This is a genomic window from Bilifractor sp. LCP21S3_F8, from assembly GCF_052117805.1.
GTDB lineage: Bacteria > Bacillota > Clostridia > Lachnospirales > Lachnospiraceae > Bilifractor.
In genome coordinates, this window is sequence record NZ_JBQKIK010000028.1 from 1 (window position 1) to 45862 (window position 45862).

Annotated in this window: 41 protein-coding genes and 1 other annotated feature; of the genes, 37 read left to right on the forward strand and 4 right to left on the reverse strand. The window is 50.5% G+C overall.

Annotated features, from left to right (window positions below; all coding sequences use genetic code 11):
* Nucleotides 1-151 precede the first annotated feature (151 nt).
* A complete protein-coding gene (locus ACTQ3A_RS11470; RefSeq protein WP_441101242.1) occupies nt 152-1450 on the forward strand; it encodes a tetratricopeptide repeat protein in 1299 nt (432 codons plus the stop codon).
* Between the two features lie 229 nt (nt 1451-1679).
* On the opposite strand, the gene ACTQ3A_RS11475 is transcribed toward ACTQ3A_RS11470, so the two are convergent.
* A complete protein-coding gene (locus ACTQ3A_RS11475; protein WP_441101241.1) occupies nt 1680-2150 on the reverse strand; it encodes an RbsD/FucU family protein in 471 nt (156 codons plus the stop codon).
* Nucleotides 2151-2399: 249 nt separating this feature from the next.
* Here ACTQ3A_RS11475 and fba point away from each other — a divergent pair, with 249 nt between their 5' ends.
* From fba to ACTQ3A_RS11505, 6 genes are all read left to right on the forward strand, one after another.
* A complete protein-coding gene (gene fba, locus ACTQ3A_RS11480; protein ID WP_441101240.1) occupies nt 2400-3257 on the forward strand; it encodes a class II fructose-1,6-bisphosphate aldolase in 858 nt (285 codons plus the stop codon).
* A 155-nt stretch (nt 3258-3412) separates the two neighbouring features.
* Nucleotides 3413-4450, forward strand: coding sequence for a LacI family DNA-binding transcriptional regulator (locus ACTQ3A_RS11485; RefSeq protein WP_441101239.1), 1038 nt, complete (start codon nt 3413-3415; stop codon nt 4448-4450).
* Between the two features lie 110 nt (nt 4451-4560).
* Nucleotides 4561-6084: a xylulokinase gene (gene xylB, locus ACTQ3A_RS11490; protein ID WP_441101238.1), complete on the forward strand. Its 1524-nt coding sequence runs from the start codon at nt 4561-4563 to the stop codon at nt 6082-6084.
* 121 nt (nt 6085-6205) lie between these two features.
* Nucleotides 6206-7255, forward strand: coding sequence for a galactitol-1-phosphate 5-dehydrogenase (locus tag ACTQ3A_RS11495; protein ID WP_441494934.1), 1050 nt, complete (start codon nt 6206-6208; stop codon nt 7253-7255).
* 139 nt (nt 7256-7394) lie between these two features.
* A complete protein-coding gene (gene pfkB, locus ACTQ3A_RS11500) occupies nt 7395-8333 on the forward strand; it encodes a 1-phosphofructokinase (RefSeq protein ID WP_441101237.1) in 939 nt (312 codons plus the stop codon).
* 59 nt (nt 8334-8392) lie between these two features.
* Nucleotides 8393-9415: an aldo/keto reductase gene (locus ACTQ3A_RS11505; RefSeq protein ID WP_441101236.1), complete on the forward strand. Its 1023-nt coding sequence runs from the start codon at nt 8393-8395 to the stop codon at nt 9413-9415.
* Nucleotides 9416-9590: 175 nt separating this feature from the next.
* Here ACTQ3A_RS11505 and ACTQ3A_RS11510 read toward each other — a convergent pair whose 3' ends face one another.
* Nucleotides 9591-10067 carry a hypothetical protein gene (locus ACTQ3A_RS11510; protein ID WP_441494917.1) on the reverse strand — a complete coding sequence of 159 codons (477 nt, stop codon included), beginning with the start codon at nt 10065-10067 and terminating at the stop codon, nt 9591-9593.
* A 504-nt stretch (nt 10068-10571) separates the two neighbouring features.
* On the opposite strand from ACTQ3A_RS11510, the gene ACTQ3A_RS11515 reads away from it, so the two are divergent.
* The 7 genes from ACTQ3A_RS11515 (at nt 10572) to hprK (ending at nt 18677) form a co-directional block, all read left to right on the forward strand.
* Nucleotides 10572-10973 (forward strand): hypothetical protein, encoded by a 402-nt coding sequence (locus ACTQ3A_RS11515; RefSeq protein WP_441487070.1) that lies wholly within the window; start codon nt 10572-10574, stop codon nt 10971-10973.
* 30 nt (nt 10974-11003) lie between these two features.
* Nucleotides 11004-11864, forward strand: coding sequence for a DUF5685 family protein (locus ACTQ3A_RS11520; protein ID WP_441494918.1), 861 nt, complete (start codon nt 11004-11006; stop codon nt 11862-11864).
* Nucleotides 11865-11914: 50 nt separating this feature from the next.
* Nucleotides 11915-12592 (forward strand): J domain-containing protein, encoded by a 678-nt coding sequence (locus ACTQ3A_RS11525; RefSeq protein WP_441101232.1) that lies wholly within the window; start codon nt 11915-11917, stop codon nt 12590-12592.
* Between the two features lie 212 nt (nt 12593-12804).
* A complete protein-coding gene (locus tag ACTQ3A_RS11530) occupies nt 12805-13404 on the forward strand; it encodes a DUF6553 family protein (RefSeq protein WP_441494919.1) in 600 nt (199 codons plus the stop codon).
* Between the two features lie 73 nt (nt 13405-13477).
* Complete coding sequence (gene ftsH, locus ACTQ3A_RS11535; RefSeq protein WP_441101230.1) at nt 13478-15367, forward strand: ATP-dependent zinc metalloprotease FtsH; 1890 nt, start codon at nt 13478-13480, stop codon at nt 15365-15367.
* Nucleotides 15368-15539: 172 nt separating this feature from the next.
* Nucleotides 15540-17393, forward strand: coding sequence for an excinuclease ABC subunit UvrC (gene uvrC, locus ACTQ3A_RS11540; RefSeq protein ID WP_441101229.1), 1854 nt, complete (start codon nt 15540-15542; stop codon nt 17391-17393).
* Between the two features lie 342 nt (nt 17394-17735).
* Entirely contained in the window at nt 17736-18677 is a 942-nt protein-coding gene (hprK, locus tag ACTQ3A_RS11545) for an HPr(Ser) kinase/phosphatase (protein ID WP_441101228.1), read from the forward strand.
* A gap of 585 nt (nt 18678-19262) precedes the next feature.
* Here the strand turns inward: hprK and ACTQ3A_RS11550 are convergent.
* The gene (locus tag ACTQ3A_RS11550; protein WP_441101227.1) at nt 19263-21821 is read right to left on the reverse strand and encodes a transglycosylase domain-containing protein; all 2559 of its coding nucleotides are present in this window, start codon (nt 21819-21821) and stop codon (nt 19263-19265) included.
* Between the two features lie 580 nt (nt 21822-22401).
* Here ACTQ3A_RS11550 and ACTQ3A_RS11555 point away from each other — a divergent pair.
* Nucleotides 22402-23274: a YigZ family protein gene (locus ACTQ3A_RS11555; protein WP_441495328.1), complete on the forward strand. Its 873-nt coding sequence runs from the start codon at nt 22402-22404 to the stop codon at nt 23272-23274.
* A 21-nt stretch (nt 23275-23295) separates the two neighbouring features.
* Here the strand turns inward: ACTQ3A_RS11555 and ACTQ3A_RS11560 are convergent, their stop codons facing one another.
* On the reverse strand, nt 23296-23814 hold the full coding sequence (locus ACTQ3A_RS11560) for a peptidylprolyl isomerase (protein ID WP_441101225.1): 519 nt from the start codon (nt 23812-23814) through the stop codon (nt 23296-23298).
* 275 nt (nt 23815-24089) lie between these two features.
* Between ACTQ3A_RS11560 and tsaE the strand changes: the two genes are divergently transcribed.
* From tsaE to ACTQ3A_RS11670, 22 genes are all read left to right on the forward strand, one after another.
* A complete protein-coding gene (gene tsaE, locus ACTQ3A_RS11565) occupies nt 24090-24521 on the forward strand; it encodes a tRNA (adenosine(37)-N6)-threonylcarbamoyltransferase complex ATPase subunit type 1 TsaE (protein ID WP_441101224.1) in 432 nt (143 codons plus the stop codon).
* Entirely contained in the window at nt 24502-25257 is a 756-nt protein-coding gene (tsaB, locus tag ACTQ3A_RS11570; protein WP_441494920.1) for a tRNA (adenosine(37)-N6)-threonylcarbamoyltransferase complex dimerization subunit type 1 TsaB, read from the forward strand. Before tsaE ends, tsaB begins: the two co-directional genes overlap by 20 nt.
* On the forward strand, nt 25257-25772 hold the full coding sequence (gene rimI, locus ACTQ3A_RS11575; RefSeq protein ID WP_441494921.1) for a ribosomal protein S18-alanine N-acetyltransferase: 516 nt from the start codon (nt 25257-25259) through the stop codon (nt 25770-25772). The genes tsaB and rimI overlap by 1 nt, the downstream gene beginning before the upstream one ends.
* 160 nt (nt 25773-25932) lie before the next feature.
* Nucleotides 25933-26238: a DUF3784 domain-containing protein gene (locus ACTQ3A_RS11580; RefSeq protein ID WP_441494922.1), complete on the forward strand. Its 306-nt coding sequence runs from the start codon at nt 25933-25935 to the stop codon at nt 26236-26238.
* A 425-nt stretch (nt 26239-26663) separates the two neighbouring features.
* Nucleotides 26664-26975: an ArsR/SmtB family transcription factor gene (locus ACTQ3A_RS11585; RefSeq protein ID WP_441494923.1), complete on the forward strand. Its 312-nt coding sequence runs from the start codon at nt 26664-26666 to the stop codon at nt 26973-26975.
* Nucleotides 26972-27973, forward strand: coding sequence for a permease (locus ACTQ3A_RS11590; protein WP_441494924.1), 1002 nt, complete (start codon nt 26972-26974; stop codon nt 27971-27973). The genes ACTQ3A_RS11585 and ACTQ3A_RS11590 overlap by 4 nt, the downstream gene beginning before the upstream one ends.
* A 22-nt stretch (nt 27974-27995) precedes the next feature.
* Nucleotides 27996-28316, forward strand: coding sequence for a 4Fe-4S dicluster domain-containing protein (locus ACTQ3A_RS11595; protein ID WP_441101218.1), 321 nt, complete (start codon nt 27996-27998; stop codon nt 28314-28316).
* A gap of 20 nt (nt 28317-28336) precedes the next feature.
* On the forward strand, nt 28337-28723 hold the full coding sequence (locus ACTQ3A_RS11600; RefSeq protein WP_441494925.1) for a thioredoxin family protein: 387 nt from the start codon (nt 28337-28339) through the stop codon (nt 28721-28723).
* Nucleotides 28724-28830: 107 nt separating this feature from the next.
* Nucleotides 28831-29883 (forward strand): ACR3 family arsenite efflux transporter, encoded by a 1053-nt coding sequence (arsB, locus tag ACTQ3A_RS11605; protein ID WP_441494926.1) that lies wholly within the window; start codon nt 28831-28833, stop codon nt 29881-29883.
* Nucleotides 29873-30283, forward strand: coding sequence for an arsenate reductase/protein-tyrosine-phosphatase family protein (locus tag ACTQ3A_RS11610; RefSeq protein WP_441494927.1), 411 nt, complete (start codon nt 29873-29875; stop codon nt 30281-30283). Before arsB ends, ACTQ3A_RS11610 begins: the two co-directional genes overlap by 11 nt.
* Nucleotides 30284-30524: 241 nt before the next feature.
* Nucleotides 30525-31370 (forward strand): hypothetical protein, encoded by an 846-nt coding sequence (locus tag ACTQ3A_RS11615; protein WP_441494928.1) that lies wholly within the window; start codon nt 30525-30527, stop codon nt 31368-31370.
* Between the two features lie 43 nt (nt 31371-31413).
* Nucleotides 31414-32274 carry a hypothetical protein gene (locus tag ACTQ3A_RS11620; protein WP_441494929.1) on the forward strand — a complete coding sequence of 287 codons (861 nt, stop codon included), beginning with the start codon at nt 31414-31416 and terminating at the stop codon, nt 32272-32274.
* A gap of 162 nt (nt 32275-32436) precedes the next feature.
* Nucleotides 32437-32732, forward strand: a binding site (T-box leader).
* 256 nt (nt 32733-32988) lie between these two features.
* Nucleotides 32989-34155: an ABC transporter substrate-binding protein gene (locus tag ACTQ3A_RS11625; protein ID WP_441494930.1), complete on the forward strand. Its 1167-nt coding sequence runs from the start codon at nt 32989-32991 to the stop codon at nt 34153-34155.
* 138 nt (nt 34156-34293) lie between these two features.
* On the forward strand, nt 34294-35259 hold the full coding sequence (locus ACTQ3A_RS11630; protein WP_441494931.1) for an ABC transporter permease: 966 nt from the start codon (nt 34294-34296) through the stop codon (nt 35257-35259).
* The gene (locus ACTQ3A_RS11635; RefSeq protein ID WP_441100829.1) at nt 35253-36068 is read left to right on the forward strand and encodes an ABC transporter ATP-binding protein; all 816 of its coding nucleotides are present in this window, start codon (nt 35253-35255) and stop codon (nt 36066-36068) included. The genes ACTQ3A_RS11630 and ACTQ3A_RS11635 overlap by 7 nt, the downstream gene beginning before the upstream one ends.
* Nucleotides 36069-36409: 341 nt before the next feature.
* Nucleotides 36410-38317 carry a Na/Pi cotransporter family protein gene (locus tag ACTQ3A_RS11640; RefSeq protein ID WP_441494932.1) on the forward strand — a complete coding sequence of 636 codons (1908 nt, stop codon included), beginning with the start codon at nt 36410-36412 and terminating at the stop codon, nt 38315-38317.
* A 124-nt stretch (nt 38318-38441) separates the two neighbouring features.
* On the forward strand, nt 38442-38729 hold the full coding sequence (locus tag ACTQ3A_RS11645) for an acylphosphatase (RefSeq protein WP_441100834.1): 288 nt from the start codon (nt 38442-38444) through the stop codon (nt 38727-38729).
* Nucleotides 38730-39354: 625 nt separating this feature from the next.
* Nucleotides 39355-40368, forward strand: coding sequence for a LacI family DNA-binding transcriptional regulator (locus tag ACTQ3A_RS11650; protein WP_441494933.1), 1014 nt, complete (start codon nt 39355-39357; stop codon nt 40366-40368).
* A gap of 241 nt (nt 40369-40609) precedes the next feature.
* On the forward strand, nt 40610-41590 hold the full coding sequence (locus ACTQ3A_RS11655; RefSeq protein ID WP_441100823.1) for an ABC transporter permease: 981 nt from the start codon (nt 40610-40612) through the stop codon (nt 41588-41590).
* A gap of 15 nt (nt 41591-41605) precedes the next feature.
* Nucleotides 41606-43117 carry a sugar ABC transporter ATP-binding protein gene (locus ACTQ3A_RS11660; RefSeq protein WP_441100822.1) on the forward strand — a complete coding sequence of 504 codons (1512 nt, stop codon included), beginning with the start codon at nt 41606-41608 and terminating at the stop codon, nt 43115-43117.
* Between the two features lie 13 nt (nt 43118-43130).
* Nucleotides 43131-44108 (forward strand): ABC transporter permease, encoded by a 978-nt coding sequence (locus ACTQ3A_RS11665; RefSeq protein ID WP_441100821.1) that lies wholly within the window; start codon nt 43131-43133, stop codon nt 44106-44108.
* A gap of 302 nt (nt 44109-44410) precedes the next feature.
* The gene (locus tag ACTQ3A_RS11670; protein ID WP_441100820.1) at nt 44411-45679 is read left to right on the forward strand and encodes a substrate-binding domain-containing protein; all 1269 of its coding nucleotides are present in this window, start codon (nt 44411-44413) and stop codon (nt 45677-45679) included.
* Nucleotides 45680-45862: the final 183 nt, after the last annotated feature.

The following is a 45862-nucleotide window of genomic DNA, read 5'->3' on the forward strand; positions in this document are numbered from 1 at the left end:
TCGCATAGCATTTGATATTTTACCCCATAAAAGCACGTTTAGATTGGATAGGGGTTTTTTGCGCTTTTTTAATGGGGCTTGGCCCCACAACTTATTAGGCTATACAGTAAATGTATGATATCGAAAATATGATCAGAATGAGGATGGTTCAATGGCAGAGATTGTAAAAGCTGTGAAAAATGAAAATGTGGCGGAAACACTTGAGCAGTACGTGAGAGAGGCGCCGGAGGATATGCGGCCACAGGTCCGTGCGATGCTGGATGTTTTCGGAGGCGGCGATTCCGAAAGGGCAGAGGAGATGTGCCGGGAAATTCTGCAGAAGAAGCCGGATTATCCGTATGTGCAGACGGTTTATGGAGTGTGCCTTTTTGAAAAAAGCAGATTTGAGGATGCGGAGCGGATCTTCCGGGAGGTGATCGAGGCACATCCGGATTTTGAGAAGGCGGCCGTCCAGCTGGCAAAATCATACCATGCGCAGAAGAAATACCGGGAGGCTGCTGCCGAGTTCGGTAAAATTCTTCCGTTAAAAGAGTACGAACCGATGGTTTATTCCGCGTATGGGGACTGCCTGGAAAATCTGGGGCTGAAGAAAAAAGCACTGGAGGCGTTCCGGGAGGACATTATCCAGTACGATAAGGAGAAATTCGTGCCCAACGAGAGATGGATGGACGGTGTGTTCCAGAGAGCACTGGAACTCGAAGTGTCCATGAATCAGGATCTGTTCCTGAAGGACCTCGAGGATTACAAGGATTTTCTGAGACATGCGGAGCATGTGGCGGATTATCAGCAATATCTCGCGGATCTGATCGTGGTCATGAGTATGGAGCTGGAGAAAAAATGGCTCCGGAATCCGTTTGTGGAATTTGTCACTTTCGTATCCAGGCTCGGGGTGATGCAGGGGAAATACCAGGAAACCATCACGAGCGCCTATTTAGCCGCAGAGTCCTATAGCCTGCGTGACGACAGGGAGATTTCCCCTCTGCTGGAAGATTTTGTGAACAATATTTATTCGGAGCAGCACATCGGTGAGATGGAGAATTCCTCGGACGAATATGTGGCGAACGGCATCCGGATTAACGCGAGGATTGCCTGCTGGCAGATGATTCAGTATCTGCCGCAGCACGAGAATGAGATTTCCTATTTCCAGACACATTATCCGCAGAGCTATCTGATCGTGGCGGAGCTGATCGGCCGTGCCCGTAATGATGCGGCCGCCTTTGAGAAGGAACTCCTTCAGGATATACAGAAATACGCGGACATGGATGATATTGGGCTGGATGACCTGCGCGGACGGCTTGCGGATTCCTACCATGAAATGATGAAAAAGCAGTCGCCGGAGGCTGGGAACGGAGGAACCTATCGGCGCACCTCCAGAAAGATCGGAAGAAATGAGCCCTGCCCCTGCGGTTCCGGAAAGAAGTATAAGGACTGCTGCGGGAAGGGGAAGTGACAACGGAAACGCAGTCTATGCTTGTTTCGTTCGAAAAATCAGGCAGTAGAAAGGCATCCGACATCAGAGAAAAAGGAGACCGCCGCACAGAGATTTGAATCTGTGCGGCGGTCTCCTTTCTAATGACTGACATGCAGTCGGTTATGTTTGTTCTACTGACATGCAGTCTGTTCCGAAGAGGTTCTGCATGACTGCCCGATATCGTCTGTCGCGTATAGCCGGCAGGATTTTACTTCTGATAAGGTGCCGGCTGCATATCCGGTGTCACAACGCCCTTCTGAAGCATGATGTTTGCATAGAGAGCGGTTTCGCCTGTGGAGATGACACAGTAAGCGGTCTTCTCGGTCTCCTCATAGAACTTGAATCTCTCGATTGTGCCGATGGCGTCGGCTCCGCGCTTGTCATACTTCGCAACGATTTCCTTGTAGGTATCCCAGATCGGTGTCTCGACGTTGTCGCCGGGCATAACTTCCATCAGATTTACCGGATGCTCAACATAGGGATCCAGCGGGAAGAGCTGCAGAATCGCGTCAAGAATTTCAGGTACGCCGTGACCGTCCATGCGGACGATGACCGCGTTCTTTCCCTTGGTCGGAACCGGGAAGTTTCCGTCACTGATTACCAGACGGTCAGAATGGCCCATCTCACAAATAACCTTCAGAAGCTCGGGCGGCAGGATTGCCGGTACATTTTTTAACATGATAAAAACTCCTTTCTCCGTGGTGTCTTACACCACACATATATAGTCTGCTGACACTTATTTTATCTTTTTTTCTGTCACAATTCAATAGAAAAATGAAACGTTTCGCTTAAAACCGAATCGATTCGGAAAAAGTGATTGACAGAGGTGTGGGGACATCCTATAATGAAACCAAAACCGAAACGATTCGGTCTGCCGGAGCATATCTCACGGCCTCCGAATGGGCATGATTACAAGGAGGGAACTTACATGTCACTCGTTACTTCAAAACAGATGCTTCTGGATGCACAGAAGGGACATTACGCAGTCGGCGCATTTAATGCTGAGAATATGGAGATGGTACAGGCAATCGTTCAGGCAGCCGAGGAACTGAAGGCACCGGTTATGATCCAGACCACCGGCGGCACGCTGAAATACGCCACCCCGAAGATGTTCGCGAATATGGTGAAGGCGGTCGCAGAGACAGCCAGTGTGCCGGTATGCATTCATCTGGATCATGGCCCGAGCTTTGATATGGCCGTGAAGTGCATTGTCGCGGGGTACACCTCTGTCATGATCGACGGATCAAAGCTTCCTTTCGAGGAGAACATCGCGATCAGCAAGAAGGTAGCAGATATGGCGGCAGCGGTCGGTATCCCGACAGAGGCCGAGCTTGGAAAGGTCGGCGGCAAGGAGGACGACACGGTATCTTCCGGTGACGATATCTACACGGATCCGCAGGAGGCGAAGGAATTCGCGGAGCGCACGGGCATTTCCTCACTGGCGGTCGGCATCGGCACTGCTCACGGCTTCTACAAGGGGACACCGGTTCTGGATGTGAACCGGCTTGCAGAGATCCGTGAGGTGGTTGACGTTCCGCTTGTGCTGCACGGAGCATCCGGACTTACGGATGAACAGGTGAGAAGCTGCGTGGAGAGAGGTATCTGCAAGGTGAACTTCGCGACCGAGCTGCGCAAGGCATATACAGACGCTGTCAAGAAATACATCGCTGAGGATCCGGACGTATTCGATCCGAAGAAGTATCAGGCAGCAGGAAGAGCGGCGGTTGTTGAGCAGGTGAAGTACCGCATGACGGTCTGCGGCTGCGACGGCAAAGCAGAGAACTGAGAAGGCAAGGCAGAGAGCTGAGGCCGGACGGATCCGAAATGAGACAGGAGCGCTGAAAACGCAGAGAAATTGATCCGGACGAGTGATCGTCAGGCAGCTGCAGGAAGGCTTTGAAAGAGTGACTGAACGACGCCTGAAGACGGGAGGGAGGAAGTATGGCGGCTACGGTAAAGGACATTGCGACGAGAGCAGGGTGCGGCGTAGCGACGGTTTCCTCCTATCTGAATGGAGGAAATGTACGGCCGAAGAACCGGGCGAAGATCGAGGCGGCGATCGGGGAGCTTCACTATGAAGTAAACGAGACGGCGCGGCAGCTGAAGACGAATCGGACGAAGATGATCGGCGCGGTAATTCCCGAGCTGAACAGCACGTTCTGCGCGAGAGTGTTAAGCGAAATCGAGGATATTCTCCGTCAGCACGGTTATGCCATGCTGGTCTGCGACTGCCGGACAGACAGCGCCAGGGAGAGAGAGGCTGTCGATTTTCTTCTGAAACGCAGGGTAGACGGACTCGTGGTGCTTCCGGTTGACGCTACCGGGAATAATCTCCGGAAGTTTATCCGGACGGAAAAGCCCGTGGTTTTAATTGACCGGCAGATTGAGGGACTGGATGTGGATTCGGTCTGTGTAGACAACCGTGCGGCGATTCGCTCGGCGGTGGATCTTCTGGTGAAGAAGGGGCACACGCATATCGGGATGATTGCCGGACCGGAGGAGATCAACGCTGCCAGGCAGAGAATGCGGGGCTACCGTGAGGCGTGTGAGAAAAACAGAATTGTCTGCGCCGAGGACTATATCTTTCACGGAGATGATTCGATCGAAAGCGGCACCTGTGGAATTGAGACGTTACGGCAGATGCATCCGGAGATGACGGCGGTTGTGATTTCGAATTATCGGATGACGATAGGTGCCATGATTGGCGCCAACGAGTCCGGAATCGAGATCCCAGGGGAGCTCTCCGTCGTGGGATTCGATAACCCCCAGTTCGCGAGGGCGGTGCACCCGAAACTTACGATCATCAATCAGCCGGTCGATGAAATCGGCGAGAAGGCGGCGGAGATTATGCTGCAGCGGCTCGGTGAGATCGGAGATGCGGAAAATGGAGAGTCTGATGCATCAGCGCGCAGGCATATCTGGCTCGGCACAACGATACTGGAGGGCAGGTCGGTGCTTGACCGGAATAACGCGAAATGATGCCGTAGGCAGGCAGGCGCCTGGCCGGAATAACGCAGAATGAACAGGTTCCCTGCTTTATCTAACGCAGCGTTGGAGCATTGGGATGCCGGAGAGGAAGTTAGGAAACTATGGGAGAGTTTTTACTGGGAATAGATATCGGAACGAGCGCCTGCAAGGTGGCGGCCTTTGACCGGTACGGCAGGGTGGAGACATCTGCGACGGGTGATTATCCGGTTTATTATCCTCACCCGGGCTGGGCGGAGCAGAATGCGGAGGACTGGTACCGGGGCGTCTGTGAGGCATTGGCAAAGATCTGGGCTGAGGGGAAGGTGAAGCCTGCAGATATCTGTGGAATCGGAATCGACGGGCAGGGCTGGTCCGCCATCGCTCTGGATAAGGACGGGAAGAATCTGACGAATACGCCGATCTGGATGGATACCCGCGCGCAGTCTGTGTGTGACCGGATCAATGAACGGATCGGACAGGACAAGATTTTTGATCTTGCAGGAAACGCGCTGCAGCCTTCCTACACCACGCCGAAGGTTCTCTGGTACAGAGAAAACCTTCCGGAGGTCTATGCGCACACGGACAAGATTCTGCACGCGAACGGATACATCGGATATCGTCTGACCGGAAAGATGACGGAAGATATCTGTGACGCGTACGGCTGGCATTGCTTTGATATGAGAAGGGGTGTCTGGGATTATGATATGGCATCCGAGATCGGAATCCCGAAGGAGTTCCTACCGGAGATCGTGAACTGTGATCAGGTGATCGGTAAGGTGACAGAGGCAGCGGCGAAGGAAACGGGACTTCTGGAGGGAACGCCGGTAGTTGCGGGAGGTCTTGATGCCGCGTGCGGAACGCTTGGCGCCGGCGTGATTCACGACGGGGATACACAGGAGCAGGGAGGACAGGCCGGCGGCATGAGCGTTTGTCTGGATGAATATAAGGCGGATCCCAGGCTGATTCTGTCGTTTCATGTCATTCCGGGCAAATGGCTGCTGCAGGGCGGTACGACCGGAGGCGGCGGAGTGATGCGGTGGTTTGAGCGGGAGTTCGCCGGAGAGGAGCGTCTCCTGGCGGAGAAGACCGGAGAGTCGTCTCTCGTGCAGCTGAATCATGAGGCGGAAAAGGTTGCGGCCGGATCGGACGGACTTGTTTTTCTCCCGTATATGAGCGGAGAACGCTCGCCGATCTGGAATCCGGACGCGAAGGGTGTGTTCTACGGGCTTGATTTCTCGAAAACGAAGGGGCACATGGTGCGTGCCTGCATGGAGGGTGTTGCCTACGCCCTGAAGCATAATCTGGATGTGGCTGAGAAAGCGGGGGCGCATGTCGAGCTGCTCCGCGCGATGGGCGGCTCGGCGAATTCGCTGCTGTGGACGCAGATCAAGTCGGATATCACGGGAAAGCCGATTGTCGTTCCGTCCTCTGACACGGCAACGACGCTCGGCGCGGTTATGCTCGCCGGAGTCGGCTGCGGATTCTACCATGATTATGAAGAAGCGGTTTCGCTCACGGTTCATGACACGAGACGACATGAGCCGGATCCCGGAAACGCGGCTGTTTATCAGAAAAATTATGAGACATATCTGGAACTGTACCGGGATCTCGAGGGACTTATGAGACGAAACGGTGGCAGTTTTTGAGACAACAGACTGTCGGTGACAGAGTGTCGCTGTCAATTTGAATAAATATCTTTGTTAAATGTTGTGCAATAAGCGGTATTCGTAAGAAATTCTTCAGGAGGAAGAAAAGATGGCAATCATGATGAAAGCAGGCGTGGTACATGCGAGAGATGATCTTCGTTACGAGGATATTGAAAAGCCGCAGCCGAAGGCGGGAGAGGTGCTGATCAAGGTCAAATATACCGGAATCTGCGGCTCTGATGTGCCGAGGGTTAACGGTGACGCGTGTCACTTTTTCCCGAATGTTCTGGGACATGAATTTTCAGGAATCGTGGAAGAGGTCGGTGAAGGCGTGACAAGGGTGGCGCCGGGAGACTATGTGGCAGGCGTTCCGCTGGTTCCCTGCATGAAGTGCCCGGACTGCGCGAGAGGCGACTATTCTCTGTGCAAGCATTACAGCTTTATCGGTTCCCGTCAGTTCGGATCCTTCGCTGAGTATGTCTGTGTCCCGGAAATCAATGCGGTAAAATTTGATAAATCCATCTCCTTTGAGCAGGCGGCGCTTTTTGAGCCGGCAACGATCGCTCTTCACGGACTGGAAAGAACGGGATACAAGGGCGGCCACACCGTCGCGATTCTCGGTACCGGCCCGATCGGTATGCTGACGGCGCAGTGGGCGAAGATCTTCGGCTCGAAGAAGGTTGTGGTTTTTGATATCGTTCCGGAAAAACTGGCTCTTGCCGAAGAGCTTGGCGCGGACGCCGGGATCAATACCCTGGACGATGACTTTATGGATCAGGCGATGGCTCAGACCGATGGCGTCGGCTATGACTATGTCTATGAGACGGCGGGCAACACCATTACGATGAAGATGGCATTCCAGCTTGCGGCGAATAAGGCCGGCGTCTGCTTCATCGGAACACCGAAGAAGGAACTGACATTTACGGTGAGCGAGTGGGAGAATCTGAACCGGAAGGAGTTTACGCTTACCGGATCCTGGATGTCCTATTCGGCTCCGTTCCCGGGTCATGAGTGGACCGATGTGGCGCATTATTTTGCCACAGGCCAGCTGAAATATGATCCGAGAATGATCTGGAAGATTGTACCGCTTTCTCAGATCGCGGATGCGTTCCAGTGGTATAAAGAACGCGGCAAGGTAAAGGGAAAGATTCTGATCGACTCCGAGAAGTAAAAAGGATGAGTTCTGACAGATATGTTCTGAAGATAAGTTCTGGAAGACAGGATCTGACGGGCAGGTTGTTAGGGATGAGTTCTGGCTGAGAACAGAATGGAGAGCAATTGAATCAGGAAAAAGACAGAGAGGATACCGTATGATACTGACAGTAACCGCAAATGCGGCGGTGGACACCCGATACGTCGTGGACGGCTTCGGGGTAAACGAGGTGAACCGTGTAAAAATCTGCGAGCGCTCGGCTGGTGGAAAAGGGCTGAACGTCTCCAGAGCTGCGCATATCGCCGGGGAGGAAATCCTGGCGACCGGGTTCCTCGGAGGTCATTCCGGTGAGTTTGTACAGGAACATCTGCACCGGGAGGGAATCCGCGAGGATTTTGTGTGGTGCAGCGGAGAGACGCGTTCCTGCATCAATATCTGGGACGAGGTGAATAAAACGCAGACGGAATTTCTGGAGCCGGGATTTGAGGCAACGGAAACAAATCAGGACGCACTGGTTCGGACATTCAGAGAGCATATCTCGGATGCTGCGGTGGCGACGATCTCGGGGTCAATGCCTTCCGGCTGCGACAGCAGTCTGTACAAGAGGCTGATCGACGCAGGGCGTGCGGCAGGAAAAAAAGTGATTCTGGATACGAGCGGCAGCACGCTGAAGGAGTGCGTCGCTTACAGGCCGTTCATGATCAAGCCGAACATCGATGAGATTCAGATGCTGGTTGGAAGAACGCTGACGGAGGGAAACCGGGACGAGCTTCTGGAGGCGGCAGGTGAGCTTCACGCAAAGGGAATTCCGACTGTTGTGATTTCTTTGGGAAGTGCAGGGTCGCTTATGTCCTGTGAAGAAGGGGTATACGAGGCTCACGTCCCGAAAATCAATGCGGTCAATACAGTCGGCTGCGGAGATTCCATGATCGGAGGCTTTGCCGCCGGGATCGCGCGGGGACTGGACATGAAGGATTGCCTGAGACTTGCCAGCGCAATATCGGCAGCGAGCGCGATGACCGACAGAACCGGATTTTTCCGGATGGAGGACATGACTGCTATCCGGGATCGCGTGGAGATCATCAGAGTACGATAAAGAAGGATAAACCTGATCAAAGATGTATGGATATTTTTTTAGAAGAGGAGGAATGAGAAATGGAATTTATTGATCCTGCGAAAATCCCTCAGAGAACGCTCTACACAGGAGCAAAAATGCCGGCGGTCGGAATGGGAACCTTCGGGTCCGATCATGCGACACCGGAGCAGGTGCGTGACGCGGTTCGCGGCGCTATCCGGGTAGGATACCGTCATTTTGACTGCGCGGCGTGCTACGGAAACGAGGACCAGATCGGAGAGGTCTTTGCGGAGGCGTTCCAGAGCGGAGAGGTAAAGAGGGAGGACATGTTCATCGTCTCCAAGGTATGGAATGACATGCATGGCAAGGGAGATGTTCTTCTGGCCTGTGCACGCACACTGCGTGATCTCCAGCTTGACTATCTGGATATGTACTATGTTCACTGGCCATTCCCGAATTATCATCCGCCGAAATGCGATGTGACGGAGCGGAATCCAAATTCCAAACCTTTTTCGGTCAAGAGGTTCATGGCGACCTGGAGACAGATGGAACGCCTGGTGGATATGGGTCTTACAAAGCACATCGGTATGTCAAATATGACGTTGCCGAAGCTGAAGGCAGTCCTTCCGCTGTGCCGGATCAAACCGGCCTGCATCGAGATGGAGCTTCATCCGTGTTTCCAGCAGCAGGAGCTGTATGATTATATTCGTTCCCAGGGAATTGAAATCGTGGGATTCTGTCCGCTCGGTTCGCCTGACCGTCCGGAGAGAGACCGCACACCGGAAGATGTGGCGGATCTTCAGCAGCCTGTAATCCGCAAGATTGCGGAGGCTCACGGCGTGCATCCGGTTCTGATCGCGATCAAATGGGCGGTTCAGAAGGGGCACACCCCGATCCCATTCTCGATCAAGGAGAAAAATTATACGGCGAATCTGAAATGTGTGACGGAGGATCCGCTGACCGATGAGGAAATGGAAGAGATCCGGGGCATGGAATGCGGGAACCGGCTGGTAAAGGGACAGGTATTCCTTTGGCCGGGCGCAACCGACTGGCGCGACCTCTGGGACGAGGACGGAACAGACGCGCTTTGGGATAAGGATTGACAGTGATGCCGGAAGTCATGCGATCTGTGCAAGCGCATGATTGGACGCATGATTATTTAAAGATGCAGAGACCCGCAGGTGATGGAGTTCACCTGCGGGTCTCTCTGTGTAGTATTGTGTAGAATATAGAAGAAATCTGATGTGCCGGATAAGAACCGGTTATTTTTCGCGGGAATCAGTCCCCGGTGTTATAATCTGCCGGGTCCGCAATCCCGGTCTTTTCGGTTGTGGGCGTTTCCGGGGCCGGGATGCTTGCCGTTTCGGTTTTAGGCGCTTCCGGATTTGGAGCCTTGGATGTTCCGGCTGCGTGTGCCTCCGGGTCCGCAGCTTTGGCTGAATCTGGGGCGTGTGTTGCCGGGTCTGATGTGTGTGCTTCGGGAATTCCTTTCCCGCGGACGAGTCTGGCGACCATTGTCATGGCATAGAGGAGTACGGGGACAGCTATGGTGCAGAAGATCGATCCCATCAGAAGTCCCTTCGAGTATGGGCTTTTCACCAGTGCGAACACCATGGTGAGGGCGTACATCACAAGCAGAAGGATAATGCCTGCAAGGGCGGTAATCCTGCGCATGGTCCAGGGGTATTTCCTGTGGCTGCTGTTCCCGGTGATATTTTTCCGGTCATCCGGGAGGCCGTTTTCTGATTTGTTCATTCTGTGATCCCTTCCTGGTATAATGCATAATCTGCGGCAATGTATAATCTGCGGCAATATATAATCTGCAGCAATGTATAATCTGCGAATGGTGTAAAGCCTGATAATCAGGGCGGAAGTGCGTAATCACCAATTTTTCACAGTTGTTTTGTATACTGATCAGGATACCTTTTATAAGATATCTTCATGCAGTGGAAATGTCAAGGAAGAGGCAGGGAAGTCAAGTAAGATCAAGGAAGAGTCAGGGAGAAGTCAGGGAAGCCAAGGAAGAGCCAAGGAAGAGTGAGGGAAGCCGGGAAAGTGTTCGGAGACAGAGTGCGGTTTACGGCCTTACTCTTGAGCGTTGAGCTCTTCTAAGTGTCAGGTTTGGTACGTAATGGAGATTGCGTCTTTCGGAAAATTTTATATATTGTAAAATTGCAATCAATGGGTAAACGCGATAAAGTATTGACATTGAGAAGCGAGAAGCGGCGGAATCGGGCCGTGACTTTGGGAGGTATAAATATGAATCGATTTCGAGACTGGGTGAGCCGTGTGATGTATGGGCGATACGGAGTGGATCAGCTGGGACGGGTGCTTCTGTATGTTGAGATCGCCCTGCTTTTTGTGGCTGTCTTTGTGCCGAATATTTTTCTGAATATTGTGACGGCCCTGCTGCTTGTCTGGATTTTTTTCCGGATGATGTCGAGAAATATCAGCAGACGGGCGGAGGAGAACCGGAGATTTCTCTCCGGGTGGAACCGGGTGAAGTCTTTTTTCACAGGTGGTATGCGGGCGGCAAAGGACAGGGATCACGCGTATTTCCGGTGTCCGAACTGCGGGCAGAGGGTTCGTGTACCAAAGGGCAAGGGGCATATTCAGATCACCTGCCCGAGGTGTCATACACAGTTTATCAAAAATACGTAAATACCTGATGAGCGGATGATGGAGGGATGTATGTTTGGATATATCACGATTGACCGGGAGGAACTCAAGGGAAAGGATTTGGACCGTTACCGTGAGTTTTACTGCGGTGTCTGTCGGGATCTTAAGGATTCCTGCGGAGAAGCCGCGCGGGCGACACTCACCTATGACATGACGTTTCTGGCAATTCTTCTGAATGCTCTGTACGAGGGACCTTCCGGGATCACAGAGGAGAGATGCATTCTTCATCCCGCAAGAAAGCGGCGGGTGATCCGGAATGAATACACGGCTTATGCTGCCGACATGAATCTGATGCTGGTATTTCACAATCTCGAGGATGACTGGATTGATGAGAAGAAGGGGACGAGCCTTGCGGCGTACCGTCTCCTGCGTCCGGCCTACCTGAAAACGTCCCGGAAATATCCGAGGCAGACGAGAGCAATCCTTCGCTATGTGAAGGAACTGCACGCAGTTGAGGAGAAGAATGACCGTTCGCTGGATACAGCGGCGGGCCTCACGGGAAAGCTTATGGCAGAGATTTTCCGGTATCGGGAGGATATCTGGTCCGAAGATCTGGGGCAGATTGGTTTTTATCTCGGGAAGTTCATCTATCTGATGGATGCCTGGGATGATCTGGAAAAGGACCGCAGGAACAGCAGCTATAATCCGTTTCTGTCGATCTGCGGAGAGGCGGATTATGAGATGCGCGCCGGCGATATTCTGACAATGCAGGCTGCCGGAATTGCGAAATATTTTGAAAAGCTGCCGATCCTTCTGGACGAGGAGCTGCTGAGGAATATCATCTACTCGGGCATCTGGGTGAAGTATCGCGCGAAGCGGGCGAAGATGGCCGATACTCAAAGGACTTTGCAAGAAGCAAAGGATGATTTATAATAAAATGATCCGCCGGACAGGATCCGGGCGGAAGACAGAAAGAGGAACACATGCAGGACCCATATAAAGTACTGGGTGTCTCAAGGGATGCCAGTGATGAAGAGGTAAAAAAAGCGTACCGCAGGCTGAGCCGCAAGTACCATCCGGATGCCAATATCAACAATCCCAACAAGGACAAGGCAGAGGAGATGTTCAAGCTTGTTCAGGAAGCATACAAACAAATCATGGACGAGCGGTCCGGGAAGATTCCCGGAGGATCCGGCGCATATGGATACGGCGGTTTTGGCGGATATGGTCAGAGATCGGATTCGCCGTATGAGAATCCGGAGATGCAGGCGGCCGCAAACTATATCAATACAAGGCATTTCACAGAGGCTATGAATGTGCTGGAGAATATTCCGGAGCGGAATGCGGAATGGTATTATCTGCACGCCGTGGCCAATTACGGACTTGGAAATAACGTGGCGGCGCAGAACGACGCGCAGACCGCGTGCAATATGGAACCGGACAACAGCCGGTACCAGCAGCTTTATCAGCAGATTTCAGCCGGAGGGGCCTGGTATAATGACATGGGTCAGGGTTATGGCTATGAGGGTTCTCCCTGTTATGGAGGAACCGACAGTCAGGGAGGCAGCACCTGTGCCAGAACTGCCGCGGCGATCTGCGGAACGCTGGCATGCTGTACCTGCCTGGGAGGCGGCGGCATTCCGCTGTGCTGCTGCATTTGACAGGCAGAATAAAGGAGGCGGCGGAAGCTTTCATCTGATTTTTTTTGGCTACAGGTATGGAGATTATGACGGTGAATCCGGAAACGTTTTGGATGGGAACCGCAAACAGATTAGAGAGCGTTATCGGATCATAGAGTATTATCGGATTAGAAAGTGTTGCCGGATCATAGAATAGAGTATTATCGAATTAGAGATTATTATCGGAGGATGAGATGGAGAGAAAGCAGTGGGTGGAGAGATACATGCGTGAGCTTGATCGCAGCAGGAGAAAGGAGATCCTGGATCAGGCAATTTCCGAGGAGGGAGATGCACCGGACAATGAGCTCCGGGCAAAACTTCTGCAGGAGCGCTACGGCAAGCTGAATTCGCAGGATGTCGACTATTTTATCCGCGGCTGGATGAGCCTTTACTATGTGCACACGACCTCGAAGGGATTTTTCGGGAGAAAAAAGATCGAAAAGGAAAAGGCTTCCGTGCTGTCGGACTGGAAGGTGGAGCTTGCCGGAGAGTACGGTGAGATCGGCGAGGAGGTGCTTTATGAGGAGCTGTTTAATATGACGCTTCTGTACTTCCACCTCTGTGAGACAGACAAGAACTATGGTTCGATCCTGCTCGGACTGGGGCATATGAAGAACGAGACATTGATATCGAAGATTGCCGGTGAGGTGTATCGTCTTGCATATGAGACTCCGCAGGTCATGAATGCGGAGAAGGAGCTCGCCGTATTTACCAGGGCGGCGACGGATGCCTTTTGCGAAAAGTACAACGATCAGCAGGGATACCTGATGGACAGGGTGCGCGCCGGAAAATAAGAACTCGTGCGGTCAACAGGGATCCACACTGTATCAACTGCATTTTCCGGTCAATTCGGAAGGGAAAAGAGATATGTCATTTAATTTCAATGATAATGACGGACCGGATTCGGGAAACGGTCCGGGACGGAATAACCGGACGATCTGGATCATCGCGACGGCGATTATGCTGGCAGTGATTATTTTCAGTGTAATCAGCAGCATGTTCCAGTCGTCTTCATCGAAGGAAATCACCTATGACAAATTCGTGCAGATGGTAGAAAAGGACGAGGTGTCGAAGGTTGTGCTGCAGAACGGCACGCTGACGGTAACTCCGAAGTTCAAAGAGGGAGACAAACTGTCCTTATATACCTACCGCGCCACGCTGGTCGGTGATGAGAACGGCCTGAATGAGCTGCTGAAGGGCACGGATATCACTTACGAGAAGAAATCCTCAAGCGTCGGTTCTCAGGTGATGTCTGCGATCTTTCAGATTGTGATACCGATTCTGATCATGATGATTGGCCTGAACCTGGTACTAAGGTATATGGGAAAGGGCGGCGGCGTCATGGGCGTCGGAAAGAGCAAGGCCCGGACCTATGTGCAGAAGGAAACCGGCGTAACGTTTGCGGACGTCGCAGGAGAGGAAGAGGCGAAGGAATCTCTGCAGGAAGTGGTTGATTTCCTGCATAATCCGCAGAAATACACACAGATCGGTGCGAAGCTTCCGAAGGGAGCTCTTCTGGTAGGCCCTCCGGGAACCGGAAAGACACTGCTGGCAAAAGCGGTTGCCGGTGAGGCACATGTCCCGTTTTTCTCCCTTTCCGGATCGGAATTTGTAGAGATGTTTGTCGGCGTGGGCGCCTCCCGTGTGCGGGATCTGTTTGAGGAGGCAAAAAAGCAGGCGCCCTGCATCATCTTTATCGATGAGATCGACGCCATCGGAAAAACCAGGGATTCCAGTTACGGCGGCGGTAATGACGAGCGGGAGCAGACGCTGAATCAGCTGCTGGCCGAGATGGACGGCTTTGACAGTGCATCGGGACTTCTGGTGCTCGGCGCGACAAACCGTCCCGAGGTGCTGGATCCCGCACTGCTCCGGCCGGGACGGTTTGACCGGAGAATTATTGTGGAACGCCCGGATCTGAAGGGACGTGTAAACATTCTGAAGGTACACGCGAGAAACGTTATGCTCGACGAAACCGTGAATTTTCAGGAAATTGCGCTCGCAACCTCAGGAGCCGTAGGATCTGATCTTGCGAACATGGTCAATGAGGCTGCCATCCTGGCTGTCAAGCACGGGAGGCGGGCAGTGTCCCAGAAGGATCTTCAGGAAGCTGTTGAGGTTGTTCTTGTGGGACAAGAGAAAAAGGAACGCATTCTCAGCAAGGAGGAGCGCCGGATCGTCGCCTATCATGAGGTCGGTCATGCGCTTGTGAACGCATTGGAGAAGCATTCCGAGCCGGTGCAGAAGATTACGATTATTCCGCGTACCATGGGAGCGCTGGGATATGTCATGCAGGTTCCGGAGGAGGAGAAATATCTGAACTCGCGAAAGGAGCTGGAGGACATGGTGACAGGCTTTCTCGCGGGAAGAGCGGCGGAAGAAATCGTCTTCGGCGATGTCACGACCGGTGCCTCGAACGATATTGAAAAGGCGACACAGATCTGCCGCGCAATGATCACGCAGTACGGCATGTCTGATAAGTTCGGCCTGATGGGACTTGCCAGGACCGAGAGCAAATATCTGAACGGCAGAGCAGTTCTGGACTGTGGAGATGAGACGGCGACAGAGATTGACCATGAGATCATGAAGATGCTGAAAGCATCCTATGAGAAGGCAAAGCAGATGCTCAGGGAGAACCGGGATGTGCTTGACCGGCTTGCCGGCTATCTGATTATTCAGGAGACGATCACCGGGAAGGAATTCATGAGAATCATGAATACGGTTATCGGGGAGCGGTCGCAGAATCGTCCGTCCTGAACGACCGTGAACACCCGGGATAGGAGCTTCTGTAGAACTGCAGGGATCGTGAACACCCGGCATACAGCGAGCTGCGGTTGCAGAGCCGGCTGGCTGCCCGGATGAGGAAGGTATGAAAAAGCCTGCTCTGTGCGTCATTTCTTGGGATGATTCAGAAGAGACAGGAGCATTTATGGCATTTGATATTCAGGAGGAGCTGAAGAAACTGCCCCAGAAGCCCGGCGTCTATATTATGCACGGGCTTCAGGACGAGGTCATGTATGTGGGAAAGGCCGTTAAGCTGCGGAACCGCGTGCGGCAGTACTTCTCCAACAGCAGAAACAAGAGGCTGAAGATCTACAGCATGGTGCCGCAGGTTACGCGGTTTGAGTACATTGTGACGGATTCGGAGGTTGAGGCCCTCGTTCTGGAGTGCAACCTGATCAAGGAATACCGGCCGAAGTACAATACCATGCTGATGGATGACAAGGCATATCCCTTTATCCAGGTTACGGTGCAGGAGCATTTCCCCCGGGTTCTGTATGCGCACAGGATGAAAAAGGACAAGTCGCAGTATTTCGGGCCTTATCCGGACGCGGCCGCCGCGAAGGAGACGATTGATCTGGTCCGGAAGCTTTATCACCTTCGGAACTGCAGCAAAAAGCTTCCCGAGGATCAGGGAAAGGAGCGCCCCTGTCTCTATTATCACATCCACCAGTGCAAGGCACCCTGTCAGGGATGGATCTCAGAGGAGGAATATCGGAAGCAGGTCAATGATGCGATTGCTTTTCTGAACGGGAAGACGGAAGATGTGCTTCAGGAACTGAAGACAAAAATGCAGCAGGCTGCCGATGCGCTGAATTTTGAGGAGGCAGCTTCCCTGAGGGATCTGATCGGGGCCGTGAAGAAGGTGAGTGAGAGACAGAAGATCACTTCCGGAAGCGGAGAAGATCAGGATGTGATCGCGCTTGCGGCAGACGGAGAGGATGCCATCGCGCAGGTATTTTTTGTCAGAGACGGCAAACTGATCGGACGAGATCATTTTTATCTGAAAATCGCGAACGAGGAGAGCCGCAGCGAGGTTATGGAGAGTTTTCTGCAGCAGTTTTACTCCGGAACCCCTTTCATTCCGCATGAGATCATGCTTTCGGATGATATTGCGGAAAGGGAGCTTCTGGAGCAATGGCTGACCGGGAAGAAAAACGCCGGAAGCACAAAGGTGCGGATCCTCGTTCCGCAGAAGGGCAAAAAAGAGAAGCTTGTGGATCTGGCGAAGCGGAATGCGCAGATCATTCTGACACAGGACCGGGAACGGATCAAAAAGGATGTCGCAAAGACGATCGGAGCGGTCAACGAGATCGGGCAGTGGCTCGGAATCGAGCCGCCGGACCGTATCGAATCGTACGATATCTCCAATATCAGCGGTTACCAGAGCGTCGGTTCCATGGTGGTGTATGAGCAGGGCAAGCCGAAGAAGGCGGATTACCGGAAGTTCCGGATCAAGTCTGTTGAGGGACCGAATGATTACGCAAGCATGGAGGAGGTTCTGACCAGGAGATTCCGGAGAGGGGTTCAGGCAGACAGCGGCTTTGAAAAGCTGCCGGATCTTCTTCTGATGGACGGCGGCAGAGGACAGGTGAACATCGCGCTTTCTGTTCTTGAAAAAATGAACCTGTCGATACCGGTCGCCGGAATGGTGAAGGATGACAGGCATCGGACCAGAGGAATCTATTTCAATAATGTCGAGATTCCGATCGATACAGATTCCGAGGGCTTTCATCTGGTCACCCGGATCCAGGATGAGACGCACCGGTTCGCGATCGAATATCATCGGATGCTGCGAAGCAGGGAACAAGTACATTCGATCCTGGACGATATTCCGAATATTGGAGAAAAACGGAGGCGTGAGCTGATGCGCTCCTTCCCGGATATCGAGGCAATCCGGAGGGCGGACGTCGAGAAGCTGAAAAGCCTGCCGGGAATGAATGAAAAAGCTGCGAAGAGTGTGTATGATTTTTTTCATAAAAAAGCAGAACAATTATCGTGATTGAGCAGACGTTCAATTTGTAGGACACAAGCTTTGTCTTTTTGCGGGAGAAAAGTTTTGCCTTTTCACAAGAGCGTAGATATGGTTTTTCATGGGAGGCAAGACTTGTCTTTTGACGGGAGAAAAGTTTTGCCTTTAGAGCAGGAAAAGAATCGTGCAAACAGGCGTGTGCGTGGTATACTGTTTTATAGAAGGCATTTCGTATTTGCAGCCAGGTCTCATCGCACAAGGCGCGGAAAAGAGATCGAAAAGAGAAGATTACACAAAGAGCAGGTCTCATCGCACACGGCGCAGGAAAGAGAACGAGTGCGAATTACCTGCAAATTTCTGGGAGGATTCGGCATGACATCTAAATTTATCACGCTGGAAAAGCTAGAAAAAGACATGGATCTGAAAAACCTCACTCCGGATACGGATCTCGGGGACAGGGAGATCACGGTTCCTGAAATCAATCGTCCGGCCCTTCAGCTGACCGGATATTTTGAGCATTTTGCAAATGAGAGAGTTCAGATTATCGGAGTTGTGGAGCTTTCGTACCTGAATCGCATGGAGTATGATAAGAGGAAGGAATCGTTTGAGGCATTTGTCTCGAAGGGTGTTCCGTGTATTATTTTCACAACCTCTGAACAGCCCGGTGAAGAGCTCCTGGAAATATGCAGGAGATATAAAACGCCGGTTTTCGGAACCGACAAAACGACATCTGCGTTCACTGCTGAGATTATCCGGTGGATGAATGTTCAGCTGGCACCAACGATTTCGATCCACGGCGTGCTTGTCGATGTATATGGCGAAGGTGTGCTGATCATGGGCGAGAGCGGAATCGGTAAGAGTGAGGCCGCTCTGGAGCTGATCAAGCGTGGCCATCGACTGATCACGGATGATGTGGTACAGATCAGCCGAATTGATGATGTGACACTGGTCGGTACTTCGCCGGACATCACCCGTCACTTTATCGAGCTTCGCGGAATCGGAATTATCGATGTGAAGACGCTGTTCGGTGTCGAGAGCGTTGAGAATACACATACCATAGATCTGGTCATCAAGCTGGAGGAGTGGAATAAGGATAAGGTATACGACCGCCTCGGTCTTGAGGAGGAGTATACGGAATTTCTGGGCAATAAGGTCGTATGCCATTCTCTGCCGATCCGTCCGGGACGTAATCTGGCGGTTATCGTAGAGACGGCTGCCGTTAACCATCGTCAGAAGAAGATGGGCTACAACGCGGCGCAGGAGCTTTACAAACGTGTTCAGGCTAATCTGGCCAGAAAACGCAGTCATCCGTGAGCAGAGTGTGAACATAATCGGTGCGTGAACGCAATGAGTGTGAACGTAATCGGTGTACGAACGTAATGCGTGAGTGGATGGCAGGCAGTGGAGCAGAGGAAGAAACCTTCTCTGGATAATAATCGTTAATAAATTTGAACAATAGCCCCCTGAAGACATATGATCTGCAGGGGGCTATTGTTCCGCCCATTTTGACAGGATAATTAATGGGGCCTGGAGATAAGCTGACTCCAGGAAATAAACTAACTCCAGGAAATTATATTATATATATTTTTCCACATGCTGCAGTGTATTTACAGAATCTGTGGTTCCTCACAGGACTGCCAGGCGGCGGAAATCAAGAATTCCAACGAGATAAAACACGCTGCGCGAGTTTTATCTCGCTATCGCGACGCTCGCCGCACACGAATACTTCGCATTCGGCTGCGGCTCACTGTTCGCGTAAAAATCTCCGCCTGTCACAAGACGGGCGGAGAATAAATGACATATACAATCAAAAAATAAATGATCCTGTAAATAATCTCATATTTCCAGGTGGTTAAATGATTCTGCACAATCAGGAGATCAGAAAATCCATGCAGTCAATCACTGGGTCTGCTCTGTCTGGGTATTCTCTCCGGTGTTGCCGGAAGAGGTGTCCCCTCCGGTTCCGGTGTTCTCCGCGGGTGCATTCTCGCCGGTACCTTCACCGGCAGCGTTCTCGGTATGCTGGTTTGTGTCGGTATTATTGTCGCCGGCTGCGGCAGTGGGCGAAGCGGTAGGCGCAGCGGTTGGGGCTGCAGTAGGCGCTGCGGTCGGCGCCGGCGCGTCGTAGGTGCAGATGGTCGTTGGTGCATTCGCTACGTCGAAGTAATCGGTGACGGTAGGACAATAGGTATTCGGCAGCAGGCCTGTGTTTGCACATACCGTAAGCTGTTCTACAGAATCCGGAACCGAGAATTCCTTGATGGGAAGGGATTCATGAATACGGTTCATGACGTTCGTCCAGAGTGTGGAAATGTAGGTCCGGTCTGCTTCGGGAAGTTCCACGTTTGTATCGTATCCGGTCCAGATGCCGGCAGTGTAGTATGGCGTATAGCCCACAAACTGAAGATCTACATAGGAATCTGTGGTTCCTGTCTTTCCGGCAACCGGCATGCCGGAGGAAAGCTGATAAGGTGTTCCGGTTCCGGATTGAACGACGCTCTGCATCGCACTGGTCAGAAGATAGGCGGTGCTTTCCTTGAAGACGCGGCGGCTCAGCTCTGAATTTTCGAGAATCGTCTTACCGCTGTGATCGGTGACTTTTGTGTAAAATACCGGGCGGTTGTATGTGCCACCGTTGGCAATGGCTGCATATGCGGCCGTGAGTTCAAGGTCACTGACACCATTGGTGATGCCGCCGAGAGCAAGTCCGGGCGAGTTGTCATTGTCGCTGTCCAGTGTTGTGAATCCGAGCTTTTTCAGATAAGAGAGGCCAACTTCAGGCGTCAGTTCCTGCATCAGCTTGAATGCGATGACATTGTTCGAGGTCTGAATCGCGTTTCTCACCGTCATTGTGCCGTGATGCGTGTTGTCCGCGTTGTTGACTTCCTGACCGGTCGCGTAGTATGCGGCATCGTCCGTTTCCATGGAGGTCAGGGTTATTTTTCCCTTATCAAGGAGCGGACCATAGGTGGAAGGAATCTTAAAGGTGGAGCCTGGCTGACGAAGGGAATCCGTCGCACGGTTCAGGGTAAGACTCGCGGTTTTCTCCCCGCGTCCGCCAACGATACCGACGACATATCCGGTCGACTGGTCGATGACGGTCATGCAGGCCTGCGGTTCCGGAACGAATGCGGTCCGTTCCGCAACGATGGTATCACCGTCTCCGACAACGGAGGCCTTGTACTGGTCGATGCAGCTCTGTGCCTCTTCCTGGGAGCTGAAGTATTGATCAAAGTCGGCATCTCCCTGCTGTTTGAAGTACTGCACCAGCATTTCAACGCTGTAGTTCTGCCTGCTTCCGTCAGCCTTATCAACAGTCAGTGCCCAGTCCAGACTGATCTGGGAATCTGCGGGGAAAATCGACTCATCCGAGAATTCACTGTCCATAATTGACTGAATATCAGAGTTCTCGGTGGAATAAATGTGAAGCCCGCCACTGTAGATCAGGTTATTGGCCTGAGCCTCCGTATAACCCTTCTGGGTCATCAGATCGTCTTTGACCTGACTGATCAGTTCATCGACAAAATAGGAATACACCGTGGAATCCTGTGTAACCTGATTGTTCTGGTTCTCCTGAATCCGGTCATAAACGTTATCTGCGAGAGCTTCTTTGTAATCCTTCTCTGTGATATAGCCCTGCTGGAGCATGTATTCGAGGACCGTCTTCATACGGCTCGCATTCTCCTCGGGGTAAAGGATCGGATTAAACTGGCTGGGGTTCTGGGGAATCGCGGCAAGCACCGCGCATTCGGAAAGCGTCAGATCTTTTGCGTCCTTGCCGAAGTAAGTCTGTGCCGCAGTCTGCACGCCGTAGGCGTTGTTGCCAAAGTTTACGGTGTTGAGATAGTTTTCCAAAATCACCGACTTGGGGTCCTCTCCGGCTTTCCGAAGGGATGACTCCAGCTGAACGGCAAGATACTGTTCCTGGATCTTACGCTTGATCGTCCCCATCCTGGATTCATTCATCCAGTCTGTAAAAACATTGTTCTTCAGAAGCTGCTGAGTGATGGTACTCGCTCCTTCAGATTCCGAGAAATTCGAACTCAGCATGACCATGATGGCACGAAGCATTCCGTGCGGATCAACTCCGTTATGCTGATAGAAACGGGAATCCTCGATCGCAACGATGGCATGCTGCATGTTCTTTGGAATTTCGTTGATGGAAATTGAGACGCGGTTGCCTTCTGCGGAGCTCAGCTTCTGTATCTGATTTCCGTCACCGTCGTATACAAAGGACGCATAGCCGAGAGGCGTGATATTGGAGTCCGTGATCTCCGGCGCGTCCGCGATGATCCCGCGATAGGCACCGATGCCGAGGCAGATGCCGAATACGGCGGCTGCGATCAGTAAGTAAATGATGACACGCAGGACAGATACGCTGATGCGGCTTGCCAGTTTCGGGGCAGCCGAATCCAGGCGTTCGCGCTCCTGCTGAACACCGTGTTTGCCAAAATTCATGAAAGCTCCTTCTCCGGGCATATCCTGTTCCGAACGGAAGACAGTTTTGGGGTTCTCTGCCGTGAAGACAGTTCCCCGGGTTCTCTGCCATGAAGACAGTCCCCAGGTTCTCTGCTATGAAGACTGTTCCGTGGGTTTTGCACCCCATGTTTTCAGGTCATAGACAGATATTTTGCAAAACTGTGTCCCGCCGTATCCGGAAGAACCCGGATCGGATCAATGTTTCCCGGTTGAAAATAAAAAAATAACATTTATGCCTCAGAATAGGAGACATTTGAGCTGCTTTATTTACGCGAACAGTGAGCCGCAGCCGAATGCGAAGTATTCGTGTGCGGCGAGCGTCGCGATAGCGAGATAAAACTCGCGCAGCGTGTTTTATCTCGTTGCCCGGTATTCAGCAAACAAAGAGGAAGGCGGCCGCAGGTGCCAGCGGCAGGATTTTCAGAGCCGGCGGCAGGTGCCCTTTCAGAGCCTGTGACAGGAGCCTCTTGTCTGATGGAATACTGCGGGAATCCTTAATCCGATAATTATATCAAAATTACAGAATGAAATAAAGAATAAATTATGGTAGTATGGATCCATGGGAAAATCAAGAAGAACCGAAAGCAAAACAAAAAGTAAATCAGAAAATAAAACCAAAAACAAAGCAGAGGGAAAGACAGAGCAGGAATTCGGGAAAACGAGCGGAGCGAAAGACGTTCAAGGAGGGGAAAATCTACCTGAGCGATACCGTACGGTGTATCAGAATGGCGAAGGAAGGTACGAGGAGAAGAAGTCGGTATTTATTGCTACCGTTCGTCATGTGACAAGTGTTGAGGAGGCTGCATCTTTCGTTGAAGAGATGAAGAAAAAATACTGGGATGCGAGACATAACTGTTACGCCTGGGTTCTGGGAAAGAATGGTGGAAATGTGAAGGCCTCCGATGACGGAGAACCATCGGGTACGGCGGGGCGGCCGATTCTGGACGTTCTGACAGGAGCGGGACTGACGGATACCTGCATTGTGGTGACGAGATATTTCGGCGGTGTGCTGCTCGGGACGGGAGGACTTGTGAGAGCCTACACACAGGCTTCCAGAGACGGAATCGGGAAGAGTGTCCTGATCGAGAAGGAGAACGGAGTGCTTCTGGACGTCGTTGCCGATTACACGGATGCGGGAAAGATTCAGTATCTGATCGGACAGGAGAAAATTCATACAGTAGAGTCTGATTTTTCCGATGTGGTACGGATCCGTGTTGTTGTGCCTGCTTTAGAGGAAGGACGTTTCACAAAGCAGATCACAGAGGCAACCTCTGCCAGAGCCCGGATTAGAAAAAACGGCCACGCCTGGTTTGGCGTGGCCGGGGGAAAACTCATTCTTGAACCCGGGGGAGGAATGATATTCCATCGCGCGGATCGGGAAGCCGGGCACCGGTTGTCCGAAAGCGCAATGGAATCTGCCGGACCCCGGTAATCCGCAAGATGCCTGTATTTTTTACAGTGTTTCTGGCTCGGGATAATCTACACCGAGGGTATCAACGGTCATAGATTTGATAACCTGAGGCTCTGTGGGGCGGTCGCTCCAGTCTGTAGGAACTTCGGCGATCTTGTTCACAACGTCCATGCCCTCAATGATTTTACCGAAGGCGGCATACTGTCCGTCCAGGTAATCTGCGGATTTGTGCATGATAAAGAACTGGCTGCCTGCAGAATCCGGATCTGAAGCGCGAGCCATGGAGAGCACGCCCGGCTCGTGCGAAAGATCATTCCGGAAACCGTTGCCGGAAAATTCGCCGCGGATGGAATAGCCGGGGCCACCGGTTCCGTTGCCGGCAGGATCACCGCCCTGGATCATGAAGCCGGAGATGATGCGGTGAAATCCGAGCCCGTCATAGAATCCCTTGCGGACAAGGCTGATAAAGTTGTTGACGGTGTTCGGCGCGGTTTCCGGATAGAGCTCTGCCTTCATGACATCGCCGTTTTCCATGGTGATGGTAACGATAGGATTGGCCATAATTTTTCTCCTTATGTATTTATAAAATGTGTCCTGGTCAGGATGCGGTTACTGTCCACGGACTGCCCTTGAATATGCTGTAAATAAAAAACGGATGTGAGGACCAGGCCGTCACCGGTAAGGCCGAACCGTGTATTATGAACAGGCTGTAAGAGCAGCGGATGTGAGCATCCTGTTTTCAGGATTGGAACGTATGTTATTATAAGGTAAAATGTGATAAAATAAAAGACGCTTGTGCGACACATGACAGGAAAACCGGAGGGACTTGAGTCGGAATGGTTATTGAGACAAGAAGCCCGGAGGAAACCCGTTCATTTGCCCGGAAACTCGGGGAGAAGGCGGTTCCGGGAACGATTTATACACTGGATGGGGATCTCGGCACAGGGAAAACCGTATTTGCAAAGGGACTGGCAGAGGGCCTCGGGGTGACCGAGCCGGTGAGCAGTCCGACGTTTACGATCGTGCAGGAATACCTGAGCGGCAGAATACCGTTTTATCATTTTGATGTGTACAGGATTGAAGAGCCGGAAGAAATGGAGGAAGTCGGATATGACGACTATTTTTACGGCGGCGGTGTCTGTCTGATTGAGTGGGCGGATATGGTCCGGGATATAATACCGGAAGGTGCGGTTCATGTGACGATTGAAAAAGATCCTGACAAGGGATTTGATTATCGGAGGATTACGATTGAAAATACTGGCAATTGACAGCTCAGGTCTTGTGGCGTCCGTCGCCCTCCTGGAGGACGATACGCTGCTGGCCGAGTATACGGTGAATTACAAGAAGACACATTCGCAGACGCTGCTTCCTATGCTGGATGCCATTGCACAGATGATCGATCTGGAGCTGAACAGCATTGACGCGATTGCCATTTCCAAGGGGCCGGGCTCCTTTACCGGACTCAGAATCGGCTCAGCTACGGCCAAGGGTCTCGGTCTGGCACTTGATAAGCCGTTGGTTGAGGTACCTACGGTCGACGCATTAGCGTATAATCTCTATGACGCACAAGGGCTGATCGTCCCGATGATGGATGCCCGGAGAGCCCAGGTATATACTGGAATCTACCGGTTTGTGAATCACGAGCTCACTGCGGTGAAGGCGCAGTGCGCCGAAGCGGTGGAGGACCTTATGGAGGAACTGAACTGCCTCGGAGAGCCGGTCATTCTGCTTGGGGACGGGGTTCAACCCTATCTGGACCGAATCCGCGAGTTGCTGAAGGTTCCGTTCACCGTGGCGCCTGCACACCTGAACAGACAGAGGGCAGGCGCGGTCGGAGCTCTCGGCGAAAAATATTTTTCCCGGGGAATGACGGTTACGGCAGATGAACACCGGCCGGAATATCTCCGCGCCTCACAGGCAGAGAGAGAACAGACCGCGAAGGGTGTTCCGGTACAGGAAATCGAGAAGAATTCAGAAAAGCTGAAGCCGAGGGATTACTCCTGATGGGAAGGCGCGGGAACAGAGGGAAGGATGATGCATCAGCGCAAAGTGTTCCTGTGACTCCTGAGATCCGGAGAATGGTTTCAGCGGATCTTCCGGAGGTAGAGAGGATTGAGCAGGAAAACTTCTCCAGACCATGGACCGCAGAAGATTATCAGGGCTTTCTGGACAGGGAAGATGCGGATTTTCTTGTGGCGGTGGTGGATGGAAGGATCGTCGGATACATCGGAGAATACGGGCTCCCTGATGAGGGGGACATCACAAATGTATCGGTGGACCGGAGATATCGGAACCGCCATATTGGAACCTGTCTGGTATCAGGACTTATACAGACGGCGGGAGCGCGGGGCATCCGGAAGATTTTTCTGGAGGTGCGGGAGAGCAATGCGCCAGCAATCCGGCTGTATGAAAATGCCGGATTCCGGAGAACTGGGGTTCGCAGGAATTATTACACATCTCCGGTGGAAGATGCCGTTCTGATGATGCGCGGGCCGGAGACGGAGAGAGACGAAATATAGAGGCCGGATGAGAAAAAGACAGAATATAGAGGCTGGATGAGAAATAGATGGAATATAGTGGCCGGATGGCAGATGTAGAAGCTGAGCATACGACGGCCGGAGGATATTATGCAGCGGCACGGCGGAAGCTGATCCGGCGGCCGGGATATGGAGGATGATTATGTTTAACAGTACCTTTGACTGGTTCCTTGCGGGAATACTTTTCCTGCTTGCAATTGTGTTTTTTGCGGGAAAAGGACAGGGAATTCTGGATGCGTTCAGTGGAAAGTACCGGGATAAGCGGAAACTGAGTCCGGAGAACCGGCTCAGATATCAGAGGGCAGTAGGGGTATTTCTGATCATCCTCTCTGCAGTGGAAGTGTTCATGGCACTCATCGAGACCCCGATCATGGGAATTGTTTCAATCGTCGTTACGGTTGCGGATATGATCGGAATCGTCATCTATCTGAGAAGATTGTATGATTGAGAGTGAATGACGGGACGGGCAGGAAAAAGCTTACTTCATGCGCCGTGCAGACCAAAATGAGCAGCGTTTGGAAACATTTATACAGCAGTCTCTGACAGCTGAATTATTTTAGAAAGCAATCTCTGTCGGCCGAATTGTTTAGACGGCAATCTCTGACAGCCGAATTGCTTTATACAGAATGAGCACTATCTGATTTACAGAAACAGAACGTAAGTCAGATAGTGCTCCTTTTTATTTACGCGAACAGTGAGCCGCAGCCGAATGCGAAGTATTCGTGTGCGGCGAGCGTCGCGATAGCGAGATAAAACTCGCGCAGCGTGTTTTATCTCGTTTTTTTACAGGGATATATTGACACATATCTATGTGTGTGATAGACTGACGCATAGATAGTCATCAATACTTAAGAAAGAAGGTTATATGTTGGCATGACAGAAGATCAGGTTTCCTCCATTTGTAAGGCGCTGGGAGATCCGAACAGACTTCGAATTGTGAATATGATTTCCGGATGTGAAAAGTGTGCCTGCGTGATTCTTCAGGCGTTTGATATTACACAGCCGACGCTCTCCCATCACATGAAGATTCTCTGTGACTGCGGGCTGGTCAATGTCCGTAAAGAGGGAAAATGGAGCCACTACTCTTTGAACAGCGAAACCCTGCGAGATTTCCAACGCTTTATCGGTGAACTGGATTGTGAGAAAAAAAACAGGTGTTCAGATGGAAAGTGTGACTGTCAATGATATGGAGCTTCCTTCAAAATCAGATTCTGGGCATGAAATGGCTGAATTCTCTGATTGGATCCGTGCTGAAAGGATTCGGCCTTGATACGAATACACGTATCGGCGGCAGTATTTTATTTTTTATCTATGACGTATTAAAGATCACGATCCTGCTTTGTGTTCTGATTTTCCTGATCAGCTATATCCAGAGCTATTTTCCACCGGAGAGAAGCCGTAAGATCCTGGGCAGATTCCATGGAATCTGGGCTAACTGTATCGGCGCACTGCTTGGCACGGTAACGCCGTTCTGCTCGTGCTCATCTATTCCGCTTTTTATTGGTTTTACCAGCGCAGGGCTTCCGCTTGGCGTGACCTTTTCTTTTCTGATTTCGTCGCCGATGGTGGATCTGGGAAGCCTGCTGCTTCTGATGAGTATTTTCGGAACAAAGGTGGCTGTGATCTATGTCGTTTTGGGACTCATTATCGCTGTCGCAGGCGGCACATGGATTGAGCACCTGCATATGGAGAGATACGTTGAAGAGTTTATTTATCAAAGCAACAGCGTGGTAAACATTGAATCTCCGGAGCTGATCTTTAAGGACCGGCTTATCTATGCGAGAGATCAGGTTGTTTCAACGTTTAAGAAAGTATTTCCTTATATCCTGATTGGCGTCGGGATCGGCGCGGTAATTCATAACTGGATTCCGGAGGGCGTGGTGGAGAAAGTTCTTGGAGATGGAAATCCGCTGGGCGTGATATTGGCCACGGTCATCGGAATTCCTATGTATGCAGATATCTTCGGAACGATTCCAATTGCAGAGGCGCTGCTGTCAAAAGGTGCTCTTCTCGGTGTTGTGCTCTCGTTTATGATGGCGGTGACAACGCTTTCGCTCCCGTCACTGATTATGCTGCGGAAAGCTGTGAAGCCGAAGCTTCTGGCAACGTTTATTGCAATCTGTACCGTTGGTATTATGATAGTGGGTTATTTCTTTAACTTTATACAACCTTTCATTATCTGAGGGATTTGAAGGAGGAATTGTTATGGCAAGGACCTGGTATCCGGTTATTGACTATTTGCTTTGTGCAGAGTGTGGCACCTGCAGCGGGATGTGTGCACATGGCGTTTATGATCTGGCAGCCGCACCGACTCCGAGAGTGATTCATCCAGAGAACTGTGTAGATCACTGTCATGGCTGTGGCATCCGGTGCTCTGTTGGAGCGATTACATATGTGGGTGATGATACCGGATGGGTGCCTCCGGCAAGAGGCGGGAAGACAAATGGGACAGCAGGCGGGTGCTGCGGCAGTGTGACGGAAGAAACGGATAAAAAGAATTGTGGCTGCGGATGCGGCAATAATTAGTAGCGGAAGGAGAAATGAAAATGGGATTATTTGGAAAAAAGAAAGAAAACAAGGAGGAAGCAGTGAAGGCAAAGTGCTCCTGCGGTAAAACAGCTGCTGATACAGTCCAGGAAGAAAAGTTAAGGATAGTGGGCAAAGCAGGACTGAAGACAGGGGATGTTTTGACAATCAAAATCCTGGGTTCCGGGTGTAAAAATTGCCAGACGCTTCTGCAAAATACAAAAGACGCAGTATCTGCAATGAGCGTTCCGGCAAAGATCGAATACATCACGGATATGAAGGAAATCGCAGGGTATGGTGTGATGCGTATGCCCGCTCTGGTGGTGGGAGAGCAGGTGGTTTCCATGGGAAAGGTTTTGAAAGCATCTGATATACAGAAACTGTTAAATAAGCTAGGACTCGCATGACATAACAGATAAGTAAGGTTACGCATGATATAAAGGATAAGTAAGCTCACGCATGATATAAATAATAAGCAAGGTCACGAATGACATAACAGAAAGGATAGACATCAATGGAAGCAAAACAGCGGGCTGGTATCAGCTTTTTTCAGAAATATCTGACGGTTTGGGTTCTGCTCTGCATGGCGGCCGGTATTGTGATTGGCCACTTCATCCCGGCCGTTCCGGAGGTGCTGGGACGAATGGAGATCGCCGGCATTTCCATACCGATTGCGATTCTCATCTGGATCATGATTTATCCGATGATGATCAAGGTGGATTTCCAGAGTGTGAAGGAAGTCGGGAAAAATCCCAAGGGACTTTTTCTGACGTGGATCGTCAACTGGGTGATCAAGCCGTTTACGATGTATGGCTTTGCGTCGCTTTTTCTCTTTGTGGTGTTTAAAAATTTCATCGCACCGGATTTGGCGACACAGTACCTGGCCGGCGCGGTGCTGCTTGGTGCTGCTCCCTGCACGGCAATGGTTTTTGTCTGGAGCACACTGGTGAACGGCAATCCTGCCTATACCGTGGTGCAGGTAGCGACAAATGACCTGATCATTCTGATCGCCTTTGTGCCGATCGTGAAGTTCCTGCTGGGTGTTTCCAACGTAACCGTGCCGTACAGTACGCTGTTTGTGAGTATTTTTCTCTTCGTGGTCATTCCGCTGGCCGGAGGCGTCATCACCCGCGTTGCGGTAACAAAAAAGAAGGGAAAAGACTATCTGGAGAATGAATTTGTCCACAAGTTTGACAACGCCACGACGATCGGACTCCTTCTGACCCTGGTGATCATCTTCAGCTCACAGGCAGAGGTCATTCTTGGTAACCCGCTGCACATCCTGCTGATTGCGGTTCCGCTCATCATCCAGACGTTTGTGATTTTCTTCCTTGCTTACGGAGCGGGCAGACTAATGCGGCTGCCGTTTGAAATCGCAGCACCTGCCGGCATGATCGGCGCATCCAACTTCTTTGAACTGGCTGTCGCGGTTGCGATTGCGCTATTTGGAACCACAAGCCCTGCGGCACTTGCGACGACTGTAGGCGTACTGACAGAGGTGCCGGTCATGCTGACACTCGTAAAAATTGCAAATAAGACAAAGGGATGGTTTTCAGATGTCAGATAAAACAACAGATAAAACAGCAGATAAAATCGTAGCATTCATTTGTACGCATAATGCCTGCCGCAGTCAGATGGCCGAAGCACTGGCAAAGTATGCCGGATATCAAGGGTACGAATTCTGCTCAGCGGGTTCCGCTCCGAAGGAACAGATCGATCAGAATGCAGTCCGTATCATGAAAGAAAAATTTGGAATTGACATGCATTCTCAGTATTCGAAGACGATCCGGGACATCCCGGCTCCGGACATCGCCATATCCATGGGATGCGGGGTGAAATGTCCGTTCATCGGGAGAAATTTTGATGATGACTGGGGACTTGAGGATCCGACCGGAAGATCAGATGAGGAATACCTGAAGGTGATCGGTCAGATACGGGAACAGTTGGAGAGAACATTCAGGAAATAAACAGATCAATTGTTTTAAAAGATGGCACTTCGTAAATCGTGTTCGGTATATTATTTTTAAGATAGTCGTGTTCGGTATTTAATTTTAATTGATATTAGAAAAGAAAGCGGTTCTACCATCCTCCTCTGGAAAGGTCAAAATTTGTAGCATTTGTTTTTGTAAAAACCTTGTATTTGTTCTGTAAAAACCTTGTATTGAGTTATCTGCTTGATCTTGTTAAACTTATTGTAACAGGTTCCACTTGTTTCAGGATGTTCAAGGGGTGACTTGCGGCGCAAATCAAAAATTTCCCATGATCATCGCCCGTCTCAAGATAGCCGGGCGACGCAAATCACAAATTTCCCAAAATCGTCGCCTATTTCAATACAGCCGGGCGACGGAAATCACAAACCCCCCAAAATCGTCGCCTATTTCAATACAGCCGGGCGACGCAAATCGCAAATCCCCTAAAATCGTCGTCCGTATCAAGACGGCAGGGCGACGGAAATCACAAATCCCCCAAAATCGTCGCTCATTTCAAGACAGCCGGGCGACGCAAATCGCAAATCCCCCAAAATCGTCGCCCATTTCGAGACAGCCAGGCGACGCAAATCACAAATCCCCCAAAATCGTCGCTCATTTCAAGACAGCCAGGCGACGCAAATCACAAATCCCCCAAAATCGTCGCCTATTTCAAGATGGCCGTGCGACGGAAATCACAAATTTCCCAAAATCGTCGCCCGTCTCAAGACAGCCGGGCGACGCAAATCACAAATTTCCCAAAATCGTCGCCTATTTCAAGACAGCCAGGCGACGGAAATCACAAATTTCCCGAAATCGTCGCCCTCCACAGACGGGCCGGACGACGCAAATCAAGAATCTCTCAAAATCGTCGCCAGTCTCAATACAGCCAGGCGACGCAAATCACAAATCCCCCAAAATCGTCGCCCGTATCAAGACGGCCGGGCGACGAAAATCAAGAATCCCCAAAAATCGTCGCCCGTATCAAGACGGCCGGGCGACGGAAATCACAAATCCCCCAAAATCGTCGCTCAACACAGGTAGCCTGAAAGGGTATCGAGTGGAGCAAATTAAAATCTCACATTAACGACGTCGTCACAAAAGCGCGTATAAGAGTGGAAGGAGAAAAAATGGAACAAAATTTGTATGCAAGTGAAGAATTATATGATTGGATTAGAAAGCGTGCGGACGCGATAAAAAGGATAATAGATCAAAAGGAAAGGGATCTGGCAAAATATCCGGCAAACCTTCCGTCGGGTAAGATTAGAGCGTCATCAGATGGAAGAAATCATACAAGGGAACAGTATTATTGGCGAAAGGATTCTGGTGAAAAAACCGGAACGTATATTAGAAAGACGCCCGAGAACAAGACATTCATACAAATGATGATTCAAAGAGAATATGATCAGAAACTTCTGAAAGCGGCAATCGAAGAGTATAAATACCTTTTGGGTGGAAAACGCTTCTGCCCAATGGATTCTTTCCGGAAAGCATATGATTCCATGGGATCAGTCAAACAAAAATGGGTCTCTCCAGCTATAATGAGCGACGAAAAATATGAAGAAGAATGGATCAGCAAATCTCCTTCTAATTCGCAATATAAGAGCGAGAACAGAATATATAAAACAAAACAGGGAGAAGAAGTCAGATCCAAGTCGGAATTGATTATTGCAAACACACTTTTCGAAAAAAATATTCCGTATCGCTACGAGTGCCCTTTGACAGATTCTGGTCGGATATGGGCAGTGCCGGATTTTACGGTTTTGAATGTCAGGGAGCGGAAGGAGTATTATTGGGAACATTTTGGTATGATGGGAGATTCAGAATATGCAATAAATGCGTTAAAGAAGATCCGAAATTATGAAAAACATCATATGTTCCCGGGAACAGAAATGATCTACACATTTGAAGCTGCCATGGTTCAAATAAATGTGGAAAGCATCGAGGATCTTGTTGCAAAGTATTTCGGAAAGAAGATGCGCTTGAACTGATGAAGTTCTTCATTTTCGGCATTCATTATTGGGCGATTGTCTAAGTGAGTTGGTCTAAGTGAGTTTGTGAAAAATTTCAGGACTTTATCATTTATGGCTTATAGGTCTGAGTGAGTTTGTGAAAAATTTCTTGACAAAAAATCCTGCTCTGCTTATAATCGACTCAAACCATTGAGGAAGAGTAGTAGCTTTGCAGGAAGCGCACAAGAGAGCTGCAGGTGGTGGGATTGCAGCCGTAGATGCAGAGTGAATGGACTTCTGAGGGCGGTCTGAGCGACAGGAATATGTCAGGTAGGAACCGACGGGAACCCATCCGTTATCAATCGGGAGCACATGCAGGTGTGTGGAATGAGAGAGTATTCGGAAGAAGAAGCCCTCGGGAACGGAATCCCGTCCGGCAGTTCCGGTATACTAATCTGGGTGGTATCGCAGGAGAAATTACAGCTCTTGTCCCAAATACGGGGCAGGAGCTATTTTTATTGTATAAGGCTTGCGAGAGTGCGAAGCACTGAGCAAGCCGTAGCTTATACAATAAAAGTAAAAAGAGCTCTTCGAAAACGCAGTCAGGCCGCCTTCCGCGAAGCGCGCGGAAGAGACTGAATGCGATTTCGAAGGCAACAGGATACCATCCCCCTCCGTTCAAACAATTCCGGCATGAAAGGCACATATGTTTTCAGCAGAAGGAATGAACAAGTAAGAGAGGAGAACAAAACTATGAAAAATCCAGCATTCAGAAAAATCGCAGCAGTCGCGGCAGCCGGCATCATGACATTCTCACTTGCAGCATGCGGCAGCAACAGCACAGCATCGGGAACATCGGCAGCAGGTTCCTCTGCTTCCTCCGCGTCAGCGGCCGGGTCATCTTCTGAGTCGGCTGCGGCGTCCGTGACCGGAACATCGGTTACGGGAAGTTCTGCAGGAGCTGCGTCTGGAAAAACCTACAAGGTAGGCATTGTACAGTATGTGGATGACGCATCCCTGAATCAGATTGAGTCCAACATTGAGTCAGAGCTGGATGCAAAGGGCAAGGAGCTTGGCGTGACGTTTGATTATGCGGACTACACCTATAATGGGCAGGCGGATGGAACCGTGCTTCAACAGATCGCATCCGAGCTGATTGCGGATCAGGTAGATGTCATTGTCCCGATTGCCACGCCGACGGCACAGATCATGCAGACGGCGACGAAGGATGACCCGATCCCGGTCGTTTTTGCAGCGTGCTCGGATCCGGTTGGAGCAAACCTTGTCGAAAGTATGGATGCGCCCGGGTCGAATATCACCGGTACCTCTGATGCGCTGAATACCGAGGCGGTGTTGAATCTTATGCTGGCACAGAACCCGGATCTCTCCTATGTGGGTCTTCTGTATTCCAACAGCGAAGATGCCTCCAAGCAGCCGATCGCGGATGCAAAGGCATTCCTGGACAAAAAAGGAATCAAGTATATTGAGAAAACCGGAACGGATACGACGGGAATCACCGACGCGGCAAATGCGCTGATCGCGGAAGGAGTCGATGCAATCTTCACACCGACCGATAACACGGTGATGACCGCTGAGCTGGCAATATATCAGAAGCTTGCGGAGGCCGGAATCCCGCATTACTGCGGAGCAGATTCCTTTGCCCTGAACGGAGCGTTCGTCGGATATGGCGTAGATTATGCAAATTTGGGAACTGCTACGGCAGACATGGTCGCAGATATTCTTGTAAATGGAGCTGACCCTGCAAAAACTCCGGTACAGACCTTTGACAATGGTATCGCGACCATCAATACGGATGTGTGCGAGACACTTGGCTATGATCTGGATAAGGTTAAGGCGGCGTTCAAGCCCTATTGCACCAGTGTCGAGGAGACAACAACCGCAAAAGAGTTTGAGAATTGATGATTAGCTGCCGCACACTCGTGACTTTAGTCTTGTGAGGCTTCACGAAACCATATATTGCGTGATAGAATGGAGCTGGCGTATGCAATTGCGTCAGCTTTTTAAGTGTCAGAGAATAAATTTCGGGAGGGTTTGAACGTGTCAGGTTTTCTAACGATAGGAATTGTCCAGACAGCTCTGGAGCTCGGACTGATCTATGCGCTGGTTGCGCTTTCATTGTTTATCAGCTTCAGTATTCTGGATATCTGTGATCTTTCAACGGATGGATGCTATACACTGGGGTGTGCGGTCGGAGCGGTGGTAACAATTGCGGGACACCCGATTCTGGCTATTTTTGCCGCAATGGCTGCGGGGGTCTGCTCGGGATTCATCACTGCGATACTGCAGACAAAGTTCGGCGTTCAGAGCATTCTGGCCGGCATTATTGTGAATACGGGTCTTTACACCATCAATCTGGCGGTCATGGGATTTTCTTCCAACCTGTCGCTGTTCGGCTCTGCGACGGTTTTTGATATGTTCAAATCGTTGAACTCCTCTAAGGTGTGGAAAAGCTGGAGTCCGTTTGTTCTTCTGCTGATCATTCTTGCCGTGATCGTGCTTGCGATCCACTGGTTTCTCGGAACAAGGCTTGGCCTTTCGATCCGCGCAACCGGAGACAGTCCAGCAATGGTGCGCGCTTCTTCGATTAATCCGGCATTCACGACGATCGTAGGTCTGTGCGTCGCAAACTCACTGACCGGAATGGCGGGATGTCTGATCGGACAGTATAACGGGAACAGCGATATCAACCTTGGAACGGGAATGGTCACGGTCGCGCTTGCCTCGCTGATCATCGGGGAAATGTTTTTCAAAAATCGCGGCATGCTGATGCGGATTATCGGTGTGATCATCGGTTCGGTTCTGTATCGATTTGTTATGTCTGTCGCGCTGCGGCTGAAAATCCCGACAGAAGCATTCAAGCTGGTGTCGGCTTTGATTGTCGCGGTGGCGCTCACTGCTCCGCAGATCCGGAAGCTGATTGCGCTGCACGCGCAGAAGCGTGCCTCCATGAAGATGAGTATGGAAGAAGCGGAAGAGGAAGAGGGAGGTGACAGATCATGCTGAAGCTTAAGAATGTCAGAAAAACCTTCAATGTCGGAACGGTCAATGAGAAGAAGGCACTGACCGGTGTAAACCTTGTGCTCGAGGATGGTGATTTTGCCACGATCGTAGGCTCCAACGGCGCGGGAAAATCAACGATGTTCAATGCGATCGCGGGAAGCTTTTACCCGGATTGCGGAAGCATCATTCTTGACGGGAAGAATATCACCTATGTTCCGGAGTACAAGAGAAGCGTTTATATAGGAAGACTTTTTCAGGATCCTCTGATGGGAACGGCTCCGCATATGACGATCGAGGAGAACCTTGCCATTGCCTATCTGAGAGCCTCGAAGAAACAGCATGCGATTTTCAGCAGAATCAGCAAGAAGGAGAAGGAATTCTTCCGGGAGCAGCTTTCCCTTCTCGATATGGGGATGGAGGATCGCATGAAGAATCCGGTCGGACTGCTGTCCGGTGGTCAGAGACAGGCGCTGACGCTTCTGATGGCGACGATGGTAACGCCGAAGATCCTTCTTCTGGATGAGCATACGGCGGCGCTGGATCCGGCTACCGCTTCGAAGGTTCTGGATCTTACGAGAAAGATTGTCGCTGAGCGGAAAATCACCTGTCTGATGGTCACACACAACATGAATCAGGCGCTGGAGCTCGGGAACCGGACGCTGATGATGAGCGACGGCAGAATTGTGTTTGATGTAAAGGGAAAAGAGCGGGACGGCATGACGGTAGAGGATCTGCTGGAGAAATTCGCGCAGGGAACCGGTCGAAGCTTCAACAATGACCGTATCCTTCTGTCGACAGAGCAGGGCGACTGAGTGCGCCGGGGACAGGATGAGTTGCATCTTGATAATATAATCCACATGAGGAACAGGGTGAGGATGCTCACCCTGTTCTTTGTGAATTATGTGGAAAAAAATATCTCCGAAATTATAAAATTTGGTTTAAGTGAGGGATAATGTTATGCTACAATCGTAAAGGTAGTGTAAACACAAAGATAGTCGGAGAAGCATTGGATATGGCATGGAAGACCTTTCAAATTGTCATATCAGCTGCGCGGTGCAGAAAAATGGATAGATGGCCGCCGTGAAGCTTGCAGGACTATCGGAAAAGCAAGTTGTACCGGGGCAATGGGGCTTCCGGTGCAGGAGGAAAATTGATGTCAATATATAATCTGTTCGCACTTGTTGGTGGGCTGGCTTTCTTCCTTTTCGGCATGAATGTCATGTCGAATTACCTGGAGAAAATGGCGGGCGGCCGTCTGGAGGGTATCCTGAAAAAGCTAACGGCGAACCCTTTTGAGAGCCTTGCGCTGGGCGCGATCATCACTATCGCGATTCAGTCGTCTTCGGCTCTTACTGTCATGCTTGTCGGTCTTGTCAATTCTGGTATTATGGAATTCGCTTCCACAGTAAATGTGATCATGGGATCAGATATCGGAACCACACTTACGGCCTGGATTCTCTCCCTGAACGGCATTTCCTCGGACAACATCTTTGTGTCCATGCTGAAACCGCAGAATTTTGCTCCTATTGTGGCGATCATCGGTGTCATCATGATTATGGGCTGCAAGGAACAGAAGAAAAAAGACATCGGAACGATTCTCTGCGGCTTCTCTGTCCTGATGTACGGCATGACATTGATGTCGGATTCGGTTTCTCCGCTGGCAGAGATGCCCCAGTTCCAGAACATTCTGATTGCGTTTGACAATCCGATCATCGGCGTTCTTGTCGGAACGGCATTTACCGGGGTTATTCAGGCTTCCGCGGCATCCATCGGTGTACTTCAGGCACTTTCCCTGACGGGAAAAATCAGCTTTGGCATGGCTATACCGATTGTCATGGGCGCAAACATCGGCACCTGTGTGACGGCGATTCTGTCAAGCATTGGCGTCAGCAGAAAGGCGAAGCGGGTTCCTGCACTGCATATCCTGATCAAGATTCTCGGCACCATTATATGGCTGGTGCTTTATATTATTCTCCGTTATATTCTGAGACTCCCGATTTTTAATCATGTGATCAATTCCTTCCAGATCGCGGTCTTCCATACGATCTTCAACATCGGAACCATCGTCATTCTGCTGCCTTTCTCACAGAAGCTTGTGCGCCTGGTTGAACGAATGGTCAAGGTCGATGAAAACGATAAGGCCGAGATGGAGAAGTACACACTGCTTGATGAGCGTCTGCTCCTGTCCCCGGGGCTCGCGGTCGGTCAGTGCCGGGAGAAAACAATCGAGATGGCGAAGATCGCGCGTGAGGCGTTCTCCAGCGCATTGAGTATGTTCGAGCACTTCGACAAGGAGGAAATCGAAAGGATTGTCAAGAAAGAGGAGGAGCTCGACTATCTGGAGGATGAGCTCGACACATACCTTGTGCGCCTCTCCGCCAAGGATATGACAGAGTCGGACAGCGATCAGATCTCCGAGATGCTTCACTGCATCAATGATTTCGAGCGTATCGGTGACCACGCGATCAATATGACGAAGCTTGCGAGACAGATGCATGATCAGAAGCTTCAGTTTTCCGCGCACGCAAAGTCGGAACTTGCAGTTTTGACGGAAGCTCTGAATGAGATCATGACCCTTACCCTTGAGTCCTTTGAAAAAGATGATCAGCAGCAGGCAAAGCTGATTGAGCCTCTGGAGGAGGTGATTGACGACCTGACCAAGGAGATCAAGAATCGTCATATCGATCGCCTGAAAACCGGTGAGTGCAGGGTGGAACTGGGGATTATCCTGACCGATTACATTACGAACTGCGAGAGAGTGTCTGATCATTGTTCCAATGTCGGCGTTTGCATCATCCAGACAAAGAATTCCAGCTTTGAGACGCACGGATACCTGAACGAGGTGAAATACGGCGGCGAATCAGAGTTTGTCGATGAGTTTGACTCCTATCAGGACAAGTACCGGCTTCCGGCGGTTGAAGCAGTCGGAAAGAAGAAATTAAAAAAAGCTAAGGATAAGGGCGGCAAGGAGGCAAAGGAATCCAGAGAGACGAAGAGTTCCAAGGACAAGGATTCCAAGGCAAAGGCAAAGACAGGCAGAGGCAAGGCACAGAAGGCCTGACTTGATCTGGGACAGATGCAAGGCAGAGAATGCCTGATTTGATCTGGGACAGATGCAAGGTACAGAAGGCTTGACTTGATTTGGGACAGATGCAAGATCTGGAAAGCGTGATTTCATTATGGATATCAACGGAGCCAAAATTATCAGGCAGAGAATGACCTTTACCGGCGATGTGCAGGGAGTTGGGTTCCGGTATCGCGCAAAGTACGCGGCAAGGGAGCTGGGCGTTACCGGCTGGGTGGAAAACGAATGGGACGGTTCCGTCGTCATGGAAGCCCAGGGAACGAAGGAGCAGCTCTACCGGCTTGTATACAATATCAGCAAGGGAACCTGGATTAACATTGAACACGTGAAGCGGGAAAATATTCCGGTGGAAGAGCATGAATACTATTTTGATGTGAAGGGATATTGAGAACAGTGATCTTCAAAGAATGAGAGGCTTGAATGGGCCCGGCAGCTTGCTGCCGGGCCCAAATTATTTACGCGAACAGTGAGCCGCAGCCGAATGCGAAGTATTCGTGTGCGGCGAGCGTCGTGATAGCGAGATAAAACTCGCGCAGCGTGTTTTATCTCGTTTCTGATTTCTCTTCGGAAGTTCCGTTCAGCTGTGCAGGAGGGAATTATCCAGGACCAGTCATCATCATGCCTGAATGGTCCGCATACATCAGCAAGGACAGCTAAGCTTCCCTTGTTCAGAATGGACAGATCTGTCCTGGGTGTAAGGAAGAAATTCTGGTATTTACGACCCATGTAAACGGCGAGAGTAAAACGAAAAGGTGCTGTGTGTAAGGAAGAAATTCTTGAATTTACGACATTGGGCCAAAAGAGAATAATCGAGAAGAAGAATGATCGAACAGAAGAAATAACGCAGCAGATGATCCTGCTTCGAAATAGGGGAATGGACAGCCAGAAGTGATAGAGCTTAAGAATTCCCTTGAAATAATTTGTGCATAAAGATATAATTATTTCATTACGAAACGTTTTGCTCTAGAAATATGACGAAAAAATTCGCCGGAGAGAGTAAGAGGGGGAAAAATATGCCTGCAACCATTAAGGATATCAGAGAGGAAACCGGCCTTTCGCTTGCGACAATTTCAAAATATCTCAACGGAGGAAATGTACTCCCGAAAAACAGGGAGAAGATCGAGGAAGCAGTGAAGCGCCTGCATTACCGGCCGAATGAAATCGCAAGGGGACTGGTCACGAACCGGACAAAGACAATCGGTGTCATCGTGTACAACATTGCCAGTATCTTCAACGGGACGATTCTGAGCACCATCGGTAAGGAGCTTAGAAAAAAGGGCTATGGTGTGCTGATCTGCGATTCCGCCGGAGACGCGGAGATGGAGCACTCGAATCTGCAGTTTCTTCTTAATAAGAAGGTGGATGGTATCATCATTATACCGGCAGAGCGGGATGCGGATTTTCTGCAGCCGGCGCGGGATGCCGGCATCCCCATTGTGTTGATCGACCGGGCTCTGAATGGAAACAGGGAAGACTGTGTTACCATCAATAATAAAGAAGCCGCGGAGGAAGCAGTGAATACTCTGATTGGTGCGGGACACAGAAAGATTGCAATTATCTGTTCTGATCATGAATACACCGGAGCGCAGAGAAAGCAGGGATATTTGGAGGCGATGGAACAGCATGGGCTTGAGGTGCGAAAAGAATACATCAAGACTGGAAGCCAGACGGTGGATTACGGATATCAGAGCATGAAAGAGCTTCTGGCATTGCCGGAGCGGCCGACGGCGGTTTTTATGGCAAATTACGATATTAACCTGGGAGTTGTGATGGCGGTGAATGAGTCCGGATTTCACTGCCCGGAAGATATTTCTTTGTTTGGTTTTGATGATCTTCTTTTGCCGAGGATCATCAGTCCGAAGCTTTACGTGATGAAGCAGCCGATGGAGGAACTTGGGTCCAGAAGTGTAGAGCTGCTGCTGGAACGGATCAACAGCAAGGAAGATCTTGCACCTAGAAACGTTGTGCTGAAGGCAACGGTGATGAAGGGGGATTCGATTCGCCCGATAGGGGGATGCGAGTGCTGAGAATAAATGTGCAGAGTTTTAGAGTTTGTGCAATTGAACGACAAACTGTGAATTCACACGTTTTATTTGTGCAAAAACTATTGACAAGAAATGTGAATTAAGCCATAATAGGACACAGCGAAACGTTTCACCATGACAGGTTTTGGTGAAATCTCACAAAACGCCGGATGCCACGGGTGCCGATAACCGCAGATCGTCCGGAGCTTTGAAAGGCAAAAACTATGCATCGGGAGGGAGAAAATTGGAAAAGATCAAGCAAAACCCAATCGTCAAGAAAATCGGATTCAACAGGATCATACTGATTTGCGTATTGATTCTCATGTACGTGGCATTCTGTGTCGGAATCAAAGGATTTGCGGCCGCGGGTACAAAGCACCTGCTGAATACCATGAACTACGTTTATTTTCTTGGCTTCTTGTCACTCGGCGTTACCTTTGTAATCGCAACAGGAGGTATCGATTTCTCGATCGGACCGGTTATGTTCTGCTGCGCGCTGGTCGGAGGCTATTGCCTGAATTCCTACAAAATGCCATTGGTTGCGGACATCATCATTGCAATCATTATCGGACTGGTATTTGGAATTTTCAACGGATATATGGTGGCATACCAGAAGGTCCCGCCGTTTATCATTTCCATGGCATCGATGAACATCGCGAAGGGTGCTGCTGCCGTATTCACCAAGACGCAGTCACAGAGCTGGCCGCTTTCCACGGATCCGGTGAATGGATGGTTCCGTAACATCGTTTCCTTCAACGGTTTCCCGGTCGGACTGGTGATCTTCGTCATCGCGGCTGTCATCTGCGGCATCATTCTCTACAATACAAAGATGGGACGTTATATCCTCTGCCTGGGATCCAATCGTGAAGCAGTCAGATTGTCCGGCGTAAACACAAAGAAATGGGAGATGAGCGCATATGTAATGTGCGGACTTCTCACCGGAATCGCTGCAATTTTCTTCGTGGCAGCATATACCACAGTTCAGCCCGGATATGGCGATCAGTACAACAACGAGGCCATCGCAGGATGCGTCATGGGAGGAACTTCCATGGTCGGCGGCCTTGCATCTATTCTCGGAACGGTAATCGGTGTATTTATCATTTCACTGCTGCAGGAGGGAATCCTTGCACTTGGACTTGGTAAAGATATACAGCTGATTGTAACCGGTATCATCGTTATCGTCGCAGTATATGCCGATGTAACCGCCAGACGCAGAAAGAACTAAGGAAAGGAGAAGAGAATGGGCGAAGTCATTTTAACAATGAAGGGTATCGATAAATCTTTTCCTGGCGTTCACGCACTGGATCATGTAAACCTCGAGGTCAGAGCCGGTGAAGTACATGCGCTGATGGGAGAAAACGGTGCCGGAAAATCAACACTGATGAAGGTTCTTACCGGAATTTACAAGAAGGATTCCGGAACAATCACATATTTTGGAAAAGAAGTAGAGTTCCACAACACAAGAGAGGCTCAGGACGCGGGCGTAGTCATCGTGCACCAGGAGCTGAACATGGTCGGAGATCTGACGGTAGCGCAGAACATCTTCATCGGCCGTGAGCCGAAGAAGGGAATCCGTATCGATGACAGAAAGATGATCGAGGATTCCAAAAAGCTGTTTGAGCGGCTGAAGATCGACATCAATCCGAGAGAGAAGATGAAGAATTTGACAGTCGGAAAGCAGCAGATGTGCGAGATCGCCAAGGCAATTTCCCATGACTGCAAGCTGATTATCTTCGATGAGCCGTCTGCCGCGCTGACAGAGAAGGAAATTGATGATCTGTTCAAGATCATCCGTGATCTGCGGGAGCAGAACATGGGTATTATTTACATCTCTCATCGTATGGATGAAATCAAGGTCATCACAGACCGTGTAACGGTCATGCGGGACGGCGGATATGTAGGAACGCTGATTACCAAGGATTCCACGAAGGAAGACATCATCAACATGATGGTAGGACGTGTAATCTATGAGGATCCGAAGACGCACAGCATGTGTCCGCCGGACGCACCGGTTGTTCTGAAGGTGGATCATCTCAACGCGGGCCATATGGTTCAGGATGTGAGCTTTGAGCTTCACAAGGGAGAAATCCTAGGATTCTCCGGTCTGATGGGTGCTGGCCGTACGGAGACGGCGAGAGCAATCTTCGGCGCAGATCCGAAGCAGAGTGGAACAATCTCCATCATGGGCAAGGACGGAAAGCTGCATGAGGTTACGATCAACAACCCGCAGGACGCGGTAAAAGCCGGCATCGGATACCTTTCCGAGGACAGACGCCGTTTCGGAGTTGTTGTACAGAAATCGATCATTGAGAATTCTACACTGGCATGTCTCGATGATTTTTCAAACGGACCTTTTATCAATAAGGCAAAAGAAAAGAAGGAGACAGAGAGACTGATCAAGGAACTCGCGACAAAGACACCGAGCGCGGATCAGCTAGTTATGAACCTGTCCGGCGGCAACCAGCAGAAGGTTGTCATTGCCAAGTGGCTGATTCGTAACAGTGATATCCTGATCTTTGATGAGCCTACCAGAGGTATCGATGTAGGCGCGAAGAACGAGATATACAAATTAATGAACAAGCTGGCATCAGAAGGAAAATCGATTATTATGATTTCTTCTGAAATGACTGAGATTCTCAGAATGAGTGACCGTATCGTGGTTATGTGTGAGGGCAGAAAGACCGGTGAAATCCGGATCGAGGAAGCCACACAGGAGAATATCATGGATAAGGCTACTCGGAATATCAATTGAGGGGGAGACAGACATGACGAAGAAGAAATCTTTATTGAATGATCAGAGATATATAGCGTTACTCATCGCGATTCTGCTGATGGTAATCTATTTCATATTTAGTAAGGAGTTCCGTAAGTATTCTTCTATCCTTAGTATGCTGGACTTCTCTTACTATGACATGCTGATGGGCTTCGGCGTAACCTTCCCGCTGATTACCGCAGGTGTAGACCTGTCCATTGGTACCGGTATGGTATGCTACGCGCTGGTCGGCGGAACCCTGATCCGGAACAATAACATTCCGGTTGTGGCTGCCATGCTGATCTGCATCCTCTTCGGATGCGCGATCGGACTTCTGAACGGAGTTCTGATCGGTGTCATGGGACTGGCTCCGTTCATTGCCACTCTTTCCACCTGCATGATTACCCGTGGTATCGGATCTATGTGCCCGGCTACTCCGTGGCCGACGCTGCAGCAGCCCGGCGGATGGTTTCATTCGATCTTCAAGCTGACCTTCGGCTCCGGAAGAGGAGCGTTTAAGTTCCCCATCGGATTTTTCGTGATGCTGGTGCTGATGTTTGTCATGGAGTTCGTTCTGAATCACACCAGATTCGGCCGTTATACCATCGCCATCGGATCGAACAGAGAGGCAACTGCTCTTTCCGGAATTAATGTAAAGTTCTATCACGTAATGGTTTATGTTGTCTGCGGTTTCTTTACAGGACTTGCGGCGATCGCCTATGCGGCGGTAACGCCTACCGTACAGCCTGGTACCGGAGCCGGACTTGAGATGGATGCCATCGGCGGAGTATTTGTCGGCGGTGTATCCGCAACCGGCGGTTACGGTTCCATTATCGGAACCTTCATTGGTGTTATGATTATCTGCCTCCTGAAGACAGGTCTTCCCTACATCGGTCTGCAGGCGAACTGGCAGCAGATTATCACCGGTGTGGTTCTGATTGTAGCCGTACTGATTGATATCATCAAGAAACGCCGCGCAGCTGCAGTCTGAAGCTTGCATTCAGCCGCGGGCGAGTGCAGAAGGTTCTTTGCTGTCAGACATATTTGACGGCAACAAGCCTGAGAATTGCATCCGGCCGCGGATCCAGAAAAAGATGGGACATTTTCAAAGAATTTATACGAAAGCGACAAAATTTCAAACAATAATTTGTGGATGATTTTGGACACAGATTGTTCAAAAAATGTTTACAGTTTATTCAAAAAATGATATATTGGATTTGTTATTTCCGGAAGGGACATTTCGGAATGCAAATAAATACAAAAACTAATAAATGTATTTAAAGGAGGAAAAACATGAAACGTAGAGTCGTAGCAACCTTAATGAGTGCAGCAATGGTAGCAACTCTGCTTGCAGGATGCGGATCAGGATCCACTAGCACATCTGCAAGCAAATCTGAGTCATCCAGCAGCTCAGCAGCATCCACATCCAGCAGCGCTGCAGCATCCACTTCCAGCTCTTCCACAGAAGCCGTAGCATCGACCAGCGGTTCTGAGACTGCTGCATCCAGCAGCTCCGCGGCAGAGAGCACAGATGACGCTACAAAGCAGTTTGATGGCCTGAAGGCAAACGAGGCTTACAACTTCCCGATGCTGGTTAAGTCCTTCCAGTCCACTTACTGGGATGCCGCTCAGCAGGGTATGAAGAAGGCAGCTGGCGAGCTTGGTGTTACCTATGACTGCCAGGGACCGAACTCCGAGTCTGATATCGCTGACCAGGTTAACATGCTGAACTCCGCAATTTCTTCCAAGCCGGTAGGAATCGGCCTTGCAGCCTGCGATACAACTTCCGTACTTGACGCTCTGAAGACCTGCGCATCAGACGGAATTCCTGTTGTAGCATTTGATACCGGTGTTGCGGATGCTCCGGACGGATCCATCGTATGTACCGTAGCGACAGATAACGGACAGGCTGGCTCTGTAGCAGCAGACAACATGTATGATGCGATCAAGGACGAGATCAAGAACGCTGACGGTCAGGTTCGTATCGGTGAGGTTAACCAGGATGCTACCGCTCTGAACATTCAGCAGCGTGGTCTTGGATTCATCAACGAGATGATCAAGCTCATCCAGGCAGACGGCAAGACCGTTTCCGTAGAAGGCAACGAGTTCTATGTAAACAACGCTGAAGGCGCTGATACCGGTGACACAGATGTTGTAATCGAGGTAGCAGTTCCGGCACAGACAACTGTAGAGCTTTGCTCCACAGAGGCACAGACCATCCTTTCCAAAGAGGATACCATCGCAATCTTCGGTTCCAACCAGACCGCAGCAGAAGGTGTTCTGGCAGCAGATGCTAACCTTTCCGTTCTTGGTTCTGACGTATCCAACGGCGACGTTATCGGTGTTGGCTTCGATGCTGGTTCTACCATCAAGGCAGCAGTACAGAGCGGACAGCTCTACGGCGCAGTTACCCAGTCTCCTCTGATGATGGGATATTACGCAATCTATGCTCTGACAGCAGCTGCTAACGGACAGGAGCTTCAGGATGTTCCGACAGCAGGTTACTGGTACAACGCAGACAACATCGACGATCCGGATATCGCTCCGAACCTGTACGACTAATTGTCTGAAAGTCAGTATCGTTCAGATGAATATCATTTAAAATGACGGGAGTGCGGCCGATGGCCGCGCTCCTTTTTACTGTATAGCCTAATAAGTTGTGGGGCCAAGCCCCATTAAAAAAGCGCAAAAAACCCCTATCCAATCTAAACGTGCTTTTATGGGGTAAAATATCAAATGCTATGC

Coding starts and splice junctions, on each gene's coding strand:
- xylB (WP_441101238.1), top strand. CDS start 4,561: ATGGGAGAGTTTTTACTGGGAATAGATATCGGAACGAGCGCCTGCAAG.
- arsB (WP_441494926.1), top strand. CDS start 28,831: ATGGAAGCAAAACAGCGGGCTGGTATCAGCTTTTTTCAGAAATATCTG.
- ACTQ3A_RS11670 (WP_441100820.1), top strand. CDS start 44,411: ATGAAACGTAGAGTCGTAGCAACCTTAATGAGTGCAGCAATGGTAGCA.
- ACTQ3A_RS11505 (WP_441101236.1), top strand. CDS start 8,393: ATGGAATTTATTGATCCTGCGAAAATCCCTCAGAGAACGCTCTACACA.
- ACTQ3A_RS11640 (WP_441494932.1), top strand. CDS start 36,410: ATGTCAATATATAATCTGTTCGCACTTGTTGGTGGGCTGGCTTTCTTC.
- ACTQ3A_RS11485 (WP_441101239.1), top strand. CDS start 3,413: ATGGCGGCTACGGTAAAGGACATTGCGACGAGAGCAGGGTGCGGCGTA.
- ACTQ3A_RS11470 (WP_441101242.1), top strand. CDS start 152: ATGGCAGAGATTGTAAAAGCTGTGAAAAATGAAAATGTGGCGGAAACA.
- ACTQ3A_RS11610 (WP_441494927.1), top strand. CDS start 29,873: ATGTCAGATAAAACAACAGATAAAACAGCAGATAAAATCGTAGCATTC.
- ACTQ3A_RS11495 (WP_441494934.1), top strand. CDS start 6,206: ATGAAAGCAGGCGTGGTACATGCGAGAGATGATCTTCGTTACGAGGAT.
- uvrC (WP_441101229.1), top strand. CDS start 15,540: ATGGCATTTGATATTCAGGAGGAGCTGAAGAAACTGCCCCAGAAGCCC.
- fba (WP_441101240.1), top strand. CDS start 2,400: ATGTCACTCGTTACTTCAAAACAGATGCTTCTGGATGCACAGAAGGGA.
- rimI (WP_441494921.1), top strand. CDS start 25,257: ATGGGAAGGCGCGGGAACAGAGGGAAGGATGATGCATCAGCGCAAAGT.
- ACTQ3A_RS11525 (WP_441101232.1), top strand. CDS start 11,915: ATGCAGGACCCATATAAAGTACTGGGTGTCTCAAGGGATGCCAGTGAT.
- ACTQ3A_RS11600 (WP_441494925.1), top strand. CDS start 28,337: ATGGGATTATTTGGAAAAAAGAAAGAAAACAAGGAGGAAGCAGTGAAG.
- ACTQ3A_RS11585 (WP_441494923.1), top strand. CDS start 26,664: ATGACAGAAGATCAGGTTTCCTCCATTTGTAAGGCGCTGGGAGATCCG.
- ACTQ3A_RS11625 (WP_441494930.1), top strand. CDS start 32,989: ATGAAAAATCCAGCATTCAGAAAAATCGCAGCAGTCGCGGCAGCCGGC.
- ACTQ3A_RS11590 (WP_441494924.1), top strand. CDS start 26,972: ATGATATGGAGCTTCCTTCAAAATCAGATTCTGGGCATGAAATGGCTG.
- pfkB (WP_441101237.1), top strand. CDS start 7,395: ATGATACTGACAGTAACCGCAAATGCGGCGGTGGACACCCGATACGTC.
- ACTQ3A_RS11635 (WP_441100829.1), top strand. CDS start 35,253: ATGCTGAAGCTTAAGAATGTCAGAAAAACCTTCAATGTCGGAACGGTC.
- tsaE (WP_441101224.1), top strand. CDS start 24,090: ATGGTTATTGAGACAAGAAGCCCGGAGGAAACCCGTTCATTTGCCCGG.
- ACTQ3A_RS11665 (WP_441100821.1), top strand. CDS start 43,131: ATGACGAAGAAGAAATCTTTATTGAATGATCAGAGATATATAGCGTTA.
- ftsH (WP_441101230.1), top strand. CDS start 13,478: ATGTCATTTAATTTCAATGATAATGACGGACCGGATTCGGGAAACGGT.
- ACTQ3A_RS11660 (WP_441100822.1), top strand. CDS start 41,606: ATGGGCGAAGTCATTTTAACAATGAAGGGTATCGATAAATCTTTTCCT.
- ACTQ3A_RS11475 (WP_441101241.1), bottom strand. CDS start 2,150: ATGTTAAAAAATGTACCGGCAATCCTGCCGCCCGAGCTTCTGAAGGTT.
- ACTQ3A_RS11515 (WP_441487070.1), top strand. CDS start 10,572: ATGAATCGATTTCGAGACTGGGTGAGCCGTGTGATGTATGGGCGATAC.
- ACTQ3A_RS11650 (WP_441494933.1), top strand. CDS start 39,355: ATGCCTGCAACCATTAAGGATATCAGAGAGGAAACCGGCCTTTCGCTT.
- ACTQ3A_RS11550 (WP_441101227.1), bottom strand. CDS start 21,821: ATGAATTTTGGCAAACACGGTGTTCAGCAGGAGCGCGAACGCCTGGAT.
- ACTQ3A_RS11510 (WP_441494917.1), bottom strand. CDS start 10,067: ATGAACAAATCAGAAAACGGCCTCCCGGATGACCGGAAAAATATCACC.
- ACTQ3A_RS11595 (WP_441101218.1), top strand. CDS start 27,996: ATGGCAAGGACCTGGTATCCGGTTATTGACTATTTGCTTTGTGCAGAG.
- ACTQ3A_RS11560 (WP_441101225.1), bottom strand. CDS start 23,814: ATGGCCAATCCTATCGTTACCATCACCATGGAAAACGGCGATGTCATG.
- ACTQ3A_RS11520 (WP_441494918.1), top strand. CDS start 11,004: ATGTTTGGATATATCACGATTGACCGGGAGGAACTCAAGGGAAAGGAT.
- ACTQ3A_RS11530 (WP_441494919.1), top strand. CDS start 12,805: ATGGAGAGAAAGCAGTGGGTGGAGAGATACATGCGTGAGCTTGATCGC.
- ACTQ3A_RS11580 (WP_441494922.1), top strand. CDS start 25,933: ATGTTTAACAGTACCTTTGACTGGTTCCTTGCGGGAATACTTTTCCTG.
- ACTQ3A_RS11620 (WP_441494929.1), top strand. CDS start 31,414: ATGGAACAAAATTTGTATGCAAGTGAAGAATTATATGATTGGATTAGA.
- hprK (WP_441101228.1), top strand. CDS start 17,736: ATGACATCTAAATTTATCACGCTGGAAAAGCTAGAAAAAGACATGGAT.
- ACTQ3A_RS11555 (WP_441495328.1), top strand. CDS start 22,402: ATGGGAAAATCAAGAAGAACCGAAAGCAAAACAAAAAGTAAATCAGAA.